Source organism: Streptomyces sp. NPDC002520 (assembly GCF_053595235.1).
On sequence record NZ_JBSFXG010000046.1, the window covers coordinates 1 to 56,950 of the forward strand.

Here is a 56,950-nt window from a genome sequence, read left to right on the forward strand (position 1 = left end):
CACCCCGCTCGGCAAGATCAGAACCTCCCACCTGGCCCGCCTCGAACTCGCCGCCTGAAACCACAGGCACGCAACCGTTTTGCGGATTTCCCAACGGAGTCCTTCAGAGCGGCGAGGATGTCAAGCTGGGACAGGTCGATGCCTGGGAGGGAGCCGGCAGTGTCGCTCAACTACTACGTTTACATCAGCGACAGCAAGATCAACATGCTGTTACCGCAGATCGACCCGGGGTTCGGAGCCAAGCGCCAGACAGAGCTGGGCGTGAATCTCACGGTACTGTCGGCGAAGCGAACGACCGAGGGCCCGCCCGACGAGCGGATCGGCCGGCTGAAGACCGTCGTCGGGTACCTGCGCGATCACGGTGATCTCGGCTCGGTGGACGAGCCGGGCCAGTTCTTCTGGGGGCTGCTGCCGATGCGCTGGGGGGCGTTTCCCGCCGATCCCACGTCCTCGCTGGTGTTCTTCGGCGGGCGGAGCGGGGACACCGTCGTTGGGCTGGGCGGCTCGTACAGGCACGTGTGCGACTCCGTGCCGGACGCCGAGGCGCACGGGGTGGGGCGTTCGATGATGTCGTCGATGCTCGACGGGCTGGGAGCCACCTCGGACCTGGAGGACGAGTACGTCGCCGATGCGGTGGACGGCGACCTCGACCGGGCCGATCGCGCCGCGCTCGCCCGGGTGCAGGGCGCCGTGGCGAGCCTACGGTGGCCTGCGCAGAACGTCGAGTTCGTGGCCAAGCGCCTGCTGCACGGCGACAGCCCGGACGGCACGGCCAGGTCGGTGCTGCTCGGGACGCCGGTGTACGTCGCCACCGTCGACTGACAGCGATGGAATCGTGGCATCGCGGGGACCTGATCCTCGACCTCTACGAGATCCTGGACGTGGTGCGCACCGGCGGCATGGGACTGGTGCACCAGGTCCGGCACCGCGGCTGGGACATCGACCTGGCGGTGAAGACCCCCCGCCGGGCCCTGGTCCGCTCGCCGGACGCGATCCGGGACTTCGAACGGGAATCCGAGGTGTGGGTCGGGCTGGGCCTGCACCCGAACATCGCGAACTGCGTCTACGTCCGCACCATCGACGGCGTGCCACGGGTCTTCGCGGAGTGGGCGGACGGCGGCAGTCTGGCCGAAGCCGTCCGGAGCCGGAGCCTCTACGGGAACGACCCCCTGGGATCGCTGCTGGACGTCGCCATCCAGTCCGCGTGGGGTCTCGACCACGCGCACGAGAACGGGGTCGTGCACCAGGACGTCAAGCCCGCCAACGTGATGCTCACCCGGGACGGCACGGTCAAGGTCACCGACTTCGGCATGGCGCGGGCGCGCATGGCCACCGGGGAGGACGCCGGGGAGGCGGATCCGTTCGTCAGCCGCGGCGGCCTGACTCCCGCGTACTGCTCGCCCGAACAGGCGCGTTCGCCGGGCGGGCTCACGACGGCCACGGACACCTGGTCCTGGGCGGTCACCGTCCTCGAAATGTTCCTCGGCCGGCCACCGGACCCGGACGGGACCGCGGCGGGCGGCGCCTTCGACGCCATCGCCCGCTCCGGGGCCCCGGACGCGATCCTGCCGGTGCCTGTCGAGGTGGCGGACCTGCTGCGCGAGTGCTTCACCGAAGACCCGGCCGCGCGCCCCGGCCGTCTCGGTCCGCTCGCGGAGCGCCTGATCCGCGTGCACGAGCGGGAAGTCGGCCCGTACCCCCGGCGCGCCCCGGCCGCGGCCACCCTGCTCGCCGACGGCCTGTCCAACCACGCACTGTCCATGCTGGACCTCGGGCGCCGCGACAGCGCCGACGAGCTGTGGACCCGGGCTCTGCGGGCGGATCCGCACCACCCGCACGCCCGCTACAACCGCGGCCTGCACCGGTGGCGGACCGGGATGATCACCGACGCCGAGCTGGTGGACGAACTCGAATTCGTCCGGTTCGGGGATCCGGATGACAGCGTGGGGGCATACATGCTCGCGCTGGTGCACCGGGAACGCGGCGACCCGGTCGCGGCGGCCGCGCTGCTGCGGGACGCGGCCGCACGGACGCCCGGCGACCCGCAGATCGCCGCCGCTCTCGCGTCGGTCGAGGACGCGCCCGCGCCCGCGCAGTCGGTCCTGCCGGGGGAGCACGAGGACTGGATCGCCGCCCTCGCGCTGACCCCGGACGGCCAGGTCGCGGTCTCGGCCGACGGCTCCGGCGGGCTGCGCGTCTGGGACGTCCCGGCGAAGGAGTGCCGGCAGCAGCTGCAGCTCGAGAAGTACAGCGCCTCGGCCCTGGCGGTGCGCGACGACGGACAGCTCGTCGTCGTCGGCGGGGGAATCGGGCGAGCGCTCGTGCTCGACCTCGAAGCCGCGGCCGGGTTCGAGCTGCCCGGCCACCCCAGCTGGGTGGGCCTGGTCGCGCTGACGGCGGACCAGCGGCATGCGGTCACCAGCGGCTTCGAAGGGGAGACCGTCACCTGGGACCTCCAGACGCGCGAACCCCTGGACGTCCGGCAGTTCGAGAAAAAGGCGGACGTCCTCGGTGCCCAGGGCACCCTGTGCTCCGTCATCGACTACCAGCGCCACACGAACTCCGTGTACGACGTCCGCACGGGCGAGCTGGTGCACCGGTTCGACCGCACCCGGACGGAGGTGCGGTTCAGCGGTGACGGCCGCCTCGCCGTGGTCGGCCGCGGCAGCACCGACGTCCGGTTGGTCGATCTAGAATCAGGCGAACCCCTGCGGGAGCTGAAGACCGGCTTCGGCCGGGTCGCCGTCAACCTGGACGGCACGGTCGGCTTCTCCAGCGGCGGCCGCGACGAGCCGTCGCGGGTGTGGGACCTGAGCAGTGGCCGGTGCCGCCTGTCCCTGGATCCGGCGCCCGGCACCAAGGAGGTCGTGCTGAGCGCGGCCGGGCGGGTCGCCGTGACCGCCGAGGGGAAATCCGTGCGGGCGTGGCACCTGCCGCCCGCGGGACCGTCGGCCCCGTGGAGCTACGTCCGCCCACACGAAGCCCCGGACGTCGCCGCCACCGCCGCCCGGGCGGCCGAGTTGCTGGCGGAGGCGGCCACGCTGGCCGCTACCGGGCGGCTCGACGAGGCGGCAGGCCGGATCCGCGCCGCTCGCGCGCTGCCCGGGCACCGGCGCCACGCCGAGCCGGTGCGCCTCTGGCGCCGGCTCGGCGCCCTCGGCCGCCGGACCGAGCTCGCCGACGCCTGGCCCGCGGGCCGGATCGTCCCGGAGGACGACCGGTCGTGGGCCCTGGAGTTCAGCGGCCGCAGCCCCACCGCGCTCGCCCGTGCCGGGAACGGCGCCGAAGCGTGGGTCTTCGACGTGGAGACCGGGCAGCTGCTGCACACGCTCAGCCTGCACACCGGCCACATCAGCGCCGTGGCGATGACCGCTGACGGCCGGCTCGCGGTGTCCGGGGGCGAGGACGGCCGGGTCGTCGCCTGGCATCCCCGTGACGGGCGGATCGTCCAGCTGTTCATCAGCCCCCGCGACCACGTGTACTACGTCGCGGTCAGCGAGGACGGCCAAGTGGCTCTCTCGGGAACCGCCGACGGCCTGGTGGCGGCCTGGGACATCGGCAGCGGCCGAACCATCGGGCGCTGGGAGGCGCACTCGGGGGCGGTGCTGGACGTGGCCGTCAGCGCTGATCACCGCTACGGGCTCTCTCGCGGCCAGGACGTCAGCGTGAAGATCTGGGATCTGCGCGAAGGCGAACTGCGTTGGGTGCTGCGCGGGCACGACGAGTGGATCGGCGCCGCACGGCTGAGCGACGACAGCCGGTTCGTGGTCACCGGTGGCGCCGACGCGGCGGTGCGGGTCTGGCGGACCGCCGACGGGCAGTGCGAGGTGGTGCTCACCGGGCACACCGACGCCGTGGCCGACGTCCTGCCGAGCCCGGACGCCCAGCGGCTGCTGTCCTGCTCGGTGGACGGCACCGTCCGGCTGTGGGACGTCGCGAGTGCTCGCTGCGTCCACGTCCTGGCCGGACACGCCGGCATCGTGCGGAGTCTGGCCGTCACACCGGACTTCCGGCTCGCGGCGTCGGGAGGGGAGGACCGGAAGGTCCGGTTGTGGGACCTCACGACCGGCCGACAGCTGCGCGTCTTCACCGGCTTTTCGGATGCGGTCACGCACGTCGCGCTGGCACCCGACGGCGCCCTGCTCCTGGCCGGCGACGAGCGCGGGCGCCTGCTGACCTGGGCCCTGGACTGGGAGTACGACTTCGGCTCGGCGACCGGCTCGCTGCGGCCGGAGGCCGAGTCCGCGTTCGACGAGCTGCGAGCCGAGGTCGCCGTTCCGCTGCCTTCCCGCGAAGACAGCCGCCCGGCGCTCGTCGAGGTGTTCGCCCGCCTCGGCGACCGGCAGCGGCACGCCCTCACCCGCACCCTGGAACTCGTCGGCGAGCTGGACAAGATCCCTTCGCGCACCGATACCGGCTATCGGCTGTACATGCACTTCGTGGCCGAGGACGCGGCGACCCGGGAGCCCGCAGAAATACCGAGCACGGCCGAACGGCTCGCGCTGCTCCTGCGACCGGAGGCAGAGCTGAACCGGTCCGAGGAGTTCTGGGCCGGCTACTTCGCCGAGCAGCTCCAGGACGACCTCGTGACACTCGCCGAGGCCGCCCCGGTCCTGCACCGCGAGGGCGACTTGGCCGCTGCCGAGCGCGCGTGGCAACTCGTCGTCGACGTCCGCTCCCACCTCTGGGACGCCGGGCACCTCGAAACCCAGGGGGCGATGCTCGGCTGGGCCGCGGTTCTCACCGACCTGCACCGGGAGCCGGAGGCCCTGGCGCTGGTCCGGGCGGTGACCGCAGAGCGGGCACAGGAGCTGGGCCCGGACGACCCGGCCACCCTGGAGGCGACGGCGGCGCTAGCGTCCCTGCTCTCGGCGAGCGACGAGCAGGCGGAAGCGGAACGTATGTACGTCGACCTGCTGCCCCGGCTCGTGAGGCGCTTCGGCCGTGACGACGGCCGGACGCTCGACGCCCGGGTGGGGCTGGCACGCGTGCACCTCCGGCTCGGGCGACCGGGCGACGCCGAGCCGGTCCTGCGCGAGGTGCTTGCGAAACGGCGGCTGTGGCTGGGCGACGACCACCCGGACACACTCGCCGTCCAGACCGAGTTGGACAGCGTGCGGGGGCTGACGCCGGAGAAGCCGGCGCGGCGGCGATGGAGGAGGCGGCGATGATCCCAGGTCGGTCCAGTGTCGAAGCCCTGATCACCGGCAAGGTATTCATGACCGAGGTCGGGGCGTTCTTCCCTGTGAGCATGATGCTGCGAGGCGACGAGTTCGCAGCCGTGTTCATGATGCGCGCCAGTGAGCTGGGACATCGGACCACTGGGCCGTACACGCCGGACCGGCCACCGGTCGACGCGATGAACTGGGCTCAGCTGCGGACGGGCATCGGTATGGCGGGGCGTTTTCCCCGCTTTCGGGTCGACGCGAGCGGCCGGTGGCCGCGTATCCACGTCGAGCTGCTCGGCACCGCCGTCCGCGGGCTGATCGTGATGCCGGAGGAAGTGACCGCGGAATCGGTGAACGCGCCTTACCTCGGTGAGTGGCAGGGGCAGATCTCTTCCTCGGTGCGGATCGCGCTCGACTGGATCGCCGACTGGCTCATGGCCTGTCACCACCAGGCAGGCGGCACCGAGCCGTTGGTCGACCTCGATCTGGTCTATCGGCCGGACGACGATTACGAGACCGGCCTCGCCCAGGTCGACGCGCGGGTGCGGAAGCTCATCCCGCCGGTACGCACCGTCCTTGAGCTGCGCTGGCGTTCTGTGACCCCGGCCCAGCGCAAGGCCTTTGTGAGGAACCTGAAAGGCGCCCGAAGGATCGGGACCCGCTCGGACCGGCGACTGAGCCTCCGGATCGGCGACATCGAGCTGGAAGTGGCGGGCTGAGGAAGGCCACCGTGAACGCTTTTCAACATTCAGACGTGGATCGCAAGTTGGACGCTCTGCGCAACGACGAAGCTCCTGGCAGAGGGGTTCTCGACCATGATCACCCGTGTCCACCGGGAGCTTCGCATGCTTGTCCCATCCTCGATCGATCTGTGCGGCCGAACCCGCGGTTCCTTACCGGTCAACTGGCCGCGCGGCAGGCGAGGACCGGTACACGGTGACGACGCCTGCCCGCCGGCCGCCAGGCTCTGCTCGCCCATGAACATCCAGGTCCCAACCCGATCCGTTCGGACACCTCCTCCGGTCCTCGCCCGCCCTGCCCGGATCGACCCACGACCTCACTGCTGCCCGCCACCACGGGATCATCGACCGCTTCTACGAACGGGCCCCTGAGGCAGAAGCGGGCTGACCGGCACCGGGGCCCTGCCCGTACGCATTCCAGACCCGGCTTGCCGCTCAGAACTCCTCGTGAGTGTCCGGATCGCCGCCGGTCCGGCCGCGGGCCAGGGCCGAGAGTGCCGCGACCTCGGTCTCGGTCAGGGTGAAGCGGAAGAGGGCGAGATTGGCACGTTGGCGGGTCGGTGAGGCGGACTTGGGGATCGGCAGGGCGTCGAGCTGGAGGTGCCAGCGCAGGACCACCTGGGCCGGGGTCACGCCGTGGCGGTGGGCGGCCTCCAGGACGACGGGCTCGGTGAGGAGCTCGCTGCCCCGGCCCAGGGGACTCCAGCTCTGGGTGGCGACACCGCGGGCGGCGTGGGCCGCGCGCTGATCGGGCTGGGGGAAGTAGGGGTGCATCTCGATCTGGTTGACCGAGGGCATGACGCCGGTCTCCTCGTACAGCCGGTCGATCTGTCGAGGAGTGAAGTTGCTGACCCCGAGGGAACGGATCAGCCCTTCCTCGCGTAGGTCGATCATGGCCCGCCAGGAGTCGGTGTACCTGTCCAGGCGGGGCAGCGGCCAGTGGATGAGGTAAAGGTCGACGTAGTCCACACCGAGCCGCGCGGCGGACTCGGCGCACGCCCGACGGGTCTCGTCGTAGCCGTGCGCGCTCCCGCGCAGCTTGGTGGTGACGAACACCTCCGCGCGCGGCAGACCGCAGGCCGCGATCGCGCGGCCCACGGCGACCTCGTTGCCATAGCTGGCGGCGGTGTCGATCAGGCGGTAGCCGACGTCGAGCGCACCGCGTACCGCGGCCTCCGCGTCGGCCTCCTCCAGTGGATAGGTGCCGAAGCCGACAACGGGCATCGACACGCCGTCGGAGAGGATGCGAGTGGGGGCCGTGGTCATGGGAATCCTCGGTCTCGAATGGGGGGTACGTCGGTACGCCGACGTGTCCGCCCGGCGCCGGAGTACGGCTTGCCGGGCGGACACGTCGGGGGTTCAGCCGGCCTTGGCCAGAACGGTGTCGCGGGTTTCCGGGTCGGGCTCGGCCGGGGGCACCGGCACCGGCCGCAGCAGCGCCCACGCGCCGAAGGCGGCCGCGAAGGCGAGCATCCCGAGCCCGCACCAGAGGTTGACGTTCCAGCCTCCGGCCTTGCGGAGCTCCGCGGGTGTCGCTCCGGCCGCACCCATCACGGTGAGCACGGTTCCGTAGATCCCGAACAGAGCGGCGATGATGGTGCGCAGGTCGAACAGTGTCTGCGCCCTTTGCGAGGGCACGGTCCCCGGTGGTTGGTTCTCGGACATGGAAGGTCTCCGCTTCTCACCAGAAGGCGATGTTCAGGGCGGTGGCGAGGGCAAGGACGCCGGCGGCGAGCACCGCGGGTCTGCGGTACCAGCCGGCGTCTTCCCCCGTCGCCTCGTGTACTCGGTCGCTGCGTGGGGTCAACGACCAGACCAGGCCCGTCAGTTCGACATCGGTCTTGGGGCGGGTGACCAGGGAGACGACGACGCTCAGCAGGACGTCGACCACGAAGGCGGCGATCGCGCCGAGGAAGCTGGCGCCCTGACCGGAGACGTGCAGGACCCCGGTCCGGTTGAGTATGTCGATGGTGATCGCGGACGCGGTGCCGGCGATGAGACCGATACCACCGGCCGCCGGGGTCATGCGCTTCCAGAACATGCCCAGGATGAAGGTGGCGAACAGCGGCGCGTTGAAGAAGCCGAAGAGCGTCTGCAAGTAGTCCATGATGTTGCCGAAGTTCCCGGCGATGAACGCCGTGCCGATCGCCACCAGGCAGCCGACCACGGTGAGTACGCGGCCCGTGCGCAGGTAGTACTCGTCCGGCCTGTCCTTCTTCACGTACGTCTGCCAGATGTCGTAGGTGACGACCGTGTTGAAGGAGCTGACGTTGGCCGCCATACCGGCCATGAAGGCGGCGAGCAGACCGGCGATGGCGATGCCGAGCATCCCGTTGGGCAGGAGGTCGCGCATCAGCAGCTCGATGGAGTTGTTGAAGGACACCCCGCCCAGGCTCTGCACCGAGGGGTCCGCGGCGTTGGCGGCCTTGAGAGCGGCCAGCTGCGGGGAGAGCACGGCGGCGACCATGCCCGGGATCATGATCAGCAGGATGAGCAGCGTCTTCGGGTAGGCGCCGATCAGCGGGGTACGGCGGGCCGCGGACATGCTCCTCGCCGAGAGTGCGCGCTGCACCTCGGTGAAGTTGGTCGTCCAGTAACCGAAGGAGAGCACGAAGCCGAGGCCGAAGACGATGCCGAGCACGGAGAGCGTGGAGTTGCCGATGCCGGTCAGGTTGGTGCCGGGCCAGGAGTGCAGCTGCAGCGCGGCGTCGCCGCTGGTTCCGTCGATCTTGTCGACCAGTCCGCTCCATCCGCCGACCCGGTGCAGTCCGACGAGGGTGAGGGGCAGCAGCAGCGCCAGGATGACGAAGAACTGCATGACCTCGTTGTAGATCGCCGCCGACAGCCCGCCGAGCAGGGTGTAGACGAGGACGATCGCGCCCGCGGCGAGGATCGACAGCCAGGAGGGCCAGCCCAGCAGCAGGTTCACGACCGTGGACAGCGCGTAGAGGTTCACGCCGGCGATGAGTACCTGGGCGAGCGCGAAGCTGACGGAGTTGACCAGGTGGGCGAAGCGGCCGAAGCGGCGCAGCAGGAACTCGGGGACGCTGCGGACCTTGGAGCCGTAATAGAACGGCATCATGACCAGGCCGAGGAAGACCATGGCCGGGATGGCGCCGATCCAGTAGTAGTGCACCGAGGGCAGGCCGTACTGCGCGCCGTCGGCCGTCATACCGAGGATCTCGACGGCCGCCAGGTTGGCGGAGATGAAGGCCAGTCCGGTGACCCAGGCCGGCATGGAGCGGCCGGAGAGGAAGAAGTCCATGCTGGAGGCGACCTTGCGGCGGGCGAGGACGCCGATCCCCAGGACGAAGGCGAAGTAGACCGCGATCAGCACGTAGTCGATCGGCTGGGCGTTCAGGCGCAGATTCGCGTCAGCGAGTGTGAGCACGGCTCGCACCTCCCACCCGTGCGGCGAGACGCGGGGGCGTCGTGCCCGTCGATCGTCTCGGCGGTGGTCCGACGGGGCCCGGCGGCGCTGCCGGGGCCGGTACGGCTTCGATCATGTTGGCGTCCCTACTCTCCGGGGGTGCGTCGGGCCGCTCGCCCGGATGACAGTGCGGGTGGTCGGAAAGGCGCCCACTGTGATCAATTCACTAGTTAGGAAGGGGCCCTGACCAAAGAATTCGCGTTAACGTAACAGCGGCTACCGACGGCGGCAAGGGGTGAGATGGAAATCCGCAAGGGGCTCGGCCTGCAGGCATTGCCGAGCATGACGCTGCTGCGCGAGCTGACCGACCAGATCGTGCTGGACACCGTGTTCGAACAGGCGCCCATCACCCGGGCGGAGATCGCGCAGCACACCGGTATCTCGAAGACCACGGTCTCCGAGGCGGTGCGCCGCCTGGAGGCGTCCGGCCTGCTGCTGCCCGCGGGGGAGCAGCGTGGCCGGCAGGGCAGGGTCGGGACGTACTACAAGGTGGCACCGAGTGCCGGCTTCGTGGTGGCGGTCGACCTCAACCCCACCCTGATCCGGGTCTGCGCGGCCGACCTGTTCGGCAGGCCCTTCCGGGAGACCGCGCACCCGCCGGTGCGGCCGCGCGAGCCGGTCCGGGTCGCGGAGCAGTTGCGTGAGCTGGTGGCCGACGCGATCGCCGCGGGCGCCCCCGGCCACGGCAAGCCGCTCGCGGTCGCGGTCTCGGTGGCGAACCCGGTCGACCCCGCGACCTCGCGGGTCGTCGTGCTGGACGACACGCCCTACCCGGAGGGCCTCTTCCAGCCGCAGGAGGCACTGGACGGGCTGGCCGACGTGCCGGTCCTGGTGGAGAACGACGTCAACCTCGCAGCGGTGGCCGAGCGTTGGCACGGTGCCGCACGCACGGCGGCCAGCTTCGCCTACGTCTACGTCGGTACGGGTATGGGCATGGGGCTGGTGATCGGCGACCAGCTGATCCGCGGAGCCCGGGGGGTCGCCGGGGAGATCGGCTACCTCGGCGTCAGCGCACAGCCGCCCGGACCCCGGCACGGCCGCCACGGCCTCGCCAGGGCCGTCGCCGCCGGGTTCCCTCCGCACCGCGAGCGGGGCGGCGACCAGGTCGGGGTCGAGGCCGCCCGCCAGGTCTTCGACCGCGCGGCGACGGGCGATGTCGAGGCCGGGCGCATCGTGGAGCGGGAGGGCCGCATCATCGGCGAGGCGATCGCCGCCGTCTGTGCGGTGGTGGACCCGGAACTGGTGCTGCTGGGCGGGCCCATCGGGCTGCACCCGGCCCTGCTGGAGCCGGTTCGCGCCACGGTCCACGACCTCGCGCCGCTGACCCCGCCGATCGAGGTGGGCACACTGGGTGACGCCGCGGTGGTGCGTGGCGCGCTCGCCCTGGCGTTGCGGCGGGCGCGCACCGACCTGTGGGCGGGGGCAGGTCGTCCGTCCGCCTGACCGGTGCGCCGGGTTTTAGTCAGGAGCCTTGTCTAAACATGGGTCGCTGGTTACGGTGGCTTTCTAAGCTAGGACTCCTGACCAAAGGCGGATGCGCCATGTCCACCATCAACGATCAACGTCACGCCCTGCCCGCCCTGCCGAACTGGCAGAGCACCCCCGACGATCTTCCGAAGGCCATTCGCGAGATCAAGGCGGCGCTGCGCGCCCGGATCGCGGCCTCGGGGCGCACTGTCGAGGAGGTCTTCGCGGTCGTGAAACGGCGGGTCGCCGCCCGGATCGCCGAGATCGAAGCGGACCGGGAGCGCGGCGAGGAGGTGTGGCCGGTCATCGACTACTCCGACATCGCCTCGGGTGCCGTTTCCGCCGAGGAGCTCGACAAGCTGAGGCGGCGCGGCTGCCTCGTCGTGCGCGGCCACTTCCCGAGCGAGCAGGCCCGCGCCTGGGACTCCGGCATCGTCGACTACGTCGAGCGGAACGAGTTCTTCGAGAACTACTCCGGCCCCGGTGACGACTTCTTCGGCAGCGTCGGCTCCAGGCCGGAGATCTACCCCATCTACTGGTCCCAGGCCCAGATGGAAGCGCGCCAGAGCGAGCGGATGGCCGACGTCCAGCGGTTCCTCAACACGCTGTGGCGGCACGAGTCCGACGGCACACAGTGGTTCGACCCCGAACGCGACGCCCTCTATCCGGACCGCATCCGCCGCCGTCCGCCGGGCACGAACTCCGGCGGCCTCGGCACCCACTGCGACCCCGGCACCCTCGATCTGTGGATGACCCGGGAGAACCAGCAGGCCTTCCGTCACCTCTTCGACGGCACCGCCGAGCAGTACGACCCCTGGGACGCCGCCTTCCGCACCACGGGCCCCCAGTACCCGGGCACCACCATGTGCTCCGCCTTCCGCACCTTCCAGGGCTGGACCGCGCTCTCCGACATGGACCACGACCAGGGCGTTCTGCACACCGTGCCCGTCCCCGAGGCCATGGCCTACCTGATGCTCCGCCCGTTGCTGTCGGACGTGCCGGAGGACGACATGTGCGGCGTCACCACCAACCAGGTCTTCCCCGCCGGCGAGAAGTGGCACCCGCTGCTCCTCAAGGCCCTCAGCGGCATCCCGGACGTCAAGGCCGGCGACTCGGTCTGGTGGCATTGCGACATGATCCACAGTGTCGCGCCGGTCACCGACCAGCAGGGCTGGGGCAACGTCATGTACATCCCCGCCGCGCCCTGGTGTCCGCGCAACGAGCACTACGCGACGAGCGTTCGGGACGCCTTCCTCACCGGCTCCAGCCCCAGCGACTTCCCCGAGGAACACTACGAACGCTCCTGGACCGGCCGCTTCAGCCCCACCGACCTCAACGAGACAGGTCGCCGGGGACTCGGCCTGAACTGAACCGGCGGCACGCTGATCGGCGGAAGACCGGGCCCCTGGCCGGGCGCCGAGGAGTTCGAAGCTGCGCGCAGTCGGCAGGACGAGGGTCGGCCGGCGCCGCCTCCCAACCCCGTGCACCTTCAGCATGCGAACTGCCGGCGCGGGGGGAAACGCCGACGCCCGACGACGGTGATCGTCGCGATCCGGTACCGCGGTACGGGCCGAGAACTGCCGGATCGGCGTGTTCCTCGCCTGTGCCACCGACCGGCCGCTGACGCACGCTGATCGACCGGCGGCTGGGGCGGATTCACCTGGAGTCCGTACCGTGGCGCAGGCTGGCCGGGGGCTGATCGCGGAGCGTGATCGCCGTGCCGGGCTGGACACCCGACGCCATCCGGCCCGGCAGTCGGCCGCCCTCGCGGCGAATACCTGTTCGTACCCAGCATCACCGCCCTCACCTGGCTTGCCCAGCCGAAATAGGCATCGGCGCTGACGCGGATCTCCGTCTCCTCTTCCGTTTCGCGCCGCCCCGCTTGGGCGAGCAACTCGCCGGCTTCCAGGTGGCCGCCCGCGACGGTGAGCTGACCTGGTGCGAGGACCGCGTCCGGGCTGCGGCGCACACACAGGGGGGCGCCGTGGGCCCGGAGCAGGACCTGCGCCACGTCAGTGATCAGCAGATGAGGCGCGTCGCTCACAGGCGGCCCCGCTACACAAGCCGCTCGATCGTGGGGAGGGGACCCGACCGCGGTCTTCGTTGCGTTGCTGTTCCGAGGGCAGGGCCGTGGTGGTAGACGTTGCCGGGCATCACGGCTTCCTGCGCCGCGGTCCTGGACGGGGATGGAGGCGACACAGGGGTCAGACATCAATACAAGCTTCAGCTGCGTCTCCTCTGGCGTGTGCTGGCGGCGGTGTGCGCTGGGCGAAGGGCGTGAAATGCGCGGGTGTGTGGTCGATGGGCAGGTCGGGGCGCCAGGCGCTGAGGATCTGGGCGCTGCACACGAACAGGCCGTCGGGAAGCTGGTCGAGAGGGTGCCAGGCCCAGTCGCGGACGCTCTCGTCCGGCTGCGTGGCCGGCTGTCCCCGCCAGGTATGAACGAGGGCGCCGACGGTGACGCGAAGGACTCCTTCGACGTGGTCGACGAGCGTTCCGAGGAGCGTGACGTCGTCGGGGCGGGCGAACAGACCGGTCTCTTCTTGGAGTTCGCGGACCACCGCGGCTTCGAAGGACTCGCCGACCTCGACGGTCCCGCCGGGCAGTTCGAGGGTGCCGCGCCGGTGGCTGCCCAGCAGGAGTCCTTGCTCGGTGACGAGGATGGCTCCGACCCCGACGGCCGCGTGCGCCACCGGCGCCCTGCTGCTGCGGGGGCGGCTGGAGACCCGTGCCGGCCGGTCGGGCACGCGGCGGGCACGGATGAGCTGCTGGATCACCGGGGCGTTCTCGTCCGGGTGGTGCAGCAGGTCGACGGCCTCGACGCGGAAGCCGTACTCGGTGAGCAGGTCCTCCCACAGCTGCGGCGCCAAGACCCACATCCGGGTTGCCAGCGGCGGGTCATCGCGCAGCAGGATCATCTGCTCGCGCGGTGCCACCGTCGTGGACGGACCGAGGCCGTTCACGTCGGTGTGCAGGAGCGAAAGGATCAGCGGCCCGCCGGGACGCAAGCCGTCGCGCAGCGCCGGAAGCGCGCGGTGCGGGTCGATGAAGGCGAGGGTGCCGATGGCGTACGCGGCGTCGAACGGCTCAGCCTCGGCGAGGTACTCGGCCACATCTCCCTGCGTGAACTCCACGTCCTGGACGCCCGCGTGGGTGGAGACGGCACGTTCATGCTGGGTCGGGGACAGCTCGATGCCGGTCACGCGAGCCCCGTGAGTCCTCGCGAGATGCACGGCGTGATGTCCGGCCCCGGAGCCGATGTCCAGGACGCGGCGGCCGGTGATGTCGCCGAGAACCTCAGCCCCTGGTCCGATCCCCTCCCAGGGCGTCCAGGACATCCGGTCGGGGATGGGCGGCGTGTAGGCGCGCGCGAGTTGGCGCTGGCCGTAGATCCTCCAGGCTCGGGTGTTGATGTCCTCGACGGGCACGGTGCCTCCTCTGGGCTTGATGCGGGTCAGGTGTGCGTGATCAGGTAGGCGGGGCCTTCGCCGCGCCGGGCACGTTCGGTGGCGTCGAGGCGGGCGAAGGCGCGGGGTGCCATCAACTCCTGCCAGCTGGCCATGTCGTGCACGGCCCACATGTCGTGTTCGGCGGGATCGAGCCGGATCCGGCGTAGCTGGTCCGCGGTCAGACGGCCGCCGTCGAAGATGAGCCCCACCTTGTTCAGCGGCATCCGCGGTGAAGCGTGCAGGAAGTGGGTCAGGAGCAGTTTCGGGTTCTCCAGGCCGAGTTCGAGGCCCGTCTCCTCGACGGCTTCACGTCGGGCTGTCCGGAGCGGGTCCTCCCCTTGTGCGTCGAGGTTGCCGCCTGGGAACTGCCACAGCCGTGAGCCGTAGACCGAGCGCAGTTGTACTGGCCGGTCGTCCTCGTCTCGGATGTACAGGCAGCCGTACACGGTGTGGTGGGGGACGGTCCGCGCGTACTGCGAGGGTGTCATCGGCATGAGGTGGCCGGGCCGGGCGGCGCGGTGATCGAACTCGAGGGCGAGGACGCCAAGTGCCTCCTCGGCCGGCGGGTAGATGCCCCGGAGGTTGGCGAGCAGTTCCCCGCGCGGGGCGTCCGGGTCGATGCGCGCGGGATCCTCCGAGCTGAGCAGATCCTCGAAGGAGGCGTAGCGGGTAATCCGCTGCACCATGACGTCGAGTTCCCGGTCGCTGTCCCGGTCGTGGACGACGAGGGCGTCCCCGACCTGGACGGCTGCCCTCTGTGGGGTGGCGACGCGGACCTCGATCGTCTTGCGCCCCGCCTCCATCTGCCCGTAGTAGCGGGTCGCGAGGTGGAGGTGATGCTCACGCCGGGAGGGTACTTCCGCCGCGTCTGGCGCCTGCGAAGGGGTGTGCTGGATGGCGACGTGCGGTGTGGCCTCGTCCGGGCTCGGCCCACGAAGGATGAGGAAGACCAGCCCGTCGCCGTCGTGCCGCTCCGAAGCCGCCCAGCGACCCTGCAGACGGGCAAGCTCGCTTTCGTCAAGGGCGATCCCGCGCCGCTCGGGGGGAGTGTCCACAGCGAGCGGGGTGATGAGCACGAGGGCGCCGCCGGGCCGTAGCCGATGGCCCAGCATGTCCAGGGTGCGCTCGCGGAAGGTGAGGAACGGAGCGACGAACCGCAAAGTGATCAAGTCGTAGCCGTCGGCGTGCAGTGAGGCGCCGTCGTCCTCCTCGACGTCGAGACGGAGCCAGCGTGCAGCGTCACCGTGGCGGGTGCGGGCTTCGGCGAGGGCGGTTTCTGACCAGTCGACGGCGTCGACCGTGTAGCCGGATGTGGCCAGGTGGGCCGCGAGTTCGCCGGTGCCGCACCCGGCATCGAGAGCTCGAGCCCCGGCAGCGGGCGGCAGGTGTGTGGCGAGCAGTGTGCGTTCGGTGTCGGTGAGGGGCCGGTAACGGCGCCCTTCGGTATATCCGCGGTCCCATTCGTCCTGCGTGGTGAACATGTGCGTCGGCGCTCCTCTCGGTGGCGGCTCTGGCAACGACAGGCGACTGAATCCGTCGACCGCCCGCGCTGGTCGTTCGGGGGCAGTAGGCGTCAGGACCAGCCCATGGGCGTGTAGAGCGAGCCGCGTGTGATGGCTTCCAGGGCGACGCGCGTGTACGCGACGGTCGGGTCGGGCAGAGCGTCCAGCGGCCAGAAGCGCCATTCGGTGCAGCACTCGGGTTCTCGTACGAGGGGTTCGCCCTCCCAGCGGGTGGAAGCGAAGAACAACTGCACCCGTGGAATCGGGCTCTCGGGGTCGAGCAGATCCAGGACGTGGACGAGCGACAAGTCGCCCTCGGGAATGCGCAGTCCGGTCTCCTCCTCCGCCTCGCGGACCATGCAGGTGACGGCGGATTCCATGTCTTCGCGGTGGCCGGCGGGAAGGTGCCAGGTGGAGGGGGCGAAGGCGCTGCTTGGGTGGCGCTTGCCCAGGAGGACGGAACCGTCGCGGATGAGCACGAGGTGAGCGCCGACGATGCTGCGGCTGCGGCGGTCGCGCGGCTCACGGACTTCCAGCACGGGAAGCGGTGCGTCCTGGCGGCCACGGGGCTGGGGCGCGTTGTGATGGGCGTGGAGGACCGCGGCGGTGCCGGGATCGAGGGTCATCTCGGCGATCTCTTCGATTCGGGTCCAGCGCAGCTGGATGCCCTCCCGCAGTTCGATCTCGTGCGCGGGGGTGTTCAGCGTGCCGTGGTAGACGCGCACGCGGTCCTTGAAGGCCCCGCTCGAATCCAGCATGTCCAGCGTGACGAAGCCGGTCAGGTCAGGGACGACGAGCCCGATCTCCTCCTCGAGTTCCCGGACGATGGCCGCATCGCAGGTCTCGCCCTGCTCGGTGTTGCCGCCGAGCAGCGCCCAATGCCCAGGGCGCCAGATCGGCTTGTTCGCCGAGCGAAGGTGGAGCAGGTAGCGGCCTTGGTCGTCGGTGAGCAGGGCCGCCGTACCGGGAACGATCGGCCAGTCGATTGTCACGGTGGTGTGCTTCTTGACGAACACGTGCGGGCTGGCGGCGGCCGTGGCTGCGGAATCACCGCCGGCCAACGGGTGGACGGTGATGCGGGGGCAGGGGGCCGCGCGGTGGTTGCGCTGCCAGTGCAGGACCTCCGCTGCCATTTCCTTCGCGGCCACGTGGCCGTGGGGACCGTAGCCGTGGACGACGAACTCGTACAGGCCGTTGCCGTCGTCTCCGTCGCCGATGCGCTCGATGGCCGGCCGCGCGAGGGAGGTGCCGCGGACGATCGCGGCGCCGGGCCAGTGCTCGGGCGGCGGGTTGAAGACTCCGTTGTCGCCGTCGGGATCGACCACGAGGCGGCAGAAGCCGGGCAGGGCGCCGGCCAGGTAGAGGGTGAGGGCGTCGAAGGGTTCCTGGCCGCTGACGGTGACGTGGGTGTGGGTCACCGACGGTTCGCGGGTGAGGGCGGGTGCGAGCTGGTCGACGGGCAGGGGCGTGCCGTCCTCCCAGGACAGATGGACGCCGGTGCCGGGAACGGTGCGCCGGTTCGCACTCCAGGCGCCGTCGCCCTGCATGGCGACGAATCCGCAGACGATGACCGGCTCGTCGCTGTGCAGGGCGCCGTCGCGCTTGGTGAAGGTGATGGCCCAGCGGTACTGGTGCAGGCGGAGCGGAGCGACGAGGCGTCCGCCTTCGGCGAGGGCGTCGATCCAGGGCAGGTCCCAGGTGTCGACGGTGACGAGGATGGCGTCGAAGCCGCCGTCGGGCACGATGCCGTCGGGCAGGTGCTCGGCGTCCGCGGTGACCACGTGGACGCGATCGTATCCGGTCTCGGCCAGGAAACGGGTGGCGCGGTCGGTGACGGCCGGGTCGATGTCGAGGGTGGTGACATGGCCGGTGGGGCCGACGAGTTCGGCGATCAGGGCGGCGTTGTAACCGCCGGAGCCGATCTCCAGGACGCGGTGGCCGGGCTGGAGGCGGGCGGCTTCGAGCATGTCGGTCTGGAGCCAGGGCGCGGAGATGGAGCTGGTGACGCGGCCGTCGTCGCTTTGGCGGGTGGCGACGACGTCGTTCGCGTACGCAGTTTGGGTCGGCACCTCGGGAACGAAGGCGTGCCGGGGCACGGTGCGCAGGGCTTTGTCGACAGCGGGCGTGCGGAGGTGGCCGGCCTCGGCGAGCCGGTCGGCCAGCTCATGGCGCAGGGTCCCTGCTTCGTCGAGTTCGGTGGTGAGGGGGGTCGTCACGGCGGGCCTTTCGGGTGAGCGGGTCATGCGGGATCCGAGACGGTGGGTGCGGCAGGGTTCGGAATGCCGGCGCTGGGGGCGTACTGGGCGGCCTGCGCGGCGAACATGGCGGCATAGCGGCCCTGTGCTGCGATGAGTTCGTCATGTGTGCCGTGCTCGGCGAGGTGCCCGTGGTTGAGGACGTAGATGTGGTCGGCGCGGCGGACGCCGGACATGCGGTGGGTGACCAGGACGACGGCCCGGTTGGGGGCGGCGAGGCGGCGGATGCGGTCGAAGGCTTCGATCTCGGCTTCGGGATCCAGGGCGGAGGTGGGTTCGTCGACGATGAGGACGCTGTCCGCCTGCGATGTTGAGCTGCGCCAGTGGGTGCGGGCCAGACCCATTTTCTGCCATTCACCGCCGGAGAGCTCGATGGCTCCGCGGAACACGCGGGCCAGCAAGCTCCGTAGGCCGTCCGGGAGTTTGGCGATGACCGGGCCGGCGCCCGCGTAGTCGACCGAGGGCTCCAGGTCGTGATCTGTGGCGGCCTGGGCGGGGCGGCCGAGACGGATGTTCATGGAGGCGGTCACCGGCCAGCGCTGGAAATCCTGGCTGAGCAGCGAAACGCGCTCGAAGACCTGGGAGCGGTCGAGGCCGGTGAGATCCGCCTCGCCCCAGCGCAGGGTGCCGGACTCGGGCAGCAGCATGCCGGAAAGGATCTTCATCAATGTGCTCTTGCCGGAGCCGTTCTCACCCACCACGGCGGTCACCGACCCCATCGGCAAGGTCAGCGACACCTGATCCAGGGCAGCTGTGTCACGGTCGGGGTAGCGGTAGGTGACCTGGTCCAGGACGATCTCCTTGACCCGCGCCGGCACCGGGTCGCCGCCTGCGGGGATGGTGCGCTGCGCGGCCTGGATCAGGAATCGGCCGTGGTCGCGGACGTAGAGGGACTCCTCGTGCAGCTGGTTGACGTTCATCACCAGCGCGCCCAGGCTCGCTGACCCGGTCCGCACCGCGATCACGGCGGTCCCGGCGACGGCGAGACTCATGTGCCCGGCGATGATCAGCCAGAACATGGCCCCGTACGTCGCGGCCGTCACCAGCCCGGACAGGGCGGAGGCGACCCATTCGGTCAGGGCCTTGTTGGAGGCGAGGCGCTCCTGTTCGGCCTCGGCGCTCTCGGCCATGTGCTCGTAACGGCTGAGGAGGAAGGCGCCGACGGCGTGAAGACGGACCTCTTGGGCGGCGGTGCGCTCGGTGAGCAGATTGCCGATGAGGCGGCTGGCGCGCACGTGTTCGATCCAGCTCATCACTGACACGTACCGTTCCTGCGCTACCCGCATGGCGCCCCAGCCGCGGGGGGCGGCGATGAGGATGAGCATGGGCAGCAGGACGGGGTGGAGCACAGCGAGCACGCCGGCGGTGGTGATCAGGGAGATGAGGCCGTTCAGGGCGGCGACGCAGGAGCTGATCATGCGGCGGGCGGAGTCGGGGCCGTGCTGAGCGATGTCGACGAGTCGCCGGAAGTCGGGGTCGTCGATGGCTTCCAACTCGACGCTGGCGGCGGCGGCCAGGTACTGGGTGGTGGCGATCCGCTCGACCTTCGGCTCCAGGCGCCCCGCGCGCGATGTGGACCAGGCGGAGAGCGCGGAGTTGACGACGCCGATGGCGGCGGCGGCCAGCAGACCGGGTAACAGGGCGTGCAGTCGCTCGGCGGCGCTGCCGGTTCCGGCGAGCAGGGCGTGCATGACGGCGTTGATGGCGAGCAGGCCGGCGGCGGCGGCGATGCCTTGGCCGATCTCGCTCATGGCCACGGCGATCAGTGCGCGCCGGTCGGCTTGCCACGCGATGCGCAGGGTGGCGCCGACGAGCGCGGGCATGGAGCGCAGCGCCGACAGCATGGTCAGGTCCAAGGTGGCGTGCTCGTGCTGAGACCAGCCCATGTCGTAACGCAGCGGGCCGCCGAACAGCTCTAGTTCGGCGTCCGAGACGCGGGGGTCGGCCATCTTCACCGGGCCGAAGAACTTCATCACGGGGTGCCTCCCGTAGCGGGCCAGTTCAGTGCCCGGTATGACGGGTCGTGGGTGAGCATGCGGAAGACGGCGGCCGTGCAGGGGTGGCAGTCCGAAGGTGGCTTCTCCATCGGCACCCAGAACAGCCTCTCGTGCTGGTCCGGTTCGGCGTTGTGCGGCTCGCCCGTCCAGGACCGGGCGACGAACACGGCGGTGATGCGGTCCCCGCCGTCGGGGTCGTGGTTGTGGATCAGGCCGCGGAATTCCTGTTCATCGGCGCTGACGCGGATCTCCGTCTCGTCCCCCGTTTCGCGCCGCCCCGCTTGGGCCAGCAACTCGCGGGCTTCCGGGTGGCCGCATACGACGGTGAGCTGACCTGGTGCGAGGACCGCGTCCGGGCTGCGGCGCACGCACAGGGCGGCGCTGTTGGCCCGGAGCAGGATCTGCGCCACGTCAGCGAGCAGCAGATGAGGCGCGTCGCTCACAGGCGGCCCTCCTGCACAAGCCGCTCGACGGTGCGCCGGCCACGCGCGCTCACGAGCAGGTCGCCGTGACGGGACCCATGGGCGAGGGCGCTGACGGCGTCGGCTGCCGCAAACGCCGTGAGGGCGTCTTCTTCGGCTTGGGACAGAGACCGGTCGTACCTCTCGAACAGGGCGGATCGAAGGTCGGGGTGGTCCGGCCACAGCGAGGTGGCGAGTTTGACGAAGCCAGTGACGAGCGGGCCCGGTTCGCCGCGCTCGAAGTCGATCACCGCGCAGCGGCTGCCGCCCCAGAGCAGGTTGCGCTCCCAGAAGTCCCCGTGCCGCCACCCGGCGGGCAGCGGCTCGTGCCCGGTCAGGCTGCGTACCAGGTGGCGCGGCGTGTCGGCTTCCGCAGTGGACAGGTGGTCACTGCCTTGCGCGAGGTGCTTGTCCAGGCCGTACACCGTGTTCTCGACGACCCTTGAGGCATCGGGCCGGACCAGGGCGCCGGTCATGGCGTCGTGGAAGCGGCGTGGGAGCTGGTCGGCTTGCCGGTGGGCAAGGCGGCGGCGCGCGGCCAACTCCGCATGTTTCAAGGGCTCTCCGTTCACAGCGGTGAGGATCAGGGCGAGCAGTTCCGCAGAACTGTCGTGCAGCGCCGGGGCGTTGCCGTGACCGAGGTGAGGAACAGTCACGCGGTGGGCATGGGTCTCGCGTGTGTACGGCAGGGGCTTGGGCGCCGCTTTCACGTAGTGGTCGCCGGTCCGTCCGGTCACCCGCCACACCGGTGAGTTGGCGCGGGCGTGCGAGACGTCCTGCACACGGTCCACGGGGCCCAGGACCTGTTCGACCCAGGAGGCGAGGGCGGACGGGAGACGACGCGAGAAGTCGGTCATGCCCGGTACCTCGTATCCGGTCGTGACCAGTCGGCGAGGAGGGCAGCGCGGTCGGAGCCAGAGCGGGCGGTAGTGCCTGAGGAGACGGCGGCATTTTCGAACGCAGGATGAACGAGGGCAGGGTGGCGTACGGGATGCATCAGGGCTCCTCGGGGTGCGATGCGGACAGGTGATCGGATAACGGGGGGCCTCCTGTCGCCGTAACGGGTGCGGGCGAGCGAAATCTAGAACCAGATTTCGAATACCGGGCCTTCTCCTTATGGGGCTGGATGTGCCGGCGCCTGGTAGTTGGCCATCTCGTTCGATAGTTGGCCAGGGATCTGTCGCAGCGTTGATCGAGGGTTTGAGCCGTGACACGTTGGTTGGAACCTGGGCACGAGAGTGGGCGCCAGTCGTCATGGGCGCAGGCTCGCCTCTGTGTCCGAGCCAGCCCCTGATCCTCGCCAGCAATCCTTGATCAACCAGCTTCGGCCGGGCCCCGTGAGAACGGTGGAGGTCATCGGGTTCGACGGAGCGGATGTCCTCGTGAAGCTTGTGGATGCCGGGGAGAGGGAGCCGAGATCGGTCGGATCCCCCGGCGTGAGGCTTCTATGCGTCAGGGGGAGCACTCATCGGAGCTCTTCGAGATCGGCCGGGAGATCAACGCCGAGGAGATCGGGCGTTGGGGGGAAGGTCAGCTTCACTTCTCCACAGGGGCGTGCGAGATCCCGCCCTTGCGGTCCTTCCTTCTCGCGATGGAAAGCGGACTGGTTGTCACCGGGACCGTCGCTGAGGTGCGTAACTTCGGGGTCTTCGTTCACCTCGACGGCGAGCCTGATGGCTTGTGTACCGGCTTCATCCGAGTGCCGGACCTGACCTGGTCCCGGATCGACCACCCCTCCGAAGCCGTCGAAGCCGGCCAGCGGATCACAGCGGAGGTGATCGTCGCCGAGACACGAACCGGACAGGTCACACTCTCGCTGAAGGTTCTGCAGGAAGATCCACTCATCCGCTTCGCGGACCAGGTGGGCCAAGTCGTCACAGGCCCGATACCAAGATCGTTTCCTTCGGTGTGTTCGTGCGGCTTGGTCCGGACGTCGAGGGGTTTCTTCACGTATCGGAGCTGTCCGATGAGCCGGTTGAGACCCCTGACCAACTCGTCGGCGACGGCGAGCTGATCACAGTGAAGGTCACCGAGGTCGACCATCAGCGTCACCGGGTGACGCTCACTGGTGCCACCAAGGATGTCAACTGATGAATCGGTGGCAAGAACCCTGGCAGATCAGCCCCAAGCGGCGTGGCACCCGTGACGAAAAGAGTCAGGGCAGCCGAACGTGATCGCGACCTGGGTGGTGAAGGTCTGACAGATCCACGTCCTGGGCGAGTGCGCGCCGACCTGGGGCCCGGGCGAGGACCACAGTCCCAACTCGCTCTTCGCCGCGGCGATGCACTAGGGCGGCTTCGCCCCGCAGATCCCGAAGCCGGAGATCTACGTCGTCCGCTCCGACCGCCGCGACCGGCGCACGGTGTTCTTCCAAGAAGAGGCGGCACCGGAGAAGTGGAACGTCCTGCGCTGGAGCGGCCTGCCGTCCGAGGGCGAGGTCCCGGCGTTCTCCGACAAGACGGCCGAAGCCCTGCGGGCGGAGGTCCGCCAGCGGAACCTGGCCCCGCGCTCGGACGCTGAACTCCTGCCGGTCCTGCCGGTCCTGCCAGAGTTGCCCGGCTCGGTGATCCCGGTCGAGAAGCGGTCGACGCAAGTGACCAAGCGGGAGCTGACCGCCCGCTCCCGGCAGACGGCACAGGCCCGCACCATCGGCACCGAACGCCCGAAGACGGCCGCGGAACTGTCGATGTCTCGCAGGTGCACGACCACCGTGAGCATGCTGTCCGGGCCGCCCGGGCGAACCCACCCCGCACTCGGTGCCGACCGAGAGCTCCCGGAGCATGGCCCGCCGCTGGTTCGGCCTGCGCGGGGCGCGGTCGGCCGACTGACGTCGGGCGCTGCGGATGCAGGTGCCCAGCCGGTCGAATGATCGGCTGGGCCGCGGCTCAGCGTTTGATGCCGACGCCCGCCAACAGACTGATCTGGGCGTCCGTGGGCTCCGTCCCGTCGGCGGGGCCGGCGGGCCGCCAGCGGTGGCAGCAGACGATGCCGGGGTCGATCAGGTCGAGTCCGTCGAAGAAGCGGCTGACGTCGCTGTGTGAACGGAACTGCACCGGAGACCCGGACTTGGTGTAGACCTCCGCGACCTTGTTCCAGGTGACGGGGTCGAAGTCGGGCGTGCAGTGGTTCATGGCGAGGGCGCTGCCCGGCGGGAGCGGGTCGAGCAGCCGGCGGACGACGGCGTACGGGTCGTGCGGGTCGGTGATGAAGTGCATGAGCGCGTTGAGGGAGAGGGCGATGGGCTGGTCGAAGTCCAGCACCTCAGAGGCCTCCACGGCGTCCATCAGTGAATCGGCGTCGGTGACGTCGGCCTCGATGTAGGCCGTGCGTCCCTGCGTCGTGCTGCGCATGAGGCGTTCGGCGTACTTCAGGACGAGGGGGTCGTTGTCGGCGTACACGACCCGGGCATCGACCGCGACGGACTGTGCGACCTGGTGCAGGTTGGGCTCGGTCGGGATGCCCGTGCCGATGTCCAGCCACTGGCGGATGCCGTGCTCCTGCGCCAGGACCCGGGTGGCCCGGTGCATGAACGCCCGGTTCTCGCGGGCGGTCATGTAGATGCCGGGATGGGCTTCGGCGGCGACCAGGGCCGCCTCCTTGTCGATCTCGAAGTGGTCCTTGCCACCGAGGAAGTAGTCGTACATCCGGGCCGAGTGCGGCCTGCTCGTGTCGAGATCCCGGCCGGCCTGCCTGGTGGTCATGTTCTCCCCTTCACGCGTGTGTCTGTCGGCCCGTAGGCCAGGAACGGGACCGGTGTCGTCGTCCCTCGTGCCTGCCGCCGGTTCACCCGGCGGCCAAGTGATCGGCCAGGCCCTCTTTGACCCCGCGGACGAAAGCGGCGATCTCCTCCGGCGAGTAGATCAGCGCCGGCCCGGCCGGGTCGGTCGACTGCCGTACGGCCACGCGGCCGTCGGCGAGTTGTTTCGTCTCGACGCACTGGCCGCCGTTCGGCCCGCTCCAGGGGCGCTCCCAGCCCTGTTCCCCGAGATCACGGGCCGGCATCCCGTTGTAGACGCCTTCGTCGATGATCGTCATGAGTACTCCTTGCGCATGCGGTTCAAGAGCGCTCTGCTGTCCTCGGACGACGTGAGCAGCGCCATACGGGAATGCGCCTCGAGATGGGCGACGACGTCCGCGCGCTGGTCCAGGTAGACGGAGGCGGACAGGAGTTCGCTGTAGACGACGTCGGGCAGCTCGGGTTCCTCGAACCGGAAATACGTGAACGGGGCGCACGCCCCGACATGCGCACCCGCGGAGAAGGGCACGATGTCGAGGCTGACGTGCGCGAGCTCGGAGACGTCCAGGAGCCGCTCGATCTGCTCCCGCATCACGTCGGGGCTGCCCACCGCCCGGTGCAGGACGGCTTCTTCCATGACCACCCACAACGTGGGGGCGTCCTCCCGCTCCAACAGGCTCTGGCGGCGCAGCCGCAGCTCCACGCGGCGCGCGAGCTCCTCCTCGCTGCCGTGCGGCAACCCGCCGCGCAGTACGGCGCGCGCGTAGTCGGGAGTCTGCAGGAGGCCGGTGACGTACTGGGGTTCATAGGTGCGCAGGGTCTTGGCGCCGGTCTCCAGGCTGACGTAGGCGGTGAACCAGCTGGGGACGGCGTCGCGGTAGGAGTGCCACCAGCCGGGCTCGTTGGCCTGCTCGGCCAGATCGACGAACTCGTCGATCTCCTGGCGGTCCGCTCCGTAGGTCTCCAGGAGCTTCTCCACGTAGAGAGGCTTCAGTGCGACCTCGGCCTTTTCCAGCCGGCGGATCGTCAAGGTCTTCACGCGCAGTGCTTTTGCCGCGTCCTCCAGCGAGGCACCGGCGCCGAGCCGCATGTCCTGCAGCCGGCGGCCGAGGATCATGCGCAGGACTGTCGGCGCGCTGGTGCCGGAACGGGCCTCACTCACGCCCAACCTCCTGAGGGATCATCAACATCGCCATTCTGGCAGTGACTTGATGGCGACGCCAGGGTGATACCCGCTCTGCTGAAATTATCAGGGAGTCGGTTGCAGCGTGAGCACGATCACGCGCATAGTTGACTTGTGAGCGGTCGAGTCACAGCTCTGACGCAGCATCCGGCCCGGACGGGACGCGTGGTGCTGATGCCGTCGTCGGCACCCCCACCCCAGGGCGCCCGCGCCGGCATACGCCTCTCACCGCTCGAGCCGCAGCCCGCACCCCCACACCGCGCCCGTCCCCCGAGGGCACTGGAAGGCAACATCCGTGACTCTGCCCACGCCCTCAGCCCCTGTCTCGACCCCTGCGTTAGTCACGACCGTGCCTCGTCGGGAGTACTGGTTCGGCCTGCCCGCTCTGCGCACCAGCGCGAGATCCGCCCGCGACACCGTGCGCGACCGGCTCCGTGCCTGGAAGGTGCCCGGCGGCACATGCTGCGACGCGGTGCTGCTGGTCTCCGAGCTGACCACGAACGCTGTACTCCACACCGACAGCGATCACGTCCTGTGTGGCCTCACACTGACCGGCGACGAGCGGCGCCTGCGTATCGAACTCCACGACGACGGCCGCACCCCGGTCCGCCCGCCCGAGCACCGCGTCGGCCCCGACGAGGAGGGCGGGCGGGGCCTGTTCCTCGTCGAGCAACTCGCCGACCGCTGGGGCTCCGCATGCTCGACGCGGGCCGAAGGAAATGTCGTCTGGGCGGAGTTGACGGCCTACCCCTGATGCCATGGGCACCGGTCGGCGCCGCATGTGGCGCCCGCCCGGCAGCGACAGCCCGGATGCAGCGTGGCCACGCCCGGCCGGCTGCGCACGGGACCAGTTGCCCCGTCCAACGGCAGAGACGCAGTCAGCACCGCACGGCCCGCTACGTTCCCTTCGCGCGGCGAGGAATCCCTTCTCCTCGATCCACCTACAGAAGGCGCCCATGACCGCCCACGGCGAAACCGCCTCTCCCGTCGTGCTGTACGTATGCGCCGACCGAGCCCCGGGCGCGCCCGGGGCAGCCACGCAGTGCGCGCAGACAGAAGGCCACGCGTTCGCTCAGGAGCGCGGACTGACGATCGCCGAGGTCGTCACCGACACGTACGGTGAGCCCGACCCGGCTCAGCGCAGGGGGTGGCGGCGTGTGAGACAGCTGGTACAGACAGGCCACGTCGCCGCGGTACTCGTCCGCTGGCCCAGCGCCATCGCCCCGGAGTCCGCGCATGAACTCCGGCACCGCGAGACCGCCTGGCTCCACGACCACGGCGTGCCCGTCCGGTACACCTGGGCGCCCTTGTCATCGAGGAGCGGCGAGGCCCCGTGATCCCGCCGGCTGCCAGACAGCCGAGCCAGACCCGTATTTCGCGGGTCCAGCAGGAACGTGGCTGGGGCGGTGAGTGCAAGTTTCACCAGCACCCGGTACTGGTGGAACAGCCTCCCTACGCGCGCTCGAAGAACTCGGCCGCGCGGCGCGCACTGTCTTCACCTGCGACTACCTCGCCGGCCACGGCCTACGCCGGGAGATCCACGGCGGGCTCCAAGACGTCGAGAACTGGACCAGTGCGAACACCGCGCTCCACTACGGCCAGGACGGCGCACTGACCGGCCCGGACCGGTCGTCGACCCGGAGCCTCGGACAGAATCTTCAAGTCGAGAGATGGTCATACGGACGCGAACAGGTCGGTTGCGGAGTGCGTGCCTGTTGGGTGCCGCGTGGGGTCACCGCCGGTCACTGATTGGCTGGAGCGTCCTTCAGCCTGGTGCCGCCCTGCATGGCGACGACGTTTGTGGCGTCCACGGCGGGGCGGAGTGTGCGGGCGAGAGTAGCGGCGTCGCCGGTGGTGCAGAAGTGGGTGAGATGAAGATGAGGCAGGGCTCGTCGCGGAGTCCATGACATGCCCTCAGTCAGCCGGCACACGGACAATTTGACAATGCCTCTCATCCCCCTTGGATCACTTCACTCTCCGAAGCCACGAATGTGAGACAGGCTCATTCGCGGGACAGTCCCTCCGCCGAAAGGATGTGAAAGCTGCTGGGCTGGGCAAGCGGGGCGCGATCTCGGGTATTCCTTGGCAGCGTGCCGAGATCCGACGACCGCACGCCCGACTTAGCTGCTCAATACAACTGGTTTGCCGGGAGTGGGTACGGGACTCAGGCCGCATGCGGAGCCGCAGAGCGCCGGACTCGCCCCGGAGGCCGACGCGGGAGGTAACACATGTGCGGGATCACCGGCTGGGTGTCCTTCGATCGTGATCTGCGAACCGAGGACGCGGCCCTGGACGCGATGACCGAGACGATGTCGTGCCGGGGCCCCGACGACCGAGGCACCTGGGTCGAGGGCCCCGCCGCCCTCGGCCACCGCAGGCTCGCGATCATCGACCTTCCCGGCGGGCGGCAGCCCATGAGCGTGACGACCCCCGAAGGCACCGTGGTGCTCGTCTATTCGGGCGAGACCTACAACTTCACCGAGCTGCGCCGCGAGCTGACCGACCGCGGCCACCGCTTCACCACCGACTCCGACACCGAGGTGGTCCTGCACGCCTACCTCGAATGGGGGGACGCGCTCGCCGAGCGGCTCAACGGCATGTACGCCTTCGCGGTGTGGGACGGCCGCCGCAACCAGCTCGTGATGGTCCGCGACCGCCTGGGCGTCAAGCCGCTCTACTACTACCCGACCTCCGACGGTGTGCTGTTCGGTTCCGAACCGAAGGCGATCCTCGCCAACCCGCTCGCCCCCGCCCGGGTCCGTCTCGACGGACTGCGGGAGATGTTCGCCATGGTCAAGACCCCCGGACACGCCATCTGGGACGGCATGCGCGAACTGGAGCCCGGCACCGTCCTCACCGTGGACCGGCAGGGCATGCACCGGCGCGTCTACTGGCAGCTGGAGAGCCGTCCCCACACCGACGACCGCGCCACCACCATCGCCAACGTGCGCTCGCTGCTGAACGACATCGTCCGCCGCCAGCTCGTCGCCGACGTCCCGCGCTGCACCCTGCTGTCAGGAGGTCTTGACTCCTCCGCGATGACCGCCATCGCCGCACGCCAACTCGCCGAGCAGGGCGAGAAGGTACGCAGCTTCGCCGTGGACTTCGTCGGCCACGCCGACAACTTCGTCGCCGACGAGCTGCGCGCCACCCCCGACGCCCCGTTCGTGCACGACGTCGCCCTCGCCTCGGGCACCGAGCACCAGGACATCGTTCTCAGCACGCAGACGTTGGCCGACCTCGACGTACGGGCGGCGACGATCCGGGCGCGCGACCTGCCCATGGGCATCGGCGATCTGGACTCCTCGCTCTACCTGCTCTTCCGGGCGATCCGCGAGCACTCCACTGTCGCGCTGTCCGGCGAGTCGGCCGACGAGGTCTTCGGCGGCTACCTCCAGTTCTTCGACGAGGAGGCCAGGCGCGCCGGCACCTTCCCGTGGAAGGCCCAGTCCGAGCGGTTCGGCAGCGACTTCGGCATCCTGAGCCCCGCGCTCACCAACGCCCTGGATCTGAAGACGTACGTCGCCGACAGTTACGGCACCGCCATCGCGGACATCCGCCGTCTCGACGGGGAGAGCGACTTCGAGTACCGGATGCGGAAGATCTGCTATCTGCACCTGACCCGGTTCGTGCAGCTGCTGCTGGACCGCAAGGACCGTATGAGCATGGCGGTCGGCCTTGAGGTGCGGGTGCCGTTCTGCGACCACCGGCTCGTCGAGTACGTGTACAACGCTCCCTGGTCGCTGAAGTCGTTCGACGGCCGGGAGAAGAGCCTCCTCAGGGAGGCGACCGCCGATGTGATCCCGCGGTCCGTGTACGACAGGGCCAAGAGCCCCTACCCGTCGACGCAGGACCCGCAGTACGCCGTCGCCATCCAGAACCACGTCAAGGACATCCTCGCCCGTCCCTCCCACCCGGTGTTCGACCTGCTCGACCGGGACCGGGTGCACCAGGACGCGCACCGGGACTCCCCGCAGTTCACGCTGGCGTCCAGGCGCGGCCTTGAGCGCACCGTGAACATGGCGCTGTGGCTGGACATGTACAAGCCCGAGGTGTCACTGACCTGACGCCGGGCACGCCGCGGGCCGGAGCCGACCGGCGGGACCGGCCCGGCCCGCGCGAGCCGCCGGGCGCCAGCTCGGCGGACACGCATACCCTCTGCCCCATGCGGAACATCCTGCCTTGATCGGCCAACCCACCTCTGATCAGGCCGAACACTACAGAACGGATCCACCCGAAAGGCCCACGGACGCTGACGCCGCCGCGCCGCGCTCTCCTACTGGACGCCGCGGCGATGCGCATTCTGTCGCTGCCGCCGAAACCGAGCGGGATCGAAAGTGCCGCTTGGAAGGACTTCGAGCATAGTGGCGGTATGGGCATATGGGACAAGCGAGACGACATGATCGTGCACCAGAGAGAGCCCTACAACGCTGAACCACCGCCTGGCGCGCTCGTGGACCCGGTCACCCCTCTGGACACGTTCTATGGCCGCAACCATGCCCCGATACCCCGCCTGGACGGGGCGAGCTGGCGGCTACGGGTGGACGGCACGGTCGACCGCCCGCTGGAACTGTCACTGGACGAACTGCGGCGCCGCTTCCCCGAACGGAAAGTGCTCGCAACTTTGCAGTGCGCGGGCAACCGCCGCGCCGACCTCGTGGAGTTCCGCGACATACCCGGCCAGGTCCCCTGGGGCCCCGGAGCCATCTCCACGGCATGGTGGACCGGTGTGAGCCTGGCGGACGTACTGACCGAGGCAGGGCTGCAGGCAGAAGCGGCCCACATCGCCTTCACCGGTGCCGACGTGTCACAGGACGCCGACCCGCCACAGCCCTTCGGCGCCTCCATACCAGCGGCGAAAGCTACCTCCAGTGAGGTGCTCCTGGCCTGGGCGATGAACGATCAGGCACTTCCCGTCGCGCACGGCGCCCCGCTGCGCGTCGTCGTCCCCGGCTACATAGGCGCCCGCAGCGTCAAATGGCTCCAGCACATCACCGCACAGACCGAACCGTCCGACAACTACTTCCAGTGGGAATACAGCCTCCTGCCTCCCGAGGCCGACCCCCACAAGGCAGGACCAGGTGACGGCATCACACTCGGGCCGGTCGTCATTCACATCGCCATCCTGCGGCCAGGCAAAGACGCCCAGCTGCCGCCCGGACCTACCGAGGTAAGCGGCGTGGCCTTTGCCGGCGACGACCGCACGGTGACACGCGTGGACGTGTCCGCCGACGGCGGCACCACGTGGGTCCACGCCGATCTGCACGCACCGGACAACCCGTGGACGTGGCAGCACTGGCGCGCCACGCTCACCCTCCCCGCAGGGGGGACGGAACTCCTCGCCCGCGCCTGGGACTCCACCGCAGCCGTACAGCCTGAGTCCCCAGCGACGGTCTGGAACCCCAGGGGCTACGCCAACAACACCTGGGCCCGCCTCCACGTCACCTGCGACCGCTGAAACCTGGGCGGCCAGGCCGCAAGTCCCGACGGCAGGCCGGCGAACCCGCGGATATGAACGCGCCCGCCGCATCCGCGGATTGCGCGATCCCGTCGCCCCTGACTTCTTCCCGTCCTTCTCCGGCTTCCACCGCCGGCTCTGTGCCATGCCAGAGCCATGGCCACCTGGGCGTCACGCAGAGCGGAACCGTTTTCTGAGCGGCCCCCCGCGGCATTTCTTCAGTATTGGTGAGGCTGCGGCGTCTCAACGGTCGGCGTTCGTCCGGTCCTTCGGCCGCGCGTCAGTTTGAGATGCGGGCTTCAATGCCGTCGAGGAGAAAGTCGAGACCGATCCGGAAAGTGTGGTCGGCGTCCAGGTGGGCGGCATCGCGCACCACCGTGGCCAGCGCGGGGAATCGGCCGGTGGCGAAGGTCCGCTCCAGATAGGGCCCGAGTGAGGCCTGCCAACGCTTCTCGTCCATCCCGGTGGCCCGCTCGGCACGCCGCTCGGCGACCTCCCGGCGCACCGCGCCGATCGCGTACGCGTTGACCGCGGCGACCACCGGCATGATGGCGTCCACGTCGACGCCGCTCAGTGCGGCCACCACGGTCTCTCCAGTGGCCAGCGCGTGCGGGCCGAGCTGGGGTCGGCCACCCAGTAGCTCGGCGAGCCATTCGTGCTCGTGAGCGGCGTGCCGAGTGGCTTCGGCCAGAGACCGGAGCATCTCCCGCCAGCCGTCTCCGACCGGCCGGATCTCGGCGTGGACGGCGTCGACCATGAGGTCGAGCAACTCCTCCTTGCTGGCGATGTAGCCGTAAAGCCGCATCGGACGGACGTCCAGCGCGGTGGCGACCTTGCGCAGCGACACCGCGTCCAGGCCGTCCGCATCGGCCAGCTGGATCGCCGTTCGCACGATTCGTTCCCGGCTCAGCGGGGCCGGCACGGGTCGATTCGGTGGCTCCGGCCTCTCCCACACCAACATGCCGCTAACAATACATCGCATCGAGCGATACAATGTATCGAGACAGTACGGCGTATCGAAGGGGAAGCGGCCATGACCATTGCCATCGTCGGAGCCGGCCTCGGCGGCCTGGCTCTCGCCCGTGTGCTGCACGTGAACGGCATGGATTCCGTCGTGCATGAACGTGAATCGTCACGCGGTGCGCGCGGTCAGGGCGGCATGCTGGACATCCACTCCGGCCAGCGGGCGCTGCGCGAGGCCGGTCTGATCGACCAGTTCTACGCGATTGCCCGTGGTGAAGGCCAGGACATGCGGCTTCTCGACCCGGACGGCACCTTGCTGCTGCAGGAGGACACGCCCGAGGGTGCCCCGCTTGAGCGACCCGAGGTGGACCGTGCCGATCTGCGTAACCTGCTGCTGGACTCTCTCCCTGAACACACGGTGCGCTGGGGGCACGCGTTCGAATCCGCCGACAACGGCGTGCTGCACTTCGCTGACGGCAGCAGTGCGACGTATGACCTGCTGGTCGGCGCTGACGGCGCGAACTCCCGGGTCCGCGCACTGCTCACCGACGCTCGACCGGCGCACATCGGTCAAAACGTCGTCGAGATCTGCATTCCCGACATCGACGCCACCTACCCCGACCTCGCGGCGATGGTCGGACGCGGCAACTACTGGGTGCTCGGCAACGGACAATCCCTGGGGGCGCAGCGCAATGGCGACGGCTGCGTTCGCATCGGCCTCAGCTTCTACAACACTGCCGAGGACTGGTTCGCCACCAGCGGGATCCCGTTCGACGACCCAGCCGCCGCCCGGGCGCGGCTGATCGAGGAGTTCACCGGTTGGGACCCACGGTTCCACGCACTGATCGCAGCCTGCAACGACACGATCGTGCCACGGTCGATCACTGCTCTCCCGGTCGGCCTGACCTGGCCGTCGACGCCAGGCGTCACGCTGCTTGGCGATGCCGCACACCTGATGCCGCCGGTGGGGGAGGGGGCCAACATGGCGCTGCTCGACGGCGCCCTGCTCGGCCTCGCGCTGGCCGCGCACCCGGACGACTTTCCCGCCGCCGTCAAAGAATACGAACGCGAGATGTTCGAACGCACCAGCGCGGCCGCCCGGATGTCCGCGGACATGCAGGAGTTGATGACGTCGCCGGACGCTGGCCAGAAAATGCTCGCATTCTTCCAACCTGGCTGAAGTTGACGTGCTCCCTGGCCTGAAGTCCAGGAATTCCGGCCTGGGTCGTCCGACCCTTCCGGGGGCTTCCTGCTTCAACGCGCTGTGCCGGGACTTTCGTCCCGGTCTTACCGGCGCTCCACCGCCAGCTGGTTGGCCAGCTGTTCCTCGAGTTCACCCAGTTCCGCACGGCGTGCGGTGATTTGTTCCAGAAGTTCTGGATTCAGCATGCGTCGGGCCGTAGAAGACCGTCCGGCCGCCACGGGACGGAACCAGCGAACCGACTGGGGCCGTTACCCAAACGCTCACCGCACTGAGCGCTCCAATGCACCCCGATGATCGGAAACCCACTCATAGGCCGTCTGAACTTGCCTCACCGCCCCTGCGTCACGGAGTCGGGCCATGGCGACGTCACCCGCGTCAGCCCGGGTCTGGATGCCCCGCCAGCACCGGTCCTGCCACCACAGGATCGTGGGTACGAGACGCTGCCGGTCGGACAACTCATAGCTGTCAACGATCAGCCTCATGCGTCGGGCTGCCTCCTCGACATCGGTGACCGAAGGGCCCAGATCGAGGTACTGCCAGCAGACTTGAGCGATGTCGTGGATCCGTGCGCCTGGCGCAGCAAGGTCCCAGTCGATGAATGCAGTCGGCCGAAGCTCGCCACCGTACAGCTGATAGACCGTGTTCTTGGGCGACAGGTCGTTGTGACACACGACCTCTTGGTCTCCGGCCAGCGGGGTGCCAGCCATCAGGTCGTGGAACTCACGCACGAGCCGGGCGACCGTCACCAGACTCTCGTCCGATGACACAGCAGCAGGTTGTCGTGGCTCCCACGCCACATAGCCGTCGAGGTAACTGAGGACTTCGCGGCCCTCGTCGTCCACACCGAGATACCGCGGAGCACCACTCCAGCCACTGGCTTCAAGCAGCCTCAGCAGATCAGCCACGAACTTCGTGCGAGCCGAGGCCGGACGGCGCACAGTGTCCCCGACACGAACGACCGCATTGACGAAACCTCCGGGCAAAAACGACTCAGTCATCCGTTCACCCTGCCTGATCACTGCCTCTAAACGCCCAATAACTCGTCTCGGCGCTTGATCCCCGCTGAGGCAACTCCGCCAGATGATCTACTCCGCAGACAGCCGCCGACTGCCAGCGCGAGCACCTCGAGAACCGGTCACACCAGCCCTTTGACCTTCGACTTCAAGTTGGCGGAGGCTCAGTCGGCTGCGCACCCCCGCAGCGCGTGGCCGGACACGCATGGTCGGCCCGGCCATGACCCCGACCACGGCAGCCAGTGCCTGACCTCATTGGTTCGCAGGGCCGATGGTCGGAACCCGATGGAGGATTACTTCGGTTCGGTCCGCTGCCGCAGTTCACGATCGCCAACTCCCCTCACCACAACCACACCGGACAGACCCGGGCCCTCCACGCGTGTCTCCGCTGGCGCAGCCGGAATGCCGACATCCCGATGTGCTGGCCGCCCAACGCAGGGAGCGGGCCTGGCTTTCCGGACCATTGACAAGACCGAAGAGCATGGTCACCAGGTCGTGTACGCCTTTCGATGTAGCGCGTGGCGGTCGCGCAGTGCGGTTCTTGGCAGTGAGGGTCGGCGGCTGCTTGCGCGCGCCGGGTGGCGTTGGCGCGGGCCATGCCGGTCAGTGAGGATTCGCCGTCTTCGACATTCAGCGCCCGAATGAGCGCTCACTGCCGGTCGAGCGACTCCAGCGCGTCGCGCAGCGCGGCGCGCGAGGTGATGCCGAGCTTCGGGAAGAGCTGGTAGAGGTGCGAGGAGACGGTCCGCGGGGAAAGGAAGAGTTTCTCCCCGATCTGCTTGTTGGTCAGCCCCGCCGCGGCCAGGCCGGCGATCTCCCGCTGCTGGGGGGTCAGCTCGGGGCCATCGGATCCAATGCTCTGGCCTCGTGCCCGGCCGCCGCAGGCGCGTAGTTCCTTCGCGGCTCGATCTGCCCAGGGCACGGCGCCGAGTTGGGTGAACATCCCCCGGGCGGTCTCCAGGTGCTCTCGTGCCAGGGCCGGGGCGCGGTGGCGTCGCAGTCGTTCACCGTAGTAGAGGTGGATGCGTGCCCGTTCGAAAGGCCAACGTTCGGATCCCTCGAGTGACAGGGCGGTGCCGAAGCGCAGTTCGGCGTCTTCGTCGCTTCCGGCGGCCAGAGCGGCGGCGCCGAGGAGGACGAACTCCAGTCGCGGGGAAGCGTCGTGCAGACCGGCGTCGCGGGCGGCGGCGATGTGGTGCAGAGCTTCGTCGCGTCGTCCGGAACGCACTGCCGCTTCCACCGTGTCCAGGAAGACCCATAGCGCGTTGCGGACGAAGGGTGGCAGCGAGCCGGCCGGTGCGATGGTCGACACGTGCCGGTACGCCGCCTCGAAGTCGCCTGCGCTGAGTGCGGCCAGCGTACGGACATGGGCGGCGTAGAACCGGACGGTGCGCGCGCGTCGCGACCAGGCCCACTGCTCCATCTGGTCGGCGAGCCGCCATGCGGCCGTGAAGTCGCCGCTGACGGCGGTCACGCTGGCAAGAAGGTACTTCGCGGGCCAGGCACGCAGCGAGTAGTGGTGGTCCTCGGACAGGTCCAGCGCGTCGCGGGCTACGGCGCGCAGCTCGTCCCAGCGTCCCGCGAACCACGCCTGGTGACAGAAGAGGACCAGGGCCTGGATGGCTGGGAAGACATTGTCTCCGGCGCGTTCGCCGTAGCCGATGCGCCACAGCGGCCCCTCCAGAGGGCCGAGGCGGTCCACGCACGAGGCGGCGATGCCGACCCGCACGACCTGCAACGGGTCCGCGGTGCCGAGTGCCACGTCGACGGCGGCGTCCAGACGGGCCCAGTCGGCGGGCCGGGCGCGGGCGGGGTCGCCGAAGGTGGCCCGGGCCACCTCCAGGATCTCCGGGGCGCCGGTGAACTGCGCCAGGGCTTCGTCGAACGCCGCCCACAGCTCGGCTCGACCGCCGTAGAAGCACACCATCAGGAGGGTGAACAGCGCTTCCAGCAGCGTGGCGTCGGCAGGGTCGTACGGCTTGCGCTGCGCGGTTATCGCGCCGCTGAGCACGCGGTGAGCGGTGTCGATGTCGCCGTAGCTGTTCAACAGGTAGACCGCGGTGGCGACGGCGGCGGGCAGCGAATCCGCGTCGGGAAAGGCCTGACGCGCGGTGTCGAGCAGCCGCGGCACGTCGCGCAGATTCCCGGTGAGGGTGGCGCCCAGGAACGCGGCCTTCGTCAGGCGCCGGGCCTGCGCCGTCCCCTCCGGGCTGAGGTCCGCGGCCCGCACCAGGGCCGCCACGGCGCTGGGCCCGTCGCCGCGTGTGGCGCTCAGATCGGCGACCTCCTCCAGGAGTGCGGCGACCCGCTCGTCAGGGCCGTCGGCACCCTGGGCGAGATGCCACGCGCGCTGTTCGGGCACGCCGACCCACGCTTCCGCGAGTGCACGGTGCACGCCGCGGCGCTGCTCGGCGGTGGACAGCTCCACCACCGCTGAGCGCATGAGCGAGTGCCGGAACTCCAGGCGCCCAGTGGGCTCGTCGATGCGGACGAGCCCGCCCCGCTCGGCCGGTGCCCAGTGCTTCATGCCGCACCTGGCCGCCGCGGCCCGGCGGACGACCTGCATGTTGCCGCTGCCTTCCAACGCCGCGACGAGCAACAGGTACCGGGTTGCCGCAGGGAGGTGCTGGATCCGGGAGGCGAAGGCGGACTGCAGGCGCTGGGTCAACGGCAGCCGTCGCGGCATGGCCTGCGACGCAGACTGCTGGAGGCCGGTCAGGGTGGTCGGCAGTTCCAGCAACGCCAGCGGGTTGCCCTCGGCGTCGGCCATCAGGCGGCGCCGGACCCGCGGCGCCAGCATCGGGAAGCGACAGGTGAGCAGCGCCTCCGACGCGGCTTCGCTGAGCGGACCGACCTCGTGGAGCGGCAGTCCGCCGTAGTCGAAGAAGCTCTCCTCCCCGGTGCGGGCCGCGACCAGCATGCCCGTTCCAGTGCCGAGGAGCCGCCGGGCCACCTGGGCCAGGACGTCCGCGCTGGCCCGGTCCAGCCACTGCGCGTCGTCGAGGACCAGGAGCGTGGCTGGACGTCCGCGACGGTCTGTAAGGAGGGACACCACGGCGTCGGCGACCGCCTCGTGACCGAAATTGCCGTCGAGGCCTGGGCCGGCTGCCGCGCTGGCGGCGAGTGCCGTGCCAGGGGCGAGGCCGAGAGCGGCGGCAAGGGCTGGGGTTTGTGCGGCGTCGGCCCGGATCTGTGGCGACGCCGTCAGCAACTGCCGCAGCGCGCCGTAGCCGGCCTCAGCTCGGTACTGCACCCCCGCCGTCCGAAGCACACGCACCCCCACAGCCTCCGCGCCGTGGGCGACCTGCGTCAGCAGGGCGGTCTTGCCGACTCCAGGGTCTCCGACCACCACCAACGAGCCGCCCCCGCGGGGCACATCGGCCAGAAAGTCGGCGAGCAGTGCGAGGTCGTACTCACGGCCGATCAGTGATGCGTCCATTCTCCAAGTCAATCTTCAATGCGGCCAAGTCACAACGAATCGACAGGCTGGCAATTTCGCGCGAAGCCCTGACAACAACGAGGTCGATACCGGCCCGAGCCGACCTGACGAGGCGTGTGTCGACGGCCAACTGCTTGCCGCAGGCCCGCCCGTGGTCACCGTCGGCAGGCATCATCGGCCGGGCCCTGCGACGCGTGGCGTGCTCTTGGCCGACCTCACGGCAATGGCCACCCGGTTGCTGTACGACCTCGGTGCAGCCAGCGCCGCCACGCCGGGTTCCCTTGCACCCACAGCCGCCTCAGATCTATGACGCTGAAAGGCGGTTCGCACAATTTCCGGACAAGTTCGATCACGCGCGAAACCGCAAGAACCGCGGCTCGCGCGGCGGCCGCCCGCCGAAGTTCGATCCGGTCGGCTACCGCGAGCGCCACGCTGTCGAGTGCGGCATCAACCGCCCCAAAAGGCACCGGGCCGCAGCCACGAGATACGGCAAACTCGCGGTCCGCATACCGCTCGTATCCGCTGCACGGGGGCAGTTGTGCCCGCCGGAAGACTATCCGTTGAAGGTGATGGGGCCCGAGAAGTCTCGTCCCTGTATGAGCCTGTCGACGCGGGCCTCTCCCGACACCGTGTTGTTGACACCGCCCTGATCCGTCTGGTCCACGAGGCCGTACTGCCGTGCCCAGCCTGCGAGTTCGGCGACGAGTGCAGGGTTATGCCGGCATTCCTCGATCACTGTCGCGGCGAATGCCCGAACCCCCTCGTCATCGTGAGCATCAGACGGCTCGTCACCGGCGTCCGTGTTCCGGTGCGTGGTGCGCCGCCACAAGGCGACGAGCGACGCCCAGGCCGTCCGTCCGGCCTCACCGCCCGCGGAGTTTGCCGCTGCCGTGCTGATCGCGGCTGCGATCGCGCTCGCCGAGACTGGATCCATGGCCTCTCCCTGTATCCGCTGACGCCTGCGCCGGGCTGCCAACGATAGCCCGCCGCGCCCGACGGGCGGCAACGCTCACGTATGCGGGTGTAGGACCGGGGCCGCCGACGACGCCGTGCTGACGCGGCGGCCCGGTGCCCGGAACGCGGAGGTGTCGCAGATGCGGCGCCGCTTGAAAGAGCCCCGGACAATTGCGCATCAGACCACACCTGCCTGGACGCGACCTGCCGGATCGCCGGTTTCTCCCACCGTCATCGTGTGACGTCGTCACAGCCGCCGGGCCTGCCGCGGCACATGCTCGGCCGGTGACGGGAGAGGTACGCTACTCGCGCGTCGCCCCGTACATTCGTGTGCCGCCGCCCCTCGCTTGCGTCCGTTTGGACAGTGCGAGGTCTGCGCCACGTCACGGGGCCCGAGCCGTCAGGGGGAAGGGCAGGTGCGTGAGGCGGGGCCGAGGCGCAAACAAGCGCGTGGACAACACCTTCAGCGGTGACGCGCACACCGTGATCCAGGCCGGGTCCATCGACCGAATCACCCTTTACGGGATACCGGTTCACCTGTCCCCGTTATCGGCGGGGGCAGCCGCGCTGCGGTGGATCGCCGTGGGCGTCCTGGTCGGCGGTGGCGTGGCCGTGACCATCACGGGCCTCTCCGGGCCACGCGGCAGCGGTACTGCGTGGCTGGTGATTGTGGGGCTGGCCGCCGTCGCGGCCGGGCACGCGCTGGGCTCGACGACCCGGCAGCGCCGACTGCTCTCGCACGGCCGTCACGACAACGTGCTGCAGAATCGGGTCAAGGCCGTCGTTGAGGGCCTGGCTCGTGAGCAGATGCGGCAGTGGCGGGAGGAGTTGGTGGTACGCCGTGTGCAGGGCAACCTGCTGCTGCCGGTGATGTGCCGGGCCGCGCAGCCCAGTCTGTTCGACCACTGGGCCAACATCCGCGGAGAGGGCGACGATGCCCCGCTGGATCTCGACGGGGACGTGGCTGATCTTGACGAGGTCCTCGCCCGTGTGCCGTCCCGTCGGCTGGTCGTCCTCGGTGCGCCAGGAGCGGGCAAGAGCGTTGCCGCGCTGCGACTGGCGCTGCGGCTGCTGGAACAGCGCGACGCGCGTGGCCGGCTGCCGGTGATCCTGCCCGTCGCGTCCTGGGACGCGCGGAGGTCGGGTCTGTGGCGGTGGGTGGCCGAGCGGCTCACCATCGAGCACCCTGAACTCGCGGTACCCACCGGTGCGGGTACCACGCTGGCAGACGAAGTGGCCCGGCCCGACCGGCTGCTGCTGGTGCTGGACGGATTTGACGAGATCCCCGCACCGCAGCGGGCCGCCGCGCTCACGGCGCTCAACGAAGGAGTCGACGAACAGACCCAGATGGTGCTGACCAGCCGTACAGAGGAGTACCGGCGGGCGGTGCAGGAGGCTGACGTGTTGCGTGCCGCGCCGGCCGTGGAACTGCGCCCACTGTCGGTTCGCGAGGTGGTCGAGTGCCTGCGCACCAGTACACGGCGTACGGCACGGGACGGTTCCGGCCTGTGGTCGCAGGTGATCGTGTCTCTGCAGGACGGAACCGGCGGGCATGCGGAGCGGCTGCGCGCCGTTCTGGCCTCACCGCTGATGCTGGGCCTGGCGCTGTCGGTGTACGCCGTGGCGGACGCGGACCCGGCCGAACTCCTCGACGCGGAAGCTCTTTCCACCCGAGCGCGTATCGAGACCCACCTCATGGGACGGCTCGTACCGGCCGCGTACACCCCGCCGCCGGATGTGGGGCCGCGGCCGCGCTGGCGCGCCAAGGATGCCGAGAGATGGCTTCGCGGCCTTGCGGGGAACGCTGTCCGTGACGGCGCGCCCGGTGGTGAACTCGCCTGGTGGCGGCTGTATCGGCGGCAGACGGCCGCAGCGACGGCCTGCGTCGTCGTGTTCGTCTATGCCGCGACGGTCGCACTCACCGCCGCGCTGCCCCTGCACGGTTCGGTGCGGTGGCTGGGGATCGACTGCCCGTTCTGGGCCGCGCTGGCGCTCGCGGGAGCCCTGCCGCTGGCAGTGGCTCTCACGGACGTCCACCTTGCGGCCCCCACACCGGTGCGGCTGAGCGTCAGGTCGCGTCTGCCCGGGATCGCGGCACGCACCGTGGCGGGCGCGGCCGGGGTCGCCATGGCCTGGTGGTCCAACGTACCGACCCCTCAGCGCCCCTACCCGACGGGCTTCCCGGTGCCCATCGCCGTTGTACTCGCGGTCTTCTTCGTGATCCGGGCGACACCGACGGCCGCCACCGACGTCACTGCGGGCACTCCGCGGGCGCTGCTGCGCGCTGACCGGGCCTCGGCCCTGACGGCCGCTGTCAATCTGGCGGTGTCCGGACCGCGCCGCTGGTGTCTGGAGGCGCTGGTTCTCCTGCCGGTCCCGCTCCTGGTCACGTGGCAGGACCACGCGGGGGCGGGACAGACCGGGCCGGCCGCGTGGGCGGCGGCCAACGGCGGCGCAGTCGTCCTCACCTTCGTCTACGGCCTCACCGCCTCGGCATGGGGCCGCTTCGCCATCGCGCGCGTGCTGCTGGCCTCGACCCGACGGCTGCCGTGGCGGATCCTGGCCTTCCTCGACGACGCCAGGAACCGCGGGGTGCTGCGCCTCTCCGGGGGCGCGTACCGCTTGCGCCACGCCCGGCTGCTCGACTACCTGGCCGGGCCCGGGGCGTCGCCAGGCCCGGCCACGTCCTGGTCCTTTGGACTTCCGGCTCGTTGGCCGGCGCCGCTGTTGGCCGGTGCGGTGCTGGCCGCGGGTGCCGTCAGTCTGGCCGGCACCGTCGGCCATCTGGCGCGCCCGCCAGGGCCCTATCTGCCGACTCCCGCCGCCTGCTCACTGCTGAATGAGCAGGCCCTGACCGGCGCGCTGGGCGCTACCCCGATCCGGGACCTCGACCCGCCCGTGGACGGTGGGATGTTCGACGAGCACGCCACGGGTAGGGGCAACACCTGGTGCAGCTGGCACGCGGACAACGGCTCAAGACTGGGGCTGGCCACGCAGACCGCGGCGTCCACCCCTGCTCTCAGTGCCCCAGATGTCGCGGCCCAGGACTTCGCATGGGCGGTGGACGACCCGGACGGCCACCCGGGCGTCGACCCCGGCGCCCGGCCCTGTGACTGGCGTCACGAGCAGGTCGGCCTGGTGCCGTCCGAGGCGAACGCCGCTCGCTGGGAGAGCCTCCTGCTGCTGTGCGGAAACGTACTTCTCGATGTCGAGTATCGCCCGGCCTCCACGGTCCGCCCGGCCGCCGGCACCTACGCGACGGCACAGCAGCTTCTCAAGATCGCGACAGCGAAGGCACTGCACCCAGTTGGCGGTTGAGGCCCGGCCGGGCCCCGCGTACGGGTGGCCACGCCCGGCTCCCGAAGGCAGGCGGGGGACCCGCCAACGATGAGTGGATATTCCGCTGCCGAGGACGAACTGCGGCGGCTGCTCCAACTCACCGCGGAACTGTTCTGGCTGTGTACACGAGAACGGGTGTCGATTGTCGATGACTCCGGGAGTCACCTCCCGCTCTCCCTTCATGATCAATGTCGATGAGTCCGGGATTCACGGTGCCCTTGTGACAGTTCCTGTCTGCGTTCCGGCCCGAGCATCATTGCGGACAGGATCTGACCTAAAGGCCTCCTATGGTTGCGCCATGACACAGACGCAGAGGATTCTTGTCACCGGCGCCACCGGGACTGTCGGCCGCCAGGTCGTCGCCGAACTGCTCGCCCGCGGCCATGCGGTCCGCGCCCTCACCCGGGATGTCGCCAGTGCCGGCCTCCCGGTCGGCGTCGAGGTCGTCCAGGGCGATCTGACCGAACCCGACACCCTGATTCCGGCCCTGGAGGGCGTCACCGGCCTCCATCTGATCACCTTCGGCGGGCCCTACTTCGCCCCGCTGGAGACCGGCCCGCGGATCCTGGAGCTGGCCCGCGTGGCCGGCGTACGCCGGGTCACCGTGCTGCATGGCGGCGGGCCGTCCCTGCTGGAGGACGCCGTGCGTGCCGATGACGAGGTGGACTGGACCGTGCTCATGCCGGTCGAGTTCATGGCCAACTGCCTGGAGTGGGCGGACGGGATCGTGACCTCGGACGAAGTACGCGAGCCGTTCGTATCCCGGCTGAGTGCCGTGGTTCACGAGGGTGACATCGGCGCCGTCGCCGCGGTCGCGCTCACCGAGGAGGGCCACGGGGGCCAGGAGTACGTGATCACCGGCCCCGAGCTGCTGACCGTCGAGGACAAGGTGGCTACGATCGCTGCCGCCCGCGACCGGGAGATCGCCCTGGTCGAGCTCAGCGAGGAGCAGGCCGTCGCGCGATGGCGAGCGGCGGGCCTCGCGGAGGACGTCATCGGCTTCCTGATCCAGGCGTACGGGAACACCCCGGAGGTGGGCCGTACGGTCGTCGACACCGTCGAGAAGGTCACCGGCCACCCGGCCCGCACATTCGCCCAGTGGGCCGAGGAACACGCGGACGCCTTCGCGGCAACAGCCCCTGCGGTCAGGGCATAGCCCCCCGCCTGGTAAGAGGGGCGGACGCGGAAGGGGCCGCATCACAGGTGACGACCACGTCCGCGTCCGGCCCCGCCCGACGAAGCCGGGTGACTCCCGATCTCGCGAACATCGGTTGTTCGCGCGAGCGTGAGACTCCCGCTCCCCGGGCGGGGCTGGCTGTTCGTCGTCGGAGAACACGGCCGCGACACCGGCCGCGCCGCAGGGTGAACCAGGGCAGTGGGGCTGATCCTTTGGAGTGGACACCCTGACAATGGATCTTCATGGTCCCGGGAGGGATGTCCAGGTGGGACGCAAGTCTCCGTATCCGGAGAAGTTCAGGACAGATGTCGCTTGCGCTCGGCACTGGGATTGCGACCCCCTGGCGTGTTCGCCTCAGGGCTGGACGATCACATCGATCCGTTCATGGCACGGCGCCCGGTCCGGTCCGGCAAGGGAGCGCAGCGCCCACAGACCCACCGCGTCGGCAACGGCCACGATCAGCACCGCCAGCACGAGCGTGACCAACCGCCGGCGCCGGTCCCGGCGCTGCCACTGCGAACGGGCCCGGGCATATGCGTCCGGGGACGGCACCACTGTCGAGGCCAGCGAGTTGAGGGTGTCGCGCAGCCGGGCCTCAGGGTCGTGCCCATTCATCGATGGCTCTCCATGGCACGCGACAGCGCATGCATGCCGCGGAAGATATGCGATTTGACCGCACCCGTACTGATGCCCATCGCCTCGGCTATCTCCCTCTCCTTCAGGTCCATCCAGTACCGCAGCACCAGCGCCTCCCGCTGCCGGGTGGGCAGGCTCTTCAGTGCGCCGACCACCTGCCGCTGGTCCTCGTGCAGCAGCGCGGTCGACTCGGCGGAGGCGACGTGGGACAGCTCCACATCCGCATGGCGCCGCGAGACCTGAAGGCGCCGTATGCGTATCCGCACGAGATTGCACACCACGGAACGAAGGTACGCGGGCGCCGCCTCCGGTGCACGAAGTCGGTACCAGCGGCTGTGCAGTACACAGAACGCCTCCGCGACGACGTCCTCGGCGTCCTGCTCGGCACCCAAGAGTACGGCCAGGCGCACCAGTTGGGCGTGATGGCCATCGAACAGGCGGATCATCGCCGTCTCGCGTTCCACGTCGCGCAGGTCGACGCCGGGTTCGGTTCCGGCCGCAAGGGGCTGCGGCGCACCGGTGGCCCCTGGTCCGGGCGAGAAGCCGGCAGCGCTCTCGTCCGGGCCTCTGTCGACGCTCCCGGAAGTGCTGTCGACCGCCGCCGCAGGACGGCCCGCTCGGTGCCAGAACTTGTCAGTTCTTCTCATGCCCCCACCCCGCCCTTGCGTACGACGGAGGCCGAGTCCAGTGCCCCGGACAGTCCGCGTGGCACGCCCAGCCGATCCAGCAGCGGGCTCGTCAGCGCCACGATCGCGAGATTGACGGCAAGGCCGACCACCCCCGCGTAAACCTGGACTTCCACCGGCCCGAACGAAAGGCGCACCAGGGGGGAGAACCCTTCTTGCTGCACCAGCGCCGTGCCGATGACCGTGCCCAGCAGCCAGCCGGTGAGCAGCGCGATCCGGTGGGGTGTGCGGTGCAGCAGCCCGAGCACGATCGTCGGCAGAATCTGCAGCACCCACACCGTCCCGAGCAGGTGCAGATCGACGGTGGCCCGGTCGGGCAGCCCCAGCACGAACACGAGCGCCCCGACCTTCACGACGAGTGACATCAGCCGGGCCGTCCGGGTCACTTGAGCCGCTGTCGCCGTCGGGTTGACGTACTCCAGGTAGATGTTCCGTGCGAAGAGTGTCGCCGCGCCGATCGACATCACCGCCGCCGGGACGAGCGCCGCCACGACGATCGTGCCCAGCAGTAACCCGGCCGCCCACCCCGGCGCGAGGTCGAGGACGAACAGGGGGATCGCCAGTTCACTGCGACCAGGTGGGGGCTGGACTCCCGACGCAAGCGCCGCGATACCGAACAGTGCGAACAGTGCGAGGATCGCCGCCCAGCCGTGCAGGGTGACGGACGACCTGCGCAGTACGCCATCTGTGCGGGCGGAGAAGGCCACCAGCAGGACGTGCGGGAAGGCGAACAGGGCGAGTGCCGAGCCGACGGCGAGGGAAATGTACGCCGGTGCCAGCGAGGGATCCGGCACGAGCGTGGTGGCACCGTCGGTTGCCGCGAACGCGGCGTCGGCACGAGCGAAAAGGGCCGCCGGTGATCCGAGGCGGGTGAGGACGAGGAAACCGACGGTGAGCGCCGTGCCGACGACCAGCACCGCCTTGACAACCGATACGAGGGTCGGCGCCCGCAGCCCATGCCGACAGGTGGAGGTGGCGAGCACCGCGCACACGGCAGTGAGCGTCGCGTCGCCCACCAGTGCGTCCGGTTGGATGCCCAGCACACCGAGCACGGCCTGCAGGCCGAGCAGTTGCAGGGCGATGTACGGCATCGCCGCGAAGATTCCGGTGAGCGAGACGGCGAGTGCGAGCAACGGCGACCCGTATCGCACTCGCACGAAGTCCGCGACGGTGACGTGCCCGTGGGCCCGCGCCGTCGCTGCCAGGCGGGGCAGGAGAACGAAGGCGATCGCACAGATGATCACTGTGTAGGGAAGGGCGAAGAACCCGATGCCGCCGGATGCGAAGAGCGCAGCCGGTACGGCCGTGAACGTGTACGCGGTGTACACGGTGCCGCCGAGCAGGCACCAGATGAGACCGCCGCCATGTCGGCGGTCGGCAAGGGCCCAGCCCTCGAGGTCCGCCCTGACTCCGGTGGTGCCGCCCGAGGTGAAACGGCCACCTCCCAGCGCGATCGCCGAGGCGACGAGAACGACGACCGCACAAGTGATCACAGGGGCGAGGTTGTTCATGACTCCTCCACGCTTGATATGACCTGATGTCTGGTCGGCGGACCGGTGACCTCCAACCCGGAACGGCAGCGGGGAACGCCGTCGGGTGGAAACCGGCCTTGTCGCGGTAAACCCTCGCGGGCCCATACGCAACTACCTGACGCAGACCCCGTGCCGGGAGGCCGTCGTCAGGCCGGACAGTCATCAGTGCGGAGAGGAACTCGCCCTTGATCACGAGGAGTGAACCACGCATTTCAGTCAAAGAACAGACCGCAGGCGTCGAGACGTTTGCGTCCGAAGTGGCGCGGCCACCTGCGCGGACACGTTCGCGACGGGAAGAAAGGGGGTATCGGCGCGTGTCTGAAGAACGCACTTCGACATCCGGACATGTGATGGGCACTCAGGTGGCCGGTCGCTGCAGCACAACTGGTCGGCCGCCTGTGCCCGGCGGCGGTGTTCGTCGGCGGCGTGATGTTCGCCGGAGCCGTCCAGGGCATGGCGGTCCTGGCTCTTGTAGTGGTCAACGTGTTGACGGCATCGCCCTGGGGTACGTACTCGTGACGATGACGATCTCCATCGCCCTTCTCATGGGCTTCTGCCTGCACTTCCTGAGGTCCGGTCGAGTTGTCGAGACCGGCCTCATGGGTGTCGCCCCTGTGCTGTTCGCGATGGCCGGCGGCGGATGGTGGGTCGAGAGCTCCTCCTGGGCGCAGACGTTCACCTGGGCACCCACCATCCTGTTCCTCTGCCTCGTCGGCTGCGGCTTCGTCGCTTCGGTGCTGCCGGTGCGGATGTTGCCGGCACCGGGCCGTCGCTGTGCTTGGCCGGACAGAAACCGTGCACTATTATCAGTCAACTGGCTGGAACTGGCTGGTAGTTATCGGGGCTGGAGTCGCACGTAATTTTCTGCCCCGGGCGGCTGGGAGCGGGTCGGGCGCGAACATCGCCTGTAACGCAAGGAGATCCTGGAAATCATCCAGCCTGGGTCGAGGGCACCCGCAGCCGGCCCGCAGGTTCCGACGGTTGACGTATCCGAATTTCCAACACCGCTCCCGCGCGCCATATCCGTGGCGCGCCCGCCCCAGCGGAGTTCATGGCCCGCGCCTCGGCGTAGACAGAATCGTCACGCGCGATGAGATCGGGCTAGCAGCGTCGCTCATGTTTATTGCTCGACCGGCAAGAAATGAGTAGATCATGCCAAAATTGCCGACTGGGAACCATCCAGGTAAATTTCCCCGGAATCACGCGGTGGTGATCGGGGGAAGCATCTCCGGTCTTGTAGCCGCACGCGTACTCGCCGACCATTTTGCGACGGTTACCGTTGTCGAACGTGACCGCTTTCCGGAAGCCCCCGTGCCGCGGGCTGGAGTTCCCCAGTCCAGGCATCTCCATGTGCTGTGGCGGCGTGGCCTGCGCGCCCTGGAGCGGTGGTTTCCCGGCCTGGAACGGGAGTTGCGAACGGCGGGAGCTCAAATGGTCGGCTTTCCGTCCGAGGTGGCGTGGCTGCGTGCGACGGGATGGCGCGGCCGATTCGACGTGACGCAACTGCTGACCGCCAGCAGAGGGCTGTTCGACTGGACGATACGAAGACGTCTGGAGGCTGTCCCGGCTGTCCGCATGCTCACCGAGACCGCGGTGACAGGCCTGGTGGCCGACGCACACGGCGGCGTCACGGGAGTGCGCACCCGTGGCCACGGGCCGCAGTCGGACGTGGAAACGCTGGCCGCTGATTTCGTGCTCGACGCGACCGGGCGGAGTTCGGCGGCGCCGAAGTGGCTTGAGGAGTTGGGATACTCGGCGCCGGAAGAAGCCGGAGTGGATGCGATGCTGGGATACGCCAGCCGTTTCTTCAAGACGCCACCCGGATTCGAGGCGAATTGGCGCGGGCTCAACATATCCACCAACCCCCGGGTCAACCTCCGCATGGGCTGGCTGTATCCGCAGGAGGACGGCAACTGGGTTGTCTGCCTCGGAGGAATGAACCGCGACTACCCGCCCACCGATGAGCAGGGTTTCCTGGAATTCGCAGCCAGCCTGCGGAGCCCGGTGCTCTACGAAGCCATCCGGGACGCGGAGCCGGTCACGCCGATCGCGGGATACCGACGCACCGCGAACCACCGCCGTCACTACGAGAAGCTCCGTCGATGGCCGTCGGGATTCGCTGTGGTCGGCGATGCCCTGTGTGCTTTCAATCCGATCTACGCCCAGGGAATGACGGTCGCGGCTCTTTCGGCGCAGACGCTGGACCACTGCCTGCGGAAATTCGACAACCCGTCCCGGCTGAGCCGCGCGGTCCAGCGCGGAGTCGCCAGGAACGTGGCGGGTGCGTGGGCACTGGCCACCAACGAGGACATGCGGTACGGGGGAACAAAAGGGCCGCCGCTGTCCTGGCGCACGAAACGGATCAACCGCTATGTGGCGAAGATCGACGTCGCGGCCAACGTGGATGAGTTCCTGTGCGTCCGGCTGGTGCGCGTGCTGACGATGGAAGCCCCCTTGAAGTCGTTGTTCAGGCCGGACGTCGTGGTCCGGGTGCTGGCGCACCGCCCGAAGCCCCAGCCCCGCGAGGTCGACGGCTTGGTGTGGTCGGACCGCGTCGTCAGCCAGGAGGGGCATCCTTGAGCAACTCATCGGTGGCATTTCTGTTCCCCGGCCAGGGGTCGTACCAGCCAGGATTCATCGGGGAACTCATCGCGCGCTGCCCGGGCGCCGCGGAGCCGTTCGAAACGATCGCACGGGTGGTCCGGGAGGACGGCGGGCCGTCCTTGCTGGACCTGGTGTGCCGCGACCCGGCGCCGACTCTCGCGGAATTGGTCGCCGGCCATCCCGATGCCCTCCAGTACGCGATCTACGGCACGGGTGTCGCCCTCCACGCGGTGCTGGGCGAGGCCGGGATCCGGCCGGACCTGCTCATAGGGCACAGCTTCGGGGAGATCGCGGCTCTGCAGTGCGCGGGGGCCTACTCGGCCGGAGACGGAGCCCGGATCGTAAGGGCACGCAACCAGGTACTCCGTGAGTTCGCTCCACGGTCGGCGGCGATGCTGGCGGTGAACGCACCGGAGGAGCAGGCCGCGCACATCGCGGCCCAGGCAGGACCGAACCTGGTGATCGCGTGCTTCAACTCCTCGCGCCAGCAGGTCCTGTCCGGACCCGGGGAGGAAATCGCCGAAGCCATGGCCGTCGCCGCCGCCCTGGGGGTCGACGCGACGAAGCTGGCGTCTCCCTACGCGTTCCATCATCCCGGACTCACCCCGGCGGTCCGCCCGATGATCGAACTGACCGCGGGTATCCGTCGCAACACGCCCAGGGTGACGGTGTTCTCGCCGATTCTCCGTCGCTGCTACGGGCCGGACGACGACGTGGTCAGCATGCTCGCCGAGGACCTGGTGCATCCCGTGCACTTCACCGCGGCGGTCCGGTTCGCCGGGGAACTGGGTATGTCCCGCTTCTTCGAATGCGGTGCGTCGGTGGCCCTTTCCGCGTTCGTCCGTCATGGGTTGCCCGGTGCGGTCGCACGGCCGCCCCGGTATCGTCCCGGCCGACTCCGAGAGGACCTCGGCCGCATCATCGACGCGCTCAGGCGTGTCCCCGCCGACACGACGGACAGATAGTTGCAAGCCGGGAAGCAGGAGGATCGATCATGCAGTTCAAGCTGTTGGGTCCGCTGAGCGTGAACACCTCCAAAGGGCCCGTGGAGGTGCGAGGCCACCGGATGCGCGTACTCCTGGCCACCCTCTTGCTGAACGCCAACCAGACGACCGCCGCGGGAACCCTGCTGGCCGACTGCTGGAGCCACAGAACGCCGGCGCGCGCCGACAACGCGCTGGAGGCACAGGTGAAAAGGCTCCGGGCGAAGTTGGACGAGTGGGACAGCGACGGTTTCGGGCGGGGCCGCCTCCAAACCCGCTACCGGGGCTACCTCCTGGCGGTCGGTGACCGCGAACTGGACCTCAACCGGTTCCAGGCGCTGCGTGCCGAAGGCCGTGCGCTGTTGGGCCCGGACCCTGCCGCCGCCCGCCGGGCGTTCAGGAACGCGCTCTCCCTCTGGCACGGCAACGCCTTCCAGGACCTGGACTCGTCGACCTGCCAGGCGGCGTCGGTCCGGTTCGAGCTGAGCCGCATAGGCACACGCGAGGACTTGATGCACGCCGAACTGCGGCTCGGCAGGCACCGCTACATCATCGACGAACTCCAGGAACTGGTGGTCCTCCATCCGCTCCAGGAGAGCTTCTACGACCACCTGATGGTCGCCCTGTGCCGGAGTGGCCTCGTGGGCGAGTCCCTCAGCACGTACCGCAAGGCCAGGCGGGTGTTCATGTCGGAACTCGGTCTTGAGCCGCCTCCGCTCCTGCGAAGGCGGATGGAGATGATCCTTCGCAACGACCCGAGCGTTTTCTCCGTTCCCTCCGGGCTGGACGGGGACCGGCCGATGACGACTACTCGGCGTAGTTCGACCGGGCTTGATTCGCTGTGACGGAGATCGACGATCAAGGTCTTCACCCAGGAAGGATGATGTCCATCATGTCCGATGAGCAGTGACCGCTGGTCGGGCCAGGGATCGCCGGGTGGAGGGCCGCGTCTCTTAGCGGCCTGTCCGTCCGCGCCGTGGGCGCTTTGACCAGCCGCTCCATCACGTCCGTGCTGGTCAGCGACAGATCGGCGTACGCCCCGAGGGCGTCGGGGGAATACGCGCACAGTGTGGAGCGCAGCCGCTGGAAAGTGCGGGTGCGCTCCCGGAGCAGGCCATGGAGGGCGCGGGCGACGATCTTGACGACCCGGGCCTGCTCCGTCAAAGGCCCATGGCCAGGCCCCCGGCGACCGGCAGGATCGCCCCGGTGACGTAACCGGCGTTCTCGCCGGCCAGCCAGGTGATGGCGTCCGCGATCTCCTCCGGGCGTCCGGGTCTGCCGACCGCGATGTCGCGCAGCAGGGCTTCCCGGCGCCCGGGCGGGAGCGACGCGGTCATGTCGGTTTCCACGTAGCCGGGCAGCACGACGTTGGCTGTGACGCCGTACGGGCCCACCTCCTTGGCGAGGGCGCGGGCCAGGCCGAGCAACGCGGCTTTCGACGCGGCGTAGTTGACCTGCCCGGCCACGCCCCACAAGCCGCTTACCGAGGAGACCAGGATCACCCGTCCCCAACGGGCCCTGAGCATGCCGCGAACCGCGGTCCTCACCACGAGGTAGGACCCGGTGACATTGGTGTCGAGCACGCGCGTGAACTGCTCGTACGACATCTCCAGCAGCATGGCGTCGTCGGTGATCCCGGCGTTGGACACCAGCACCTCGACCGGACCGTGCTCCTCTTCCACCGCGGCGAAAGCGGACCGCACCTGGTCCGGATCGGTGACATCGCACGGAACCGAGAAGAGGTCCGGGGGCGCCGCCGTGCTCATCCTGGTGACCGCCACGCGATGGCCGAGATCGCGGAAGGCCCGCGCCGTTGCCAGGCCGATTCCCCGGCTGCCGCCGGTGACGAGTACGGATCGGGACGTCATACGGCCGTCCTGCCGCTCGCGTACAACGCAGTGAGCCGCCGCTGCGTTTCCGGGGCGCTCACGGTGGCGCGATGGTCGTCCAGTTCACGGCCGAGGGCCACATCGGTGTCCGCGATGAGCGGGCCGGCGAGTTGCCGCTTGAATCTGATGAGCGCGTCGCGCGGCGCCCGCGCGACGCGCTCGGCTGCCTTGCGCGCCCGGTCGTTGACCCGGTCGCAGCCGACCACGGTGAGACCACAGCCCCGACGTGCCAGTTCACGGCCGGTGTAGGGACGCCCGCTCAGCAGCATTTCGGGGCCCAGCACGCCGCCGAGACGCAGCGGCAGCAGGTGCGTAGAGCCGCCGCACGGAGTGAGGCCGTAGTCGAGGAAGTTGGCGCTGAGCTTCGTCGTCTCTCCGACCACCACGATGTCCGCGTAGAGCGCGAACAGCAGGCCGCCGCCCAGGGCGTTGCCCCGCACCGCCGCCACCACCGGGAGCGGGAAGCGCACCGGCGCCCGCATGAACGCGTCCAGCTCCGGGGACCAGCCGCCCGCCATGAGTTCGGCACGTTCGGCACCGGCGCAGAACACCTCCTCGCTGCCCTCGATCACCACCGCACGGACGCCGGTGTCGGCTTCGGCGGCGGCCAGCGCGGCCGCGAGACCACTGCGCAGGGCGGGGGTGATCCGGTTGCGGTGCGTGTGGTCGTCCAACCGGATGACGGCGACCGGACCGGCGACCGACAGGCGGACGACCGGCGTGGTGTTCGTGTTCATGGCAGCAGCCCTTCCCGGTGGAAAGCGGCGAGCCGGGCCCGCGTCGCCGGGGCGGCGAACCGGTCGCGGAGCAGCGCGGTGGCCTGCTCCGCGCTGCCCCGCAGCGGATGCAGCGCGGTGTGGTACCGCTTGAGGTCGGCGACGGCGTCGTCTGTGGAGCGCCTGAGATCGCGGCGCAGTACGCGCAGGCCGTGGTCGAGGTCGGCCACCGCGGTGTCGGCCAGTCCGATCCCGACGGCGGCGTCCGCGTCGAGTGTGCGGGCGGTCAGCGCCAGGTGGAAGGAGCGCTGGGCGCCGACCCGACGCGCGATGAACGGGAGGATGACGGCCGGCAGCAGCCCCAGGGTGACTTCGCCGAGGCGGAAGGACGCGCCGGGGCCGGCCAGCACGATGTCACACGCCGCGGCCAGCCCCACCCCGCCGCCCTCCGCCGCACCGCCCACCAGGGCCACCGTGGCCACCGTCGACCGGGTCAGCCGCTCCAGGAGAGTCCACAGCGGGTTGTCCGGTGCCTCCATCCACGACGGCATCCGCGGGCCCTCGATGCCCATGCCCCGGCAGAACGACGGGCCGGCCGAGGACAGCACGAGCAGCCGGCACCCCGGGGCGCTCTCGGCGGCGCCGATCGCGTCCGCGAGCTGTCGCACCATGTCGCCGCAGAGCGTCGGACGGGTCAGCACCGCGTGGACGACGTCCCCCCGCCGGTCCACCTCCACCGGTTCGCCCACGACTCAGTCCTCCATCCAGACGTACTCGCGCCGGTAGTCGCTCACGCCGGACAGAGCCAGGAACGGCCCGTCGAAGGAGCGGCCCGCGACCATTTCCCTGAGCGACGGCAGATCGGCTCGGTACTCCCGCACACCGCCTTCGAGCGCCCCGCCGACATCCAGCAGCTCGTCGCACGCGGCCATGTCCAGGGTCCGCCGCGCCCGCAGCGCCGACTCGGTGCCCGGTGTGTGGTCCCGCGCCCCTGGCCACAGGTCGACCGCGCAGAATTGCGACGAGCAGCCGGAGCCGTAGGAGAACATGCCCACCGTGGCACCGCTGTACGGATCGGCCTGGTCGATGACGCTGGTCAACGCGAGCAGCGTGGTCGCGGCATAGATGTTGCCGACCTGCGCCGGGTAACGCAGCGCGGGTGCGACCCGGCGGGTGAAATCGGCGTCCACGGCGGCCGGTGTGCACCTCTGCGTTCCCCGCATCAGCGCGCGGTGCGTCCCGCGGACCATGCCGGGGAACGGGGTGTGCATCGCCAGATAGTCGAACCCGTGGAAGGCGCTCGGATCCTCGGTGACCTCGCAGTAGTCGGCCAGGGCGCCCCTCGCGCATTCGATGTAGCACGTCATCGACTCGTCGACGTCCCACAGATAGACCTCGGGTTTCGGCCGCAGGAAGTCCGCCACGTCGAAACTGTGCGCCCCGGCGAGCGGACGCAGCGAGGCGACGGCGGGCTCGTCCCCGAGCAGCACCGCGACCGCGCCGGCTCCCTGGCTGGGTTCGATGTAGTCGCCGCGCAGCACCCAGGGCACGTCGGCGGCGATCACCAGGGCCCGCGCACCCGGGCCGTGCTCGGTGCGCAGCGCGGAAGCGGCCATCCGTACGGCCGAGACGCCGCTGTCGCACGCCTGCTTGATCTCCATCAGGCGGCACCGCCGCCCCAGACCGAGTCTGCCGTGGACCCAGGCCGCCACCGACTTCGAGTAGTCGACCCCCGACTCAGTGGCGACCAGCAGGATCTCCACCGAGTCGCGTACCCGCGGGCCCAGCCGGTCCAGGAGCGGAGCGGCCGCGTTGACCGCGTAGGTGACCGCGTCCTCACAGGGCAGCGCGACCGTCTTCGCATCCATCATCAGGTTGTCCATGCGACGGTCGTCCAGGCCACGCGCGGCGAACACATCCCTCGCCGACACAGCCGCCAGCCCGGTGTAGGTTCCGATCGACTCGATCCCCACGTCTCTCATCAGTTCTCCGTCCTGTGTCAGGACTTCAGCAGCACGGAAGCGCTGATACCGCCGAAGGCGAAGCTGTTGCTGAGTGCCAGGTGTGCCCGGACCGGCTCACCCGCGCGTCCGGCGAAGGCGAGCGGAACCTCCAGCGGGTTTTGCAGCAGGGGGTTGCCGTGGACGAATCCATGGCGCATCTGCAGCACCACGCCGACGAATTCCAGCAGCCCTGCGCAGGTCAGGCCGTGACCGATCAGCGCCTTCGTGGAGTTGACCACGGGCCCCCGTTCCCCGAAGACAGCCACCAGAGCCTCCGCCTCGACCTGGTCACCGAGCACCGAGCCGGTCGCGTGCGCGTTGACCAGGTCCACCTCGTCGGGCTGGACACCGCCCATGGCCAGCGCCTTGCGCATGGCGTGCATCTGCCCGTGCGCGTCGGGTTCCGCTCCGCGCCGGCCGTCCAGCCGGCTCCCGTAGCCGATGACCTCGGCCAGGGCCCGTCCGCCTGCAGTCCGGGAGGTTTCGAGCAGCACCGCCGCCGCGCCCTGCCCGTAGACGAATCCCCGGCGGGTCTTGTCGAAAGGGCGACACAGCCCGGACACCGGTTCACCTTCGGCGGGAACGGCCATGGCCCCGCTGAGCGAGAAGGCGGCGATCTCCAGCGGGGACAGCTCACACACCGGGCCGACGACAAGGCAGCGGTCGGCGAGTCCCGCCTTCAGCAGGCGCGCCGCCTGGATGATCGCGACGGTGCCGCTCGCTGATGCGGCGCCCACCGCCCATCCCTCGCCCTGGATGCCGGTGGCCTGACTGACCGTGCCGACGACGTCGGTGTCGAGATGGTCGAGGATGTGTCCGGCGCGGACCCGGCCCTTGCCGTTCTCGAACCTCGCCTGGGCCTCGGCCTGGTAGGCGAGGGCGAGGTTGTTCCCCGCGACGAGCAGCGCGGCGTCCGCCAGGTCGCTTTCGTCCGTCCCGGCGGCCCGGAGCGCCGCCACGGCCACACAGGCCGCGCTCCGGGCGGGCAAGGTGCCACCTCCCGCGGCTCGCAGGAGTCGCGTTGCGGCCTCCTGGTCGTCGGGTAGATGGCGCGCCGCCCATTCCCGGACGGAGAACCCGGACAGGCGGCCCACGGACCGCGGCTCACCTGCGCGCAACACGGCGGTGTAGGCGGCGAGGTCCTCGACGACGCCGGTGAGCACAGCCATTGCGGTGACGGCCACGCCGTCGGTCATGTCCGCGACTCGCAGCTTCTGTACAGGATCGCCGTGAGACCCGCCATGTCGGGGGCACCCGCGAGATCGCGGACCGACACCTCGGTGGCCAGGGCCTCCTTGACGTCGAGCAGGATGTCGAGTCGGTCCAGAGAGTTGGCGCCGAGGCCCTGCAAAGTGGACTGCGGCGAAAGGCTGGCGCGGTCGACTTCGGGCAGCGCGCGGATCACGGCGTCGCACAACGTGCGGAAGACCTCGTCCTCGGTCACTGTGGATCACCCGCTTCCGGCAGCGCGCCGGAGGCCCGGCCCGCGAGGTACTGAGTGAGTTCGGTGACGGTCGGATAGCTGTAGAGGACCCGCACCTTCTCGTGCAGGCCGTACTCGCGGTTCACCTCGGCCAGCAGCTCCACCCCGAGCACCGAGTCCAGGCCGATCTCGGTGAACGGCCTGTCGTCGTCGATCTCGTGGGGCTCGCAGTACAGGATCTCCTGAAGCTGGTCGCGTACCAGGGCGCGTATTCGGGCGGTGTCGGCGGCGCTGTTTTCGGCGACGGACATCAACTGACCTCCTGATCGAGAGGGTGGGCGGGGCTGAACCAGTGGGGTTTGCGGTCGAACGGATAGCCGGGCAGCGGTATCCGCCGTGGGGGAGGGGACGGCCACAGCGGCGTCCAGTCGATCGGCGAACCGGCCAGCCACGCGCGGAGCGTTTCGGCGTGGGGTACGCCGGCGGGGATCGGGTCGGTCGCGGCGTCGGCGCTTTCCGCGAGCGCGTGCAGACGTTCACGGAGGCCGGCCGCGTCCTCGGCGAGGACCAGGGCCCGCACCGGCAGATGCGCCCGTCCGCTCTGCATGGTCCACGCCACTGCGTCGAGACGGGGAGGGGCGCCTCCCGCCAACGCGTCGTGGAGTCTGAGAGCGACCGAGCGCAGCTGTTTCGCGGTCGGCGCGGACAGGGGTACCGCGTACGGTCCACCGGCCAAGGGCCGTGTGCAGGTCGACGCCTGTTCGAGCATCGCCTCTTCGAGAATGGCGTGTGCGTTGGAGCCGCCGAGCCCGAACGAGCTCACCGCGACGCGCCTCGGCTCGCCGCCGGAGGACGGCCAGGGAACGTCGCGGTCGGCGACCGCGATCGGCGTGCCGTCCAGCGGGAGGCCGGAATTCACCGTGCTCAGGCCGGGAATGCCGATGATCCGCTCCTCGCGCAGCGTCAGCACGGCCTTCACCAGTCCGATGAGCCCCGCCGCCGCTTCCAGGTGCCCGACGTTGCCTTTCGCCGAGCCGATCCAGATGTGTCCGTCGGGCCCTGCCATCCGCTCGGGCATGCCGTCGGCGGCGAGCGCGTCCCGCAGGCCGCGGACCTCCACCGGATCACCGGTGCTGGTACCGGGGCCGTGCGCCTCCAGATACCCGATGCTCGACGGTTCGATGCCGGAGCGGGCGATCGCGTCACGGATCAGGCGTGTGTGCGAGGCGGCGTCAGGCGCGGTGAGTCCTCCGCCCCTGCCGTCGTGGTTCATCGACACGCCGCGCACGACGGCCAGGACCGGATCACCCGCGTCGACCGCGTCGGAAAGCCGCTTGAGGACCAGACAGGCGCCGCCCTCGCCGCGGATGTATCCGTCCGCGTCCTGACCGAACGGCACGGAACTTCCCGACCGCGACAGCAGACCCGACCGGTAACCGGTCGCGGAGATGAATCCCGAGCACAGCACGTTCACCGCCCCGACCAGCGCCATCGGGAAGTCTCCGTGCTGGATACCGCGCACCGCCGACGCGAAAGCGGTGAG

General features: G+C 69.7%; 48 protein-coding genes and 3 pseudogenes (1 of these 51 cut by a window edge). 22 read left to right on the forward strand and 29 right to left on the reverse strand.

The genetic code is table 11. The features are described from left to right. Positions 1 to 159: 159 nt before the first annotated feature. The 4 genes and pseudogenes from ACWD5D_RS38875 to ACWD5D_RS38890 all read left to right on the forward strand — a co-directional run. Positions 160 to 822, forward strand: a complete 663-nt coding sequence (locus ACWD5D_RS38875; RefSeq protein ID WP_451377527.1) for a DUF7019 family protein — start codon at positions 160 to 162, stop codon at positions 820 to 822. Between the two features lie 5 nt (positions 823 to 827). Continuing rightward, positions 828 to 5,171: a protein kinase domain-containing protein gene (locus ACWD5D_RS38880; RefSeq protein ID WP_451377528.1), complete on the forward strand. Its 4,344-nt coding sequence runs from the start codon at positions 828 to 830 to the stop codon at positions 5,169 to 5,171. Beyond that, positions 5,153 to 5,887: a hypothetical protein gene (locus ACWD5D_RS38885; RefSeq protein WP_451377529.1), complete on the forward strand. Its 735-nt coding sequence runs from the start codon at positions 5,153 to 5,155 to the stop codon at positions 5,885 to 5,887. The genes ACWD5D_RS38880 and ACWD5D_RS38885 overlap by 19 nt, the downstream gene beginning before the upstream one ends. Before the next feature lie 280 nt (positions 5,888 to 6,167). Beyond that, positions 6,168 to 6,272 (forward strand): annotated as a pseudogene (locus tag ACWD5D_RS38890) (IS5/IS1182 family transposase); the annotation flags it as partial. A gap of 71 nt (positions 6,273 to 6,343) precedes the next feature. Here ACWD5D_RS38890 and ACWD5D_RS38895 read toward each other — a convergent pair. The 3 genes from ACWD5D_RS38895 to ACWD5D_RS38905 form a co-directional block, all read right to left on the reverse strand. Beyond that, positions 6,344 to 7,174, reverse strand: coding sequence for an aldo/keto reductase (locus ACWD5D_RS38895; protein WP_451377530.1), 831 nt, complete (start codon positions 7,172 to 7,174; stop codon positions 6,344 to 6,346). 93 nt (positions 7,175 to 7,267) lie between these two features. Beyond that, on the reverse strand, positions 7,268 to 7,573 hold the full coding sequence (locus ACWD5D_RS38900; protein ID WP_451377531.1) for a hypothetical protein: 306 nt from the start codon (positions 7,571 to 7,573) through the stop codon (positions 7,268 to 7,270). A gap of 16 nt (positions 7,574 to 7,589) precedes the next feature. Further along, a complete protein-coding gene (locus ACWD5D_RS38905) occupies positions 7,590 to 9,299 on the reverse strand; it encodes a sodium:solute symporter family protein (protein WP_451377532.1) in 1,710 nt (569 codons plus the stop codon). A gap of 279 nt (positions 9,300 to 9,578) precedes the next feature. On the opposite strand from ACWD5D_RS38905, the gene ACWD5D_RS38910 reads away from it, so the two are divergent. Further along, a complete protein-coding gene (locus tag ACWD5D_RS38910; RefSeq protein WP_451377533.1) occupies positions 9,579 to 10,781 on the forward strand; it encodes an ROK family transcriptional regulator in 1,203 nt (400 codons plus the stop codon). 98 nt (positions 10,782 to 10,879) lie between these two features. Then, positions 10,880 to 12,175: a DUF1479 domain-containing protein gene (locus tag ACWD5D_RS38915; protein WP_451377534.1), complete on the forward strand. Its 1,296-nt coding sequence runs from the start codon at positions 10,880 to 10,882 to the stop codon at positions 12,173 to 12,175. Positions 12,176 to 12,294: 119 nt separating this feature from the next. Here ACWD5D_RS38915 and ACWD5D_RS38920 read toward each other — a convergent pair whose 3' ends face one another. From ACWD5D_RS38920 to ACWD5D_RS38950, 7 genes are all read right to left on the reverse strand, one after another. Next, the gene (locus ACWD5D_RS38920) at positions 12,295 to 13,017 is read right to left on the reverse strand and encodes an NUDIX domain-containing protein (RefSeq protein ID WP_451377581.1); all 723 of its coding nucleotides are present in this window, start codon (positions 13,015 to 13,017) and stop codon (positions 12,295 to 12,297) included. Continuing rightward, positions 13,010 to 14,233 carry a bifunctional class I SAM-dependent methyltransferase/NUDIX hydrolase gene (locus ACWD5D_RS38925; RefSeq protein WP_451377535.1) on the reverse strand — a complete coding sequence of 408 codons (1,224 nt, stop codon included), beginning with the start codon at positions 14,231 to 14,233 and terminating at the stop codon, positions 13,010 to 13,012. Before ACWD5D_RS38925 ends, ACWD5D_RS38920 begins: the two co-directional genes overlap by 8 nt. A 26-nt stretch (positions 14,234 to 14,259) precedes the next feature. After that, complete coding sequence (locus ACWD5D_RS38930; RefSeq protein WP_451377536.1) at positions 14,260 to 15,735, reverse strand: methyltransferase; 1,476 nt, start codon at positions 15,733 to 15,735, stop codon at positions 14,260 to 14,262. A gap of 92 nt (positions 15,736 to 15,827) precedes the next feature. Next, complete coding sequence (gene fxlM, locus ACWD5D_RS38935; protein WP_451377537.1) at positions 15,828 to 17,999, reverse strand: methyltransferase, FxLD system; 2,172 nt, start codon at positions 17,997 to 17,999, stop codon at positions 15,828 to 15,830. Further along, positions 17,996 to 19,984 (reverse strand): ATP-binding cassette domain-containing protein, encoded by a 1,989-nt coding sequence (locus tag ACWD5D_RS38940; protein ID WP_451377538.1) that lies wholly within the window; start codon positions 19,982 to 19,984, stop codon positions 17,996 to 17,998. Before ACWD5D_RS38940 ends, fxlM begins: the two co-directional genes overlap by 4 nt. Next, positions 19,984 to 20,451, reverse strand: coding sequence for an NUDIX domain-containing protein (locus ACWD5D_RS38945; RefSeq protein WP_451377539.1), 468 nt, complete (start codon positions 20,449 to 20,451; stop codon positions 19,984 to 19,986). Before ACWD5D_RS38945 ends, ACWD5D_RS38940 begins: the two co-directional genes overlap by 1 nt. After that, positions 20,448 to 21,326, reverse strand: a complete 879-nt coding sequence (locus ACWD5D_RS38950) for a phosphotransferase (protein ID WP_451377540.1) — start codon at positions 21,324 to 21,326, stop codon at positions 20,448 to 20,450. Before ACWD5D_RS38950 ends, ACWD5D_RS38945 begins: the two co-directional genes overlap by 4 nt. Before the next feature lie 734 nt (positions 21,327 to 22,060). Between ACWD5D_RS38950 and ACWD5D_RS38955 the strand changes: the two are divergent. From ACWD5D_RS38955 to ACWD5D_RS38965, 3 genes and pseudogenes are all read left to right on the forward strand, one after another. Beyond that, a pseudogene (locus ACWD5D_RS38955) lies at positions 22,061 to 22,231 on the forward strand (S1 RNA-binding domain-containing protein); the annotation flags it as partial. Positions 22,232 to 22,377: 146 nt separating this feature from the next. Beyond that, positions 22,378 to 22,560, forward strand: a complete 183-nt coding sequence (locus ACWD5D_RS38960; RefSeq protein WP_451377541.1) for a S1 RNA-binding domain-containing protein — start codon at positions 22,378 to 22,380, stop codon at positions 22,558 to 22,560. Positions 22,561 to 22,831: 271 nt separating this feature from the next. Next, the gene (locus tag ACWD5D_RS38965; RefSeq protein ID WP_451377542.1) at positions 22,832 to 23,338 is read left to right on the forward strand and encodes a hypothetical protein; all 507 of its coding nucleotides are present in this window, start codon (positions 22,832 to 22,834) and stop codon (positions 23,336 to 23,338) included. Between the two features lie 16 nt (positions 23,339 to 23,354). Here the strand turns inward: ACWD5D_RS38965 and ACWD5D_RS38970 are convergent, their stop codons facing one another. The 3 genes from ACWD5D_RS38970 to ACWD5D_RS38980 form a co-directional block, all read right to left on the reverse strand. Then, on the reverse strand, positions 23,355 to 24,170 hold the full coding sequence (locus tag ACWD5D_RS38970) for an SAM-dependent methyltransferase (RefSeq protein ID WP_451377543.1): 816 nt from the start codon (positions 24,168 to 24,170) through the stop codon (positions 23,355 to 23,357). 82 nt (positions 24,171 to 24,252) lie between these two features. Further along, positions 24,253 to 24,504, reverse strand: a complete 252-nt coding sequence (locus ACWD5D_RS38975; RefSeq protein WP_451377544.1) for a DUF397 domain-containing protein — start codon at positions 24,502 to 24,504, stop codon at positions 24,253 to 24,255. Then, on the reverse strand, positions 24,501 to 25,367 hold the full coding sequence (locus ACWD5D_RS38980) for a helix-turn-helix domain-containing protein (protein ID WP_451377545.1): 867 nt from the start codon (positions 25,365 to 25,367) through the stop codon (positions 24,501 to 24,503). The genes ACWD5D_RS38975 and ACWD5D_RS38980 overlap by 4 nt, the downstream gene beginning before the upstream one ends. Positions 25,368 to 25,737: 370 nt before the next feature. Between ACWD5D_RS38980 and ACWD5D_RS38985 the strand changes: the two genes are divergently transcribed. The 5 genes from ACWD5D_RS38985 to ACWD5D_RS39005 all read left to right on the forward strand — a co-directional run bounded on the left by ACWD5D_RS38985 (position 25,738) and on the right by ACWD5D_RS39005 (position 30,846). Further along, complete coding sequence (locus ACWD5D_RS38985) at positions 25,738 to 26,142, forward strand: ATP-binding protein (protein ID WP_451377546.1); 405 nt, start codon at positions 25,738 to 25,740, stop codon at positions 26,140 to 26,142. A 202-nt stretch (positions 26,143 to 26,344) separates the two neighbouring features. Continuing rightward, positions 26,345 to 26,725, forward strand: a complete 381-nt coding sequence (locus ACWD5D_RS38990) for a hypothetical protein (protein WP_451377547.1) — start codon at positions 26,345 to 26,347, stop codon at positions 26,723 to 26,725. Between the two features lie 73 nt (positions 26,726 to 26,798). Further along, the gene (locus ACWD5D_RS38995; RefSeq protein WP_451377548.1) at positions 26,799 to 27,137 is read left to right on the forward strand and encodes a Tn3 family transposase; all 339 of its coding nucleotides are present in this window, start codon (positions 26,799 to 26,801) and stop codon (positions 27,135 to 27,137) included. Between the two features lie 479 nt (positions 27,138 to 27,616). After that, the gene (asnB, locus tag ACWD5D_RS39000; protein ID WP_451377549.1) at positions 27,617 to 29,455 is read left to right on the forward strand and encodes an asparagine synthase (glutamine-hydrolyzing); all 1,839 of its coding nucleotides are present in this window, start codon (positions 27,617 to 27,619) and stop codon (positions 29,453 to 29,455) included. A gap of 305 nt (positions 29,456 to 29,760) precedes the next feature. Continuing rightward, complete coding sequence (locus tag ACWD5D_RS39005) at positions 29,761 to 30,846, forward strand: sulfite oxidase (protein ID WP_451377550.1); 1,086 nt, start codon at positions 29,761 to 29,763, stop codon at positions 30,844 to 30,846. 280 nt (positions 30,847 to 31,126) lie between these two features. Here the strand turns inward: ACWD5D_RS39005 and ACWD5D_RS39010 are convergent, their stop codons facing one another. Then, on the reverse strand, positions 31,127 to 31,807 hold the full coding sequence (locus tag ACWD5D_RS39010) for a TetR/AcrR family transcriptional regulator (protein ID WP_451377551.1): 681 nt from the start codon (positions 31,805 to 31,807) through the stop codon (positions 31,127 to 31,129). A 72-nt stretch (positions 31,808 to 31,879) separates the two neighbouring features. On the opposite strand from ACWD5D_RS39010, the gene ACWD5D_RS39015 reads away from it, so the two are divergent. Next, positions 31,880 to 32,989, forward strand: coding sequence for an FAD-dependent oxidoreductase (locus ACWD5D_RS39015; protein ID WP_451377552.1), 1,110 nt, complete (start codon positions 31,880 to 31,882; stop codon positions 32,987 to 32,989). 284 nt (positions 32,990 to 33,273) lie between these two features. Here the strand turns inward: ACWD5D_RS39015 and ACWD5D_RS39020 are convergent, their stop codons facing one another. Beyond that, positions 33,274 to 34,011, reverse strand: a complete 738-nt coding sequence (locus ACWD5D_RS39020; protein ID WP_451377553.1) for a phosphotransferase — start codon at positions 34,009 to 34,011, stop codon at positions 33,274 to 33,276. Positions 34,012 to 34,325: 314 nt separating this feature from the next. On the opposite strand from ACWD5D_RS39020, the pseudogene ACWD5D_RS39025 reads away from it, so the two are divergent. Continuing rightward, positions 34,326 to 34,474, forward strand: a pseudogene (locus tag ACWD5D_RS39025) (IS630 family transposase); the annotation flags it as partial. A 201-nt stretch (positions 34,475 to 34,675) separates the two neighbouring features. On the opposite strand, the gene ACWD5D_RS39030 reads toward ACWD5D_RS39025, so the two are convergent. Next, positions 34,676 to 37,465, reverse strand: a complete 2,790-nt coding sequence (locus ACWD5D_RS39030; protein ID WP_451377554.1) for a helix-turn-helix transcriptional regulator — start codon at positions 37,463 to 37,465, stop codon at positions 34,676 to 34,678. A 553-nt stretch (positions 37,466 to 38,018) separates the two neighbouring features. Next, the gene (locus ACWD5D_RS39035) at positions 38,019 to 38,399 is read right to left on the reverse strand and encodes a hypothetical protein (protein ID WP_451377555.1); all 381 of its coding nucleotides are present in this window, start codon (positions 38,397 to 38,399) and stop codon (positions 38,019 to 38,021) included. 470 nt (positions 38,400 to 38,869) lie between these two features. Here ACWD5D_RS39035 and ACWD5D_RS39040 point away from each other — a divergent pair, with 470 nt between their 5' ends. Both ACWD5D_RS39040 and ACWD5D_RS39045 read left to right on the forward strand, forming a co-directional pair. Further along, entirely contained in the window at positions 38,870 to 41,737 is a 2,868-nt protein-coding gene (locus tag ACWD5D_RS39040; protein ID WP_451377556.1) for an NACHT domain-containing protein, read from the forward strand. A 319-nt stretch (positions 41,738 to 42,056) separates the two neighbouring features. After that, the gene (locus ACWD5D_RS39045; protein ID WP_451377557.1) at positions 42,057 to 42,914 is read left to right on the forward strand and encodes an NmrA family NAD(P)-binding protein; all 858 of its coding nucleotides are present in this window, start codon (positions 42,057 to 42,059) and stop codon (positions 42,912 to 42,914) included. Between the two features lie 375 nt (positions 42,915 to 43,289). Here ACWD5D_RS39045 and ACWD5D_RS39050 read toward each other — a convergent pair whose 3' ends face one another. The 3 genes from ACWD5D_RS39050 to ACWD5D_RS39060 all read right to left on the reverse strand — a co-directional run bounded on the left by ACWD5D_RS39050 (position 43,290) and on the right by ACWD5D_RS39060 (position 45,768). After that, complete coding sequence (locus ACWD5D_RS39050) at positions 43,290 to 43,550, reverse strand: hypothetical protein (protein WP_451377558.1); 261 nt, start codon at positions 43,548 to 43,550, stop codon at positions 43,290 to 43,292. Next, on the reverse strand, positions 43,547 to 44,035 hold the full coding sequence (locus ACWD5D_RS39055; protein ID WP_451377559.1) for an RNA polymerase sigma factor: 489 nt from the start codon (positions 44,033 to 44,035) through the stop codon (positions 43,547 to 43,549). Before ACWD5D_RS39055 ends, ACWD5D_RS39050 begins: the two co-directional genes overlap by 4 nt. A 179-nt stretch (positions 44,036 to 44,214) precedes the next feature. Continuing rightward, a complete protein-coding gene (locus ACWD5D_RS39060) occupies positions 44,215 to 45,768 on the reverse strand; it encodes a sodium:solute symporter family protein (RefSeq protein ID WP_451377560.1) in 1,554 nt (517 codons plus the stop codon). Positions 45,769 to 46,310: 542 nt separating this feature from the next. On the opposite strand from ACWD5D_RS39060, the gene ACWD5D_RS39065 reads away from it, so the two are divergent. From ACWD5D_RS39065 to ACWD5D_RS39080, 4 genes are all read left to right on the forward strand, one after another. Continuing rightward, the gene (locus ACWD5D_RS39065) at positions 46,311 to 46,649 is read left to right on the forward strand and encodes a carbon starvation CstA family protein (RefSeq protein WP_451377561.1); all 339 of its coding nucleotides are present in this window, start codon (positions 46,311 to 46,313) and stop codon (positions 46,647 to 46,649) included. Positions 46,650 to 46,941: 292 nt separating this feature from the next. Next, positions 46,942 to 48,369, forward strand: a complete 1,428-nt coding sequence (locus ACWD5D_RS39070; RefSeq protein ID WP_451377562.1) for an NAD(P)/FAD-dependent oxidoreductase — start codon at positions 46,942 to 46,944, stop codon at positions 48,367 to 48,369. Next, the gene (locus ACWD5D_RS39075) at positions 48,366 to 49,358 is read left to right on the forward strand and encodes an ACP S-malonyltransferase (protein WP_451377563.1); all 993 of its coding nucleotides are present in this window, start codon (positions 48,366 to 48,368) and stop codon (positions 49,356 to 49,358) included. The genes ACWD5D_RS39070 and ACWD5D_RS39075 overlap by 4 nt, the downstream gene beginning before the upstream one ends. A 29-nt stretch (positions 49,359 to 49,387) precedes the next feature. Further along, positions 49,388 to 50,221, forward strand: coding sequence for an AfsR/SARP family transcriptional regulator (locus ACWD5D_RS39080; RefSeq protein WP_451377564.1), 834 nt, complete (start codon positions 49,388 to 49,390; stop codon positions 50,219 to 50,221). Between the two features lie 22 nt (positions 50,222 to 50,243). Here ACWD5D_RS39080 and ACWD5D_RS39085 read toward each other — a convergent pair whose 3' ends face one another. The 9 genes in view from ACWD5D_RS39085 to ACWD5D_RS39125 are tightly spaced (at most 17 nt apart) and all read right to left on the reverse strand, a layout consistent with a single transcriptional unit that may run on beyond the window. After that, a complete protein-coding gene (locus ACWD5D_RS39085; RefSeq protein WP_451377565.1) occupies positions 50,244 to 50,540 on the reverse strand; it encodes a hypothetical protein in 297 nt (98 codons plus the stop codon). After that, entirely contained in the window at positions 50,537 to 51,244 is a 708-nt protein-coding gene (fabG, locus tag ACWD5D_RS39090) for a 3-oxoacyl-ACP reductase FabG (protein ID WP_451377566.1), read from the reverse strand. The genes ACWD5D_RS39085 and fabG overlap by 4 nt, the downstream gene beginning before the upstream one ends. After that, a complete protein-coding gene (locus ACWD5D_RS39095) occupies positions 51,241 to 52,002 on the reverse strand; it encodes an enoyl-CoA hydratase-related protein (RefSeq protein ID WP_451377567.1) in 762 nt (253 codons plus the stop codon). Before ACWD5D_RS39095 ends, fabG begins: the two co-directional genes overlap by 4 nt. Further along, the gene (locus ACWD5D_RS39100) at positions 51,999 to 52,730 is read right to left on the reverse strand and encodes an enoyl-CoA hydratase/isomerase family protein (RefSeq protein ID WP_451377568.1); all 732 of its coding nucleotides are present in this window, start codon (positions 52,728 to 52,730) and stop codon (positions 51,999 to 52,001) included. The genes ACWD5D_RS39095 and ACWD5D_RS39100 overlap by 4 nt, the downstream gene beginning before the upstream one ends. Positions 52,731 to 52,733: 3 nt before the next feature. Continuing rightward, a complete protein-coding gene (locus tag ACWD5D_RS39105; RefSeq protein WP_451377569.1) occupies positions 52,734 to 53,963 on the reverse strand; it encodes a hydroxymethylglutaryl-CoA synthase family protein in 1,230 nt (409 codons plus the stop codon). Between the two features lie 17 nt (positions 53,964 to 53,980). Then, positions 53,981 to 55,180: a beta-ketoacyl synthase N-terminal-like domain-containing protein gene (locus tag ACWD5D_RS39110; RefSeq protein ID WP_451377570.1), complete on the reverse strand. Its 1,200-nt coding sequence runs from the start codon at positions 55,178 to 55,180 to the stop codon at positions 53,981 to 53,983. Further along, positions 55,177 to 55,428, reverse strand: a complete 252-nt coding sequence (locus ACWD5D_RS39115) for a phosphopantetheine-binding protein (protein ID WP_451377571.1) — start codon at positions 55,426 to 55,428, stop codon at positions 55,177 to 55,179. Before ACWD5D_RS39115 ends, ACWD5D_RS39110 begins: the two co-directional genes overlap by 4 nt. Further along, positions 55,425 to 55,718, reverse strand: a complete 294-nt coding sequence (locus tag ACWD5D_RS39120; RefSeq protein ID WP_451377572.1) for an acyl carrier protein — start codon at positions 55,716 to 55,718, stop codon at positions 55,425 to 55,427. Before ACWD5D_RS39120 ends, ACWD5D_RS39115 begins: the two co-directional genes overlap by 4 nt. Next, a protein-coding gene (locus tag ACWD5D_RS39125; RefSeq protein WP_451377573.1) for a beta-ketoacyl synthase N-terminal-like domain-containing protein crosses the window boundary here: on the reverse strand, positions 55,718 to 56,950 show its 3' portion. The gene runs 495 nt beyond the window's last position; only the last 1,233 of its 1,728 coding nucleotides appear in the window; the start codon falls outside the window, past its right edge — the gene reads right to left on this strand; its stop codon occupies positions 55,718 to 55,720. Before ACWD5D_RS39125 ends, ACWD5D_RS39120 begins: the two co-directional genes overlap by 1 nt.

What these genes read in the sequence shown, in the direction of transcription:
- ACWD5D_RS38880 (WP_451377528.1), top strand. Translation starts at nt 828, where the DNA reads ATGGAATCGTGGCATCGCGGGGACCTGATCCTCGACCTCTACGAGATC.
- ACWD5D_RS38885 (WP_451377529.1), top strand. Translation starts at nt 5,153, where the DNA reads ATGGAGGAGGCGGCGATGATCCCAGGTCGGTCCAGTGTCGAAGCCCTG.
- ACWD5D_RS38895 (WP_451377530.1), bottom strand. Translation starts at nt 7,174, where the DNA reads ATGACCACGGCCCCCACTCGCATCCTCTCCGACGGCGTGTCGATGCCC.
- ACWD5D_RS38900 (WP_451377531.1), bottom strand. Translation starts at nt 7,573, where the DNA reads ATGTCCGAGAACCAACCACCGGGGACCGTGCCCTCGCAAAGGGCGCAG.
- ACWD5D_RS38910 (WP_451377533.1), top strand. Translation starts at nt 9,579, where the DNA reads ATGGAAATCCGCAAGGGGCTCGGCCTGCAGGCATTGCCGAGCATGACG.
- ACWD5D_RS38915 (WP_451377534.1), top strand. Translation starts at nt 10,880, where the DNA reads ATGTCCACCATCAACGATCAACGTCACGCCCTGCCCGCCCTGCCGAAC.
- ACWD5D_RS38920 (WP_451377581.1), bottom strand. Translation starts at nt 13,017, where the DNA reads ATGTCTGACCCCTGTGTCGCCTCCATCCCCGTCCAGGACCGCGGCGCA.
- ACWD5D_RS38930 (WP_451377536.1), bottom strand. Translation starts at nt 15,735, where the DNA reads ATGTTCACCACGCAGGACGAATGGGACCGCGGATATACCGAAGGGCGC.
- fxlM (WP_451377537.1), bottom strand. Translation starts at nt 17,999, where the DNA reads ATGACCCGCTCACCCGAAAGGCCCGCCGTGACGACCCCCCTCACCACC.
- ACWD5D_RS38940 (WP_451377538.1), bottom strand. Translation starts at nt 19,984, where the DNA reads ATGAAGTTCTTCGGCCCGGTGAAGATGGCCGACCCCCGCGTCTCGGAC.
- ACWD5D_RS38950 (WP_451377540.1), bottom strand. Translation starts at nt 21,326, where the DNA reads ATGACCGACTTCTCGCGTCGTCTCCCGTCCGCCCTCGCCTCCTGGGTC.
- ACWD5D_RS38970 (WP_451377543.1), bottom strand. Translation starts at nt 24,170, where the DNA reads ATGACCACCAGGCAGGCCGGCCGGGATCTCGACACGAGCAGGCCGCAC.
- ACWD5D_RS38975 (WP_451377544.1), bottom strand. Translation starts at nt 24,504, where the DNA reads ATGACGATCATCGACGAAGGCGTCTACAACGGGATGCCGGCCCGTGAT.
- ACWD5D_RS38990 (WP_451377547.1), top strand. Translation starts at nt 26,345, where the DNA reads ATGACCGCCCACGGCGAAACCGCCTCTCCCGTCGTGCTGTACGTATGC.
- asnB (WP_451377549.1), top strand. Translation starts at nt 27,617, where the DNA reads ATGTGCGGGATCACCGGCTGGGTGTCCTTCGATCGTGATCTGCGAACC.
- ACWD5D_RS39005 (WP_451377550.1), top strand. Translation starts at nt 29,761, where the DNA reads ATGGGCATATGGGACAAGCGAGACGACATGATCGTGCACCAGAGAGAG.
- ACWD5D_RS39010 (WP_451377551.1), bottom strand. Translation starts at nt 31,807, where the DNA reads ATGTTGGTGTGGGAGAGGCCGGAGCCACCGAATCGACCCGTGCCGGCC.
- ACWD5D_RS39015 (WP_451377552.1), top strand. Translation starts at nt 31,880, where the DNA reads ATGACCATTGCCATCGTCGGAGCCGGCCTCGGCGGCCTGGCTCTCGCC.
- ACWD5D_RS39020 (WP_451377553.1), bottom strand. Translation starts at nt 34,011, where the DNA reads ATGACTGAGTCGTTTTTGCCCGGAGGTTTCGTCAATGCGGTCGTTCGT.
- ACWD5D_RS39030 (WP_451377554.1), bottom strand. Translation starts at nt 37,465, where the DNA reads ATGGACGCATCACTGATCGGCCGTGAGTACGACCTCGCACTGCTCGCC.
- ACWD5D_RS39035 (WP_451377555.1), bottom strand. Translation starts at nt 38,399, where the DNA reads ATGGATCCAGTCTCGGCGAGCGCGATCGCAGCCGCGATCAGCACGGCA.
- ACWD5D_RS39045 (WP_451377557.1), top strand. Translation starts at nt 42,057, where the DNA reads ATGACACAGACGCAGAGGATTCTTGTCACCGGCGCCACCGGGACTGTC.
- ACWD5D_RS39050 (WP_451377558.1), bottom strand. Translation starts at nt 43,550, where the DNA reads ATGAATGGGCACGACCCTGAGGCCCGGCTGCGCGACACCCTCAACTCG.
- ACWD5D_RS39060 (WP_451377560.1), bottom strand. Translation starts at nt 45,768, where the DNA reads ATGAACAACCTCGCCCCTGTGATCACTTGTGCGGTCGTCGTTCTCGTC.
- ACWD5D_RS39065 (WP_451377561.1), top strand. Translation starts at nt 46,311, where the DNA reads ATGACGATCTCCATCGCCCTTCTCATGGGCTTCTGCCTGCACTTCCTG.
- ACWD5D_RS39070 (WP_451377562.1), top strand. Translation starts at nt 46,942, where the DNA reads ATGCCAAAATTGCCGACTGGGAACCATCCAGGTAAATTTCCCCGGAAT.
- ACWD5D_RS39080 (WP_451377564.1), top strand. Translation starts at nt 49,388, where the DNA reads ATGCAGTTCAAGCTGTTGGGTCCGCTGAGCGTGAACACCTCCAAAGGG.
- fabG (WP_451377566.1), bottom strand. Translation starts at nt 51,244, where the DNA reads ATGACGTCCCGATCCGTACTCGTCACCGGCGGCAGCCGGGGAATCGGC.
- ACWD5D_RS39095 (WP_451377567.1), bottom strand. Translation starts at nt 52,002, where the DNA reads ATGAACACGAACACCACGCCGGTCGTCCGCCTGTCGGTCGCCGGTCCG.
- ACWD5D_RS39105 (WP_451377569.1), bottom strand. Translation starts at nt 53,963, where the DNA reads ATGAGAGACGTGGGGATCGAGTCGATCGGAACCTACACCGGGCTGGCG.
- ACWD5D_RS39110 (WP_451377570.1), bottom strand. Translation starts at nt 55,180, where the DNA reads ATGACCGACGGCGTGGCCGTCACCGCAATGGCTGTGCTCACCGGCGTC.
- ACWD5D_RS39120 (WP_451377572.1), bottom strand. Translation starts at nt 55,718, where the DNA reads ATGTCCGTCGCCGAAAACAGCGCCGCCGACACCGCCCGAATACGCGCC.